Below are 57,671 nucleotides of genomic sequence, written 5' to 3'. Positions count from 1 at the left end.
CTCGAAATCGAGCAAAGCACCTATACCCTCGCGAACATCTTAAACACTGCAAGACATTGTATTTAACCAACAAATATCCAGAAACAAGCGAAAACGCAAAATCCCCCCGTTTCCTCCTACCTGATGACAAGAGTTCACCTACATCAGTATCGGAAGGTCTGATCTAGCCCACCAACAACCATCCTGCTATTAATTAGTCACTTGCGAAAAAACTTCGCAAGTGAGGCGCCTGCTAATTGCCAAAACATAGCCTCCCAAACATTTATTCCTGGCCTTGAGCGCTTTAACATTATCAGAAATGGGCTGCTCGTTGCACCCCAACATATCCTGCGGGGTAATTAACTTGACGCACGTAAAATAATGGACAGCCGCCATGCACCCCATGCTCACTCTAATTAAATCCGCCTGCCAAAAAAATACTGCATTACTTGTTTCGACCATTACCACACTAATAATACTAAAACTGATAGTTCTCGCCCCTCCCCTGCTACTAGGAAAAATAGTTGATGCTCTCTACAGCGGCATCGGTGCAACCCACTACACGTTACTAGCTTTCACCGCAGGCCTTGTTCTCGCTGGCTTCATCCACGCCATCGTTAGTCCTTTGCAAACGTTTTTTCTTTCAAGGCTGGTCCAAAACATTGTACTGAACGCCTCTATCAAGTGGTTGGCAGAATTGATGCGCAAAGAGTTTGTGCAATTTAGTTCGTGGCGAATTGGGCTCTTCATAAAATCAGTGGAGCGAGGAATAACGGCTCACGAACAATTACTCACCTTCTTCGTCACCACAGGCGTTCCAATTTTCATCGAGTTCCTGATCGTTGGCAGTGCATTCTTATATATGGGAGGCGCAGAAGTATTCCTCGCCATGGCCGGACTCGGTGTCGTTTATCTAGTATTCACCCACAAAATTATCAGATGGCGAAGAAAACATATTGATGCGGTTAATGAGCAAGAAGATGAACTCAGCGCTCTTTTGTTCAACACCCTTGGCGCTGGCAAAGCTATAAAACTTGAAAATGCAGAATCTATGGCAATGCAACCATTGAACCGGGCCTTTGAGCGCTATTCGCAGGCAGCGGTGACGGCTACGACCTCGAGTGGACTTTTGAGCGCAGCCAGAATTCTGTTCATCAGCCTCTCAACGGGCGGGTTGCTGGCATGGGGTGTCGTTGATCAACTGTCGGGGCAGCCAAGCATTAGCGTCGGGCAACTGGTTGCCATTTTTTCGATTGCAGGCAGTTTTTTACTCAATATTGCTGCATTGACGGAAGGTTACAGGGTTCTGGATCAATTCCTTGCAGACCAGCGTCGACTTCATGAATTGTTGACGCTACCCGATTTTGATCATCGTGAACGACTGATGAATGTCACGTTCAAGGAGGCTTCATCACTGCAGCTGCATCCGTGCGCGGTGACTGAAGGTGCTGAGGTTCGGTTGTCCATCAGGAAAACACTGTCATTCAAACAAACTCAGTCTGTAGCAATTACCGGCCCCAGTGGTGCGGGAAAATCCACCTTGCTGGAAGCTCTCGCCGGGCTGGATAGTTCGATTAGAAATCAGCTAACCATTGACGGAGTACCGATTTCCACTCTGAACCCGAAAACCCATCTGAATGCATTGAGATACTGCCCTCAACAGCCCCGGTTTTTGGAGGGCTCCTTTAGGGAGTCAGTTTTATTCGGAACGGAAGCATCACCTAATCTGATGCAAGCGATATCACGACTGTGCATTGAGGAAATCGCGTCCCATCGCAACATTAGCGAAAACGCCTCCAACATTTCCGGCGGCGAAGCCAAACGCCTGTCATTGCTGCGCTTGATCAACAAGCCAGGGCAATTCAATCTGTTCGACGAGCCAAGCGCTTCGATTGAACCGCAACTGGCCAACGTCGTATGGGACCTCCTATTCGATACGTTTGATCGGCGCGGTCTGATTTGTGTAACCCATGATGTCTCAAGCCTTGACCGTTTTGATCGAGTCATCGTGATGCAGAATGGAGTGATCGTTGGGGACGGGCCCTGGTGTGAACTCGTCCAGCGATCAGCGATCAAGCACCTGCTCAGCGACCTTCAAACGGAGAAGTAACGCGGGCGCGGTTTTGTTGATTTTCCAGCGCAGACGCGGGACAGAGCTCAAATCCCCGCATTTCAAGCAAAAAGCCGTTAGTCGCCACCCCCCGCCATGCATTAAAGTAACGCCCCCAGCCCTGGCGTTATCAGAACGTCTTCGGTCACCCTTTCCAGGAACAGTCATCGATGGAACATCGTGAAGCGCTGCTCGCGCTGCGAACCTTTCTTTCAACGCAGACTCTCGGCCAGGAAAAACTCATCGAGCGCTTGCTCATCGCCCTGCTCGCAGACGGCCACATGTTGGTCGAAGGCGCCCCTGGCCTGGCCAAGACCAAGGCCATTAAAGAACTCGCCGAAGGCATCGAAGCACAATTCCACCGCATTCAATTCACGCCTGACCTGTTGCCGGCCGACATCACCGGCACGGAAATCTATCGTCCGGAAACCGGCAGTTTCGTGTTTCAGCAAGGGCCGATCTTCCACAATCTGGTGTTGGCGGACGAAATCAACCGTGCGCCGGCCAAGGTTCAGTCGGCGCTGCTGGAAGCCATGGCCGAGCGCCAGGTCAGTGTCGGGCGCAGCACGTATGAACTGTCGCCGCTGTTTCTGGTGATGGCGACGCAGAACCCCATCGAGCAGGAAGGCACCTACCCACTGCCCGAAGCCCAGCTCGACCGTTTCCTGATGCACGTGAAAATCGGTTTCCCGGACGCGGCCGTTGAGCGCCGTATCCTGCAACAGGCGCGTGGTGAAGCCCTCAATGGCGAAACCAAGCCTGAGCGCCGCGTCAGCCAGCAAGCCATCTTCGCGGCGCGCAAGGAAATCCTTGGGTTGTACATGGCTGATGCCGTGGAGGAATACCTGGTGCAACTGGTCATGGCCACCCGCACCCCGGCCAAGTTCGATCCGGAGATGGCCGAGTGGATCGCTTACGGTGCCAGCCCGCGCGGTTCGATTGCCCTGGACCGCTGTGCCCGGGCCCACGCCTGGCTGGCCGGTCGCGACTTCGTCAGCCCCGAAGACATTCAGGCGGTGCTGTTCGATGTGTTGCGCCACCGCATCATTCTTTCTTTTGAAGCAGAAGCCGCCGGCATCGACCAGGACCGGGTGGTCCAGCGGATTCTCGACGTCGTAGCCGTCGCTTGACCCCGATGAACGCCCTCCTGCCGCCCGAGCCGGGCATCCGTGTCAGCCTTGCCGAACTGATCGAGATGCGTCACCGCGTGCGTGAAGTGCAGCTGTTTTCCACGCCGAGCCAGCGCAGCCCGTTGATCGGCCTGCATCACTCCAAGCTGCGCGGCCGGGGCGTGGATTTCGATCAGGTGCGGGTTTATCAGGCTGGCGACGATGTGCGCACCATCGACTGGCGAGTCACCGCCCGCACCCAGGAACCGCACACCAAGCTGTTCCATGAAGAACGCGAGCGCCCGATTTTCATCATGGTCGAACAGAGCCGCCGGCTGTTTTTCGGTTCCGGCCTGATGTTCAAATCGGTACTGGCCGCTCAAGCGGCGAGCCTGATTGGCTGGGCCGCCCTCGGACACAATGATCGAGTGGGTGGACTGGTGTTCGGCGACAACGAGCATTACGAGATCAAGCCGCGGCGCAGCAAACAGAGCCTGCTGCAATTGCTCAACCGTCTGGTGCGCGTGAATCAATCCCTGCACACCGAAGGCGAAACCAACCGCGATGCGCTGAACCTGGCCCTGCGCCGTGCCCGTGAAGTACTGCGTCCCGGCAGCCTGGTCATCGTCATCTGCGACGAACGCGCATTGACCGAGGGTTCCGAGCAGCAGTTGAGCCTGCTGTCACGGCATTGCGACCTGTTACTGCTGCCGTTGTCGGACCCGCTCGATCACGCCCTCCCCGCTGCCGGCTTGCTGCGTTTCGCCGAACGCGGCGCGCAACTGGAGCTCGACACGCTGAATTTCGACCTGCGCCAGAGCTACCGGGCCCAGGCTGAAGCGCGCATTGCTCGCTGGGAACTGCTGGCGCAGAAGCTGCGGGTATTGCTCATGCCGCTGAGCACCCAGAGCGAGATGGTCGAGCAACTGCGCGAGTACCTCAACCCGCAGAAACCGGGGAAAGGTCGATGAGCAGCCTCGATCAACTGCAACCGCTGATCACACCGCCCCCGATCAGCTTTTGGCCACCGGCACCGGGCTGGTGGCTGTTGTTGCTCCTGATACCCCTGATGGGCTTCGGCCTGTGGCAACTGCGCCGGTTGATTCCGGACAAGCGTCCGATCGTTCGCGCCGAACAACCGCTGGACCCGGTGCGCCTCGCCGCCCTGGCTGAACTGGCGCTGATGCCCAAACCGTATGACGGCGCGCCTGCCGGTGCCTGGTTGCAACAGCTCAATGGCTTGCTCAAACGCCTGTGCCGCAACCATTACCCCTACAGCCAGAGTCACACCCTCAATGGGCGTAAATGGCTGGCTTTTCTCGACAACCGCTGCCCCGCCGCCGGGCTGACGCGCTGGATGGTGCTGGTGGAAGGCGCCTACAAACCCGAATGCAAACTCGACGACAAGGCCATCGCCGGCCTCACTCAAGCGGTCGACACCTGGATTCGCAAGCATGTTTGAGTTCGCCTGGCCGTGGATCTTCGCCCTGCTGCCGCTGCCGTGGTTGATGCGGGTCGTGCTGCCCGTTGCTGACAGTGGCGAGCCGGCACTCAAAGTCAGCTTTCTCAGCGACCTCGAAGGCCTGGCGCGACGCCGTGCCCGGGCCAATCTACCGGCCTGGCGCCAGCAAGCACCGTTCATTCTGCTGTGGCTGTTGCTGCTGATCGCCACGGCGCGCCCGCAATGGCTTGGGGAGCCGCTGCCAATTGCCGCCAGTGGCCGGGATCTGCTGGTAGCCGTGGACGTGTCCGGCTCCATGGACTTCCCCGACATGCGCTGGAAGGACGAGGACGTCAGCCGTCTCTCCCTGGTCCAGCACTTGTTGGGTGACTTTCTTGAAGGTCGCGAAGGCGACCGCGTCGGCCTGATCCTGTTCGGCAGTCAGGCCTACCTGCAAGCGCCCCTGACGTTTGACCGCCGCACGGTGCGGGTGTGGCTCGACGAAGCGAGAATAGGTATTGCCGGCAAGAACACGGCCATTGGCGATGCGATCGGCCTGGCCCTTAAACGCCTGCGCCTGCGTCCGGCCCAGAGCCGCGTGCTGATCCTGGTCACCGACGGTGCCAACAATGGCGGAGAAATCGACCCGCTGACAGCGGCGCGCCTGGCGGCCAACGAAGGGGTGAAAATTTACCCGATCGGCATTGGCGCAGACCCGGAGGAAAGCGGCACCTTGGGCTTCCTCGGGGTCAACCCGAGCCTGGACCTCGACGAGCCCGCCTTGAAGGCCATCGCCGAGGTCACCGGAGGGCAATACTTTCGCGCACATGACGGCAAAGAACTGCAGGCGATCAAGGACACCCTCGATACACTGGAACCGGTGACACAACAACCGACCCAGGCACGTCCCGCGCAATCGCTCTACCACTGGCCGCTTGCCCTGGCTTTACTGTTGAGCATGCTGCTGGTGGCCCGTGAGCGCTGGCCGAACAATCCGCTGCAGCGACTGTTTACCAAGGACCTGTTTTTGCAAACGCAACTCCCTGACTGGCGCCAGCGCCTGAAACGACTGCGTCTGCGGAGACGTCGATGAGCGCGCTCTGGCCTTTCTGGTTCCGCCCGGCGTGGCTGCTGCTGTTGCCGCTGCTCGGCTGGCTGCTGTGGCAACTCTGGCACCGGCAAAAGCGTGCCGGGCGTTGGCAGATGATTCTGCCACCCGCCTTCCACGCGGCGTTGCTCAGCGGCGGTAATGGACGCGACAGCAAACTGCCGTGGGTCGCCCTGGGCGTGGCGTGGATGCTGACACTGCTGGCGCTGCTGGGGCCGAGCTGGGAGCGTGTCGAACAAACCAGCCAGAAACCGGCCGACCCGATGGTGGTGCTGCTGGAATTGACCCCGGAAATGCTCGCCACCGACGTGACGCCAAACCGCCTCGAACAAGCGCGGCGCAAGGTGTTCGACCTGCTGCAACACCGCAGCGATGCGCAGACCGCAATTGTCGTTTACGCCGGCAGTGCGCACACACTGGTGCCGCTGTCGGACGACTTGGCCACCAGCCGCAACCTGCTGGATGCGCTCAAGCCTTCATTGATGCCCGAGCCTGGTCATCGCGCCGATCTGGCGGTGATCAAGGCCCTCGCGCTGCTGAATCAGGGCGCGCTGGGTGACGGGCGAATCCTGTTGATCGGCGCTTCGCTGACCGAACAGGAACGTCAAGGCATTCGGCAGGCACTCAATGGCAAGTCCACGCAGTTCCTGATGCTCGGCATTGGTACCGCCGACGGTTCGCCGATCACCCAGGAGGACGGTAGTTTCCTCAAGGACGAACAAGGCGCGATTCTGGTGCCGCGTCTGGACGAGCCGAGCCTGAAAGCCTTCGCCGACACCGTGGATGGGTACTATCGTCACGCCCGTCTGGACGATGCAGACCTGCGTGCCCTCGGCTTGTTCGATGGGCCTCGGATGCTGCGTGACGACGGCCAGACCTTGCGCCTCGACACCTGGGCCGATCAGGGCTACTGGCTGCTGTTACCGCTCCTTTTTCTGGCGGCCTGTGCTGGACGGCGCGGCTGGTTGTTCTGCCTGCCGCTACTGTTCCTGATGCCCCAACCGAGCTACGCCTTCGACTTCGAGGACCTGTGGTTGCGCCCCGATCAGCAGGGCCTGCACCTGTTCAAGCAAAAACGACCGGCTGACGCGGCGCAGCATTTTGAAGACCCACAATGGCAAGGTGTGGCGCTTTACGAAGCCGGCGACTACAGTGGCGCCGCCCAGCGGTTTGCCCAAGGCAGCGACGCTCACGCCCACTACAATCGTGGCAACGCCTTGGCAAAAAGTGGTGAGTTGGAAGCCGCGCTGGATGCCTATGACCAGGCACTGGAGCGACAACCGGATTTGCGCCCGGCCTTGACCAACAAGGCGCTGGTGGAAAGTCTGCTCAAGCAGAAAAACACGCCACCGCCCGAGGAACCGGAAAAAAAGCCGGATGAGCCAACTCAGCCCGCGGAGCAGGAACCACCGCCCGGCGCAGCCACTCAACCAGCGACCGAAGGCGATTCCAAAACCGAGGCGCAGCAGGCCACGTCAGAGGCAGAAGAACCGTCCACGACGCCGCCGAAGCCCGGCGCCAATGAAATCCCGGGCAGCGAACTGGGGGACGAACAACACACCACGCCACCGTTGCGTCCCGCCAGCGACACGATCGATGGTGAGCAGCGTCAGGCACTTGAGCAATGGCTGCGCAAAATTCCGGATGACCCGGGTGAATTGCTCAGACGCAAATTCTGGTACGAACAGCAACAACATCAGGATCAGGGAAAAACTCGATGACCCGCTTCACCGTCTTCATGCTCGCACTGTTGCCCGCCCTGCTGATCGGCACCGTTCAGGTCCAGGCTGCGGAACTGGTGGCCAGTGTTGACCGCAGTCGCCTGAACACCGGCGAAACGGTGGAACTGACTTTGGAATCCAGCGATGTGACGCAGTTTGGCAAGCCTGACCTGACCCCACTGGAACCTGCCTTCGAAGTCCGTGGCACCCGCCAGGTCAACCAGTTGACCACGTTGAACGATGGTAATCAGGCCACCACTCGCTGGATCATCACCCTGCTGCCTCGCCAAAACGGCAGCGTGGAGATTCCGCCGCTGCAACTGGGCGATGTGCAGAGCCAGCCGCTCACCGTGCAAGTGCTCGAAAGCGAAAACCAGGACAGCCCGAAGAAGCTGAGCCCGGTCTTCCTCGAAGCCAGCCTCGATCAACCCAGCGTGTACGTCCAGGCCCAGGCGATCCTGACCCTGCGTATCTACCACTCGGTGTCGCTCTACGACGACAGCAGCCTGACGCCCTTGCAGATTCCCGACGCGCGAATCGAAGCCCTGGGCGATTCGCGAACCTACGAGAAAGACATCAATGGGTTGCGCCACGGTGTGATCGAAATGCGCTACGCGATCTACCCGCAACACAGCGGCGAATTGACCATCCCGGCGCAGGTTTTCAGCGCCACGCTGGTTGACGCACAACCCGCGCAAGAGGCAGATGGCCAGGCACCGAAATCCGGCAAGATGATGCGCGTCGCTTCCGCCGAGATCATGCTCAACGTCAAGGCCAAACCTGCGAGCTACCCAACCGATGCAGCCTGGCTGCCGGCGCGCAGTATCAGCCTGAGTGAAAACTGGAACCCGGACCCGGAGCATGCCCAGGTGGGCGACTCCCTGACCCGCAGCCTGACCTTGAAAGTCGAAGGCCTGGCCAGTTCGCAACTGCCGCCGCTACCGGCCACCGACGTCAATGGTTTGCGTCGCTATCCGGATCAGGCGGTGCTCGGTAACGAAAATACCGAGCGTGGCCTGGTCGGCAGCCGTGAGGAGCGCGAAGCCCTGGTGCCAACTCGTAGCGGTGAAATCGACTTGCCGGCGGTGGACGTGGTCTGGTGGAACACCTTCGAAGACCATCTGGAACACACCAGCCTGCCGGCGCAGACACTTCAGGTAGCGAACAATCCAAGCCTGGTGGTCGATACCCCCGCCAGCACCCCACAAGTCATGGCCGGCGACAGCGAAACCCTCTGGTGGTGGAAACTCAGCACCCTGATCCTGGCCTGCACCACCCTGCTCGGCTTTGGCCTGTGGTGGCGTGCCCGCTGGCAACCCGCCATCCTGCGCGCTGCGCAAACCGGCCCCAGCCCGCGCACCGTACTTGACGACCTCAAGCGCGCCTGCCAGGCCAACGACTCTCACGCCACTCGCCAGGCACTCGATGCCTGGGCCCGGCAACAACCGGAAACCCTGGCCGATATGGCCGCGCGCTTCGTGCCGTTGTCCGATGCCCTCGACGGGTTGAATGGCGCGCTGTATAGCGAGACCGGGCAGCACTGGCAAGGTGACGATTTGTGGCGGGCGATTCGGGCGATCCCCATTGCGGAACGGGTTCACGATCCCGTGGGTGACAGTGGATTGCCGCCGCTGTATCCGAAATAGGCCTGCTGCGTCCTGATGTGGCGGCTGTCGTGGCTGAAAGCCGGGGTGCCCGACCACATCCCATCCGTTTGCCAGTAAACTCTCTGCCTTTTCGCCGCTTCCATTTTCCTCGCGGCCATTACCTTATTTCCTACGGAGTTTGCCTTGCGTCTGTTTCACACCTCCGACTGGCACCTTGGGCAGAACCTGCACGGCCAGGATCGCGACTTCGAACACGGCTGTTTTCTCGAGTGGCTACTGCGCCAGCTGAAGCTCGAACAGCCTGATGTGCTGTTGATTGCCGGCGATATCTTCGACACCGTCAACCCGCCGGTCAAAGCCCAGGAACGCCTGTACGACTTCATCGTCAGCGCCCATGAGCAACAACCGAAGCTGACCATCGTCATGATCGCCGGCAACCACGACTCCGGCTCGCGTATCGAATTGCCCGCGCCGTTGATGCGTCGTCTGCGCACTCATGCGCTGGGTCGGGTGCTGTGGCTGGATGACGGGCAACTTGATGCCGAACGCCTGCTGCTGCCGCTGCCGAACGCGAAAGGAAAGGTCGTGGCCTGGTGCCTCGCGCTGCCATTCCTGCGGCCTGCCGAAGTGACCGGAGCCCACTTGGGCGACAACTATTTACGCGGTATCGGCCAGGTGCATGAATGGCTGATCGAGGCGGCCAATGCCAAGCGCAAGCCCGGTCAGGCACTGATCGCGATCAGTCATGCGCACATGGCTGGCGGGTCGGTTTCCGAAGACTCGGAACGCAGCCTGATCATTGGCAATGCCGAAGCGCTGCCCGCCAGCCTGTTCGGCCCCAGCATCAGCTATGTCGCCCTCGGCCATTTGCACAAGCCGCAGAAGGTCAACGGCGAAGATCGCATCCGCTACAGCGGCTCGCCGATTCCCTTGTCGTTTTCCGAAATCGGCTATCAGCATCAGATTCTCGACGTCGTGTTCGAGGGTGAAACGCTGGTGAGCGTCGAACCCAAACTCATCCCACGCGCGGTCAACCTGCAACGCATCGGCCCTGCCCCCTTGGCGGACATCCTGCTGCAACTGGCTGACCTGCCGAACATCGACCTGCTGGCCGACATCCAGCGCCAGCCCTGGCTGGAAGTGCGAGTACGGCTTGATGAGCCGCAGCCCGACCTGCGCTATCAAGTCGAAACCGCGCTGCAAGGCAAAGCCGTGCGACTGGTGCGTATCGCTGCGGAATACGCGGGCAGCGGCAGCCGCGACGGCCTTGAGGATGGCGCCACGTTGATCGAACTGGATCAGCTCACGCCTCAGGAACTGTTCAGCCGCGCCTGGCAGGACAATTACGGCAGCGAGGTCGATGAGCAAACGCTGAAAGACTTTGCCGAGCTGTTGCAGGACGTGCAGATGGAGAGCGAACAGCCATGAAGATCCTCGCGATCCGCCTGAAAAACCTGGCCTCCCTGGCCGGTCCGTTTGAAATTGACTTCACCGCCGAACCCCTGGCGAGCGCCGGTTTGTTTGCGATTACCGGGCCAACAGGCGCGGGAAAAAGCACCTTGCTGGACGCCTTGTGCCTGGCGTTGTTTGGCGCCGTGCCTCGACTGAGCAATGCCCAGATGTCCGCCAAAGCGCCAGACGCTGACGGCGAAATCAGCACCGGCGACCCGCGCACACTGTTGCGTCGTGGCACCGGTGAAGGCTATGCCGAAGTGGATTTCGTGGGCATCGATGGCCGTCGCTACCGCGCTCGGTGGGAAGCCAACCGCGCGCGGGAGAAAGCCGGTGGCAAGCTGCAAGCCAGCCGCCAGAGCTTGCGCGATATCGATCAGGACCAACTGCTGGCCAGTCAGAAAGTCGACTTCAAAACCCAGCTCGAAGCCGTTCTCGGCCTGAACTTCGAGCAGTTCACCCGGGCCGTTTTGCTCGCCCAAAGCGAGTTCAGCGCGTTCCTCAAGGCCAACGATAACGAGCGCAGCGAACTGCTGGAAAAGCTCACTGACACGGCGCTCTACACCCGTCTCGGCCGCCGCGCGTTCGACAAGAGCAAAGAAGCACGCGAAGCCCACAAGCTGCTGCAGGACCAGGCCACCGGCGTCACGCCGCTGCCACCTGAAGCCAGAGCCGAACTCGATGAGCGCTTCAACGAGGCTCAGCAGCAACTCAAACTCCAGCAGGCGCAACTCAAGCAACTGGAGTTGCAACACGCGTGGCTCAAAGAACTGCGGCTGGTGCAAGACGCGCAGCAAAGTGCCGCCGAGCAATTGCACAGCGCGCAGCAACAGTGGGAAAGCCTGGCAGGCCAGCGCCTGATGCTCACGCGCCTGGAACAACTGGCCCCGCAACGGCACCAGTTCGCCCGCAAATCCGAACTCACCACGCAGCTCACCCCACTGATTGCGCAGATCCGCCAGCACCTGCAACAGCAGACGGAACTGACCGCGCGCCAGGGGCAACTCGAACAGACCTTGAGCGCCGCGCAAACCGCACGCGCCGAAGCGCAAAACCAACATGCCAGCAACGCGCCGCTACTGCGCCAGGCCTTCGAGGAGCAGAGTGCTCTGGCCCGGTTGATTAAAGACGCGAGCCTCAGTGCCGATCTCAAGCAACAGGTGGACCAAGCCTGTGCGCAAGGCCAGAGCACGATTCAAGGTTTGGTCGAGCAACAAGAGCGGGTGGCCGCTCGCCTGCAAAGCATTGCCGCACAACTCGAACAAAGCGTCCATCTGGCACCCTTGAGCGATGCCTGGAACGCTTACCGGGATCGCCTGCAGCAGCTGATGTTGATCGGCAATCGCTTGAACAAGGGGCAGGCAGAACTGGCTGCCCTGGAGCAAAGCGCTGTCCGTGCAGCGGATGAATTCGCCACGCAAAAGCAGAGCCTGGAAGTGCTTTACAAAGAAGCCGGTGCCGAGCCCGAAGCCGTTGCCGAACAGATCCAGTTGCTGGGCAATCTGCTGCAGGACAACCGCAAGCAACTGCGTGCCTTTGAAGAGCTGACACGCCTGTGGGCCAGTCAGCAGGATCTGGACAAACGCGGTACCGACCTTCAGCAGCGCCAGTCTGTCGTGCAGCAAGAGCGGGATCGGCTGACCCAGGACGGGGTAAAAACCAAACACGAATTGGTCATCGCCGAACAGACACTGACCGTCACCCGCGAGCTGCTGGAGCGTCAGCGGCTGGCCCGCAGTGCCAGTGTTGAAGAACTGCGCGAACAGCTGCAGGACGACCAGCCCTGTCCGGTCTGTGGCAGCCCGGATCATCCCTATCATCAGCCTGAAGCACTGCTGCAGAGTCTGGGTCGGCATGATGAAAGCGAGCAGGCCAACGCCCAGAAAGCCGTCGACCTGCTCAAGGAAAAGCTCACGGATTTGCGTGCGGAGGTGGGCGGCCTGATTGCTCAGCAAAAAGAACTGCTGCAGCAGCAGGAACACCTTGAGACTCAGCGTCAGAGCCTGGCGCCGGCCCTCGAAGCGCACTCGCTGTCGACACAGTTGCTGGCTAGAGACGCCAATCAGCGCGACACCTGGCTGGCACAGCAAAACGCTCAGTTGAATCAGAGCATCTCCCAGGATGAGCAACGGCAAACCGCCCTGCTCACCCTGCAGCAGGACGCCGCGCGTCTGGCGCAGCAGTTGCGCACCGCCGAAACGGCGAGCCTGCAAGCCGCTCAACACCTGAGTAACCAGCAGCGCGAACTCAGCAGTGATCGCCAGCGCCTGGATGAAGAACTGACAGCCTTCAGTACGCTGCTACCCGCTGAAACGCTGGAGGCCTTGCGCAATGAACCGGCCGCAACGTTCATGCAATTGGACCAGCAGATCGCGCAGCGCCTGGAACAGCTCGATCAGCAACGGGATGAAATCAGCGACCAGCAGCAACGCCAGCAAGTGCTGGAGAAAGAACAGGATCGCCAGCTCACCCGCCTTCAGCAGCAGGAAACCGCGCTGGCGCAGTTCAATGCCCTTGCTGAACAGCAGCAGGCTTGCCAGCAGAAACTGACGCAGTTACTGGGCGATCGCACCAGCGCCGAACAGTGGCAGCAGCAACTCGATCTTGCCGTCGAACAGGCACGCAACGCCGAAACGACGGCCCATCAGGAACTGCAAACCGTGCGCACGCAGCTGGTCCAATTGGTCGCAGAGCTCAAGGCCCACCAGGAACGCCTCTCGGCCCTGGAAACCGAGGACCGCGAACTGGGCAGCAAGATTGCCGATTGGCGAGCGCTGCATCCGGAGCTCGACGACGGCGGACTGGAGACGTTGCTAAGCGTCGACGATCAGCACGTCAGTGAGTTGCGGCAACGGTTGCAGCAAAGCGAAAAAGCCATTGAGCAAGCCAAGGTGTTGCTGCTGGAGCGGGATCAGCGTCTGCTGAATCATCAGGCGCAGCACAACGGCAATCTCGACGCCGAACAGTTGGCCAGTGCGCTGGCGGACCTGCAAACCCAGTTCACCGCCAGCGAGCATCGATGTGCGGAGTTGCGCGCAGAACAGGCCGAAGACCAGCGTCGGCAAAACGCCAATCAGGCACTGGCCCAACAGATTGACGCGGCCTACACCGAGTTCCAGCGCTGGGCGCGGTTGAGTGCCTTGATCGGCTCGGCCACGGGCGACACCTTCCGCAAGATTGCCCAGGCCTACAACCTCGATTTGCTGGTGCACCACGCCAACGTGCAGTTGCGCCAATTGGTCCGACGCTATCGCCTGAAACGCGGCGGCAGCATGCTCGGTTTGCTGGTGATGGATACCGAGATGGGCGACGAATTGCGCTCGGTGCATTCACTGTCCGGTGGCGAGACGTTCCTGGTGTCGCTGGCCCTGGCCTTGGGGCTGGCATCGATGGCGTCGAGCACGTTGAAGATCGAGTCGTTGTTCATCGACGAAGGCTTCGGCAGCCTTGACCCCGAATCCCTGCAACTGGCCATGGACGCCCTCGATGGCTTGCAGGCCCAGGGTCGCAAGGTCGCGGTGATTTCTCACGTTCAGGAAATGCATGAACGGATTCCCGTACAGATCCAGGTCCACCGCCAGGGCAATGGCTTGAGTACGCTGGAGGTGAAATGAATACGCTGTATTCCTTCCGCCGCTGCCCTTACGCCATGCGCGCTCGAATGGCCCTGAGTTACTCGGGGGTTGCCGTGGACATTGTCGAAGTGAGCTTGAGGGCCAAACCCGCCGAGATGCTCGCGCTGTCGAGCAAAGGCACGGTGCCGGTGCTCAACGCTGACGGCGAGGTGATCGATGAAAGCCTGTCGATCATGCGCTGGGCGCTGGCGCAGAACGATCCGCAGGATTGGCTGCTCAAGGATGATTCGGCGGGCCAGGCGCAGATCGACACGTTGATTGAAGAGAATGATCAGGTGTTCAAGGTGCACCTCAATCGCTACAAGTACGCCGAGCGCTACCCTGAACAGCCGATGGAGGTGTATCGCGCCGAAGGCGAGGTGTTCCTGCGCAAGCTCGATGGGTTGCTGGCAGGACGGGATTACTTGCTGGCCGGGCACCCTAGCCTGGCGGACGTGGCACTGATGCCGTTCGTGCGGCAGTTCGCCCATGTGGATCGCGAGTGGTTTGCGCAGACGTCTTATGCGCGATTGCAGATGTGGTTGCAGCGGTTTCTGGAGTCGGCGTTGTTTACTGGTGTGATGCAAAAGTAGGTACGCCGAATTACATGTAGCAGCTGGCGAAGCCTGCGTTCGGCTGCGCTCCCTGTATGGACTGTGCTGGCCAGGTTAACTGTGGCGAGGGGATTTATCCCCGTTCCAGTGCGTAGCACTGGCAACAAATCTTGGGCTCGCTGCGCAACCCAACGGGGCGGTGCGACGTTTCGCTAAATCCCCTCGCCACAGGGCATAGGCCTCAGGGCATGGGGCATAAGGCATAAGGCGCTCAGGATTGGTGTTTACGCCAACACCTCACACATCTGCAACGCCGAGCAATCCACCTGGAACGGTCCGAAAAAATCACCCTGGCGTTTGATCGGTGGATTGCCAGCCAGCATGCCCAACGCTTTAGCCGTCTGAATGTTGTGCGCCATGTTGTGATTGGCTTCGATGGACCGCGCCACCGCCCCTGCCGAACCTTGCCCGAACCCCAACAACGAAGCGCCGTTAGTCATGAACGCCAAAATGGCGAGCACCCAGAATTTGTGCCCTTTCATGCGCCAGCAACTCCCAAACGCTCAGCCTGATCGACCGTGGCGAGGGGATTTAGCGAAACGTCGCACCGCCCCGTTGGGTCGCGCGCGACCCCAGGATTGTCTGCCAGCGCTTCGCACTGGAACGGGGATAAATCCCCTCGCCACAGGAGAGCGATGGCCAGGTAGGCGCCGTGTTTGGCTGAGGTGAGGATTGCGCTGGCCATGGTGTTCTCCGTGGGCATGTTTCAGAGCCCACAGAATCGTTGAAAACCACCGCGGCGACCAACAAGGCTTATCTATAGTAACTATCAGTTTCGTTGATCGTGAATTCCTGGAACTGCGCAGGGGCATGCGCCATGGGAAACCAGTATTTAAAAGGCCCGCAAACGCGTTATGCAGGAGCGACATCACTCATGGCTTCTCGACGCAACGGCTATCGAGCTGTCAAAAGTGACTTCGCTCCTGCATAAAAAGTGCAGGGCCAGAATTTCAGGCTTGGGTTTTGTGATCCAGGGCTGCGTGGAAGTTGGCGCTCTGTTGCAGGTATTTCGGGGTGTAGCTTTGGGTGTGGGATTTTTTGCTGCTGATCTCGACGCTGGCACTGGTTGGCAGCGCTACGGTGGCAGAGATAGCGGAAGCGGCAATGATGGAGAAAAGATTGAAGTTCATGGCGGTATTCCTCGAAGTCAGTTGGCTTGCTTGCCCGGTGGGGCCGTGAAGCAAACTTAACCGTCGAAGGTGATCGCCTTGAAATGCTTTGTAGCACTTCCACATATCAGTGTCATTGATAGAAGGATGCAGGCCCCATCAACCGGGGCCTGCGGCCTATTGACGCACCAGGAATTTGAGATCGCTGGGCGCGTCCATGGCTAGCTTCTGCACGGTTTTACCCAACAAACCGCTTTTGGCATCGCGCTCGACGACGACAATCTGGTTGCTCTTCTGGTTGGCAATCAGCAAAAACCTGCCACTCGGGTCGAGGCTGAACTCACGCGGGTGATCACCTTCTACCGAGCGACGCTGCAACTCCTTGAGGTGGCCGGTCGCCGGATCGATGGCAAACACCAACAGTTGATTGGCAGTCCCGCGGTTACTGACGTACAGGAACTTGCCATCCGAGGAAGCATGCAACGCCGCAGCGGCCTTGTCCGAGACCGGCTGACCCGCCGCCAGATCGACCATTTGCGTCTGCTCAAGCTTGCCGTCCTGGTAATCGAACACGGCGACCTGCGCGCTCATTTCCATGGTCAGCCAGGCATGCTTGCCATCCGCGCTGAACAGCAAATGTCGCGGTCCACTGCCCGGTGGCAGCTGAACCGACGGCGGGGCGGCGGCGGTCAAGGGCAGTTGCGGATCGGCCTTGGGATCGAAGCGATAGACAAACACCTTGTCCGCCCCCAGGTCATTGGAAAACACATAGCGGCCGTCCGGCGACGAGATCGTCGAATGCACATGCGCCGACATCTGCCGCTCAGGATTGACCCGACTGGACGGATGGCTGCTCATCTGCACCACCGGTTTGAGCGTGCCATCGACGCTGACGGGCACGACCGCCAGGGTGCCACCCGGGTCTTCCACGACTGAGTAGTTGCTGACGAACAGGTGACTGGCGTCAGCACTCAGGCTCGAATGCGTGGGCTCGTTGCCCAGGCTCTGAACCTGGTTGATCAGGCTCAATTGGTAGGACTTGGGATCGATCGAATAGCTGCTGACGCGGCCTACCGGATCAGCCTGTCCCGGACCGTTTTCGTTGACCACGAACAGACGTTGCTGATCCTTGGACAAGGTGAGCCAGGAAGGGTTTTCGGTTTTGATCACTTGCAGGGGTTTAGCGTCGATCTGCCCGGTAGCGCTGTCGAAATTCAGCCGATAGATGCCCTGGCTCTGGCCGGCGGTGTAGGACCCGACCAGCAATTGGAAGTCATCGGCCGGCGCTGCCTGAACACACATCGCGCCGACGCTGCCGGCGATCAACAGTGGCCAGAAATTACGCATCCTCATTCCCTTCGTCCTCGTCGTCACCACCGCCGAACGCTGTCAGGCAGACCAGTCGATGCTCGCCGGAGTCACCCGTGATCACCCAGCTCTGCAAGGTGGGGTCGAACGTGGCGGCCTGAATCTGCGCCGGGGTGAATTCCCAGTGTTTGGCCGCACGGCCGTCCATGCACTCGATGTGCAGGTTGTCATCCTCGTCCAGCGAGAATTCAAAGGCGTGCAGGCCGTCGATTTCAACCATGTCGCAGTGTTCGAGGGTGTTGAGCAAGGTGTCGTTTGCGGCAGTCATGGCAGTCAATCTTTGAAAGGGGAAAGACGCCATGATAGCTCAATGTGGGGGTGGGTCTGCGCGTGCCACGTTATAGATATCGATGCGCCCCCTGTGAGAGCGAACTTTTGTGGCGAGGGGATTCATCCCCGCTGGGCTGCGAAGCGGCCCTAAAAGTTCTGCGACTGCTTCGCATTCGAACGGGGATCAATCCCCTCGCCACAAAGGCTCCCTCCTACAGGACGTGCGTTTCGTCGTTAGAGGGCATCAGTGGACGGTTTGCCATCCACAAGGCGCTGAATGCGCAGCGGATTGCCGTTCTTCAACGCATCCGGCAGCAAACTGTCAGGGTAGTTCTGGAAACACACCGGACGCAGGAAACGGTCGATCGCCAAGGTGCCCACCGATGTACCACGGGCATCGGACGTTGCCGGATACGGCCCGCCATGGACCATCGAATCGCAGACCTCCACACCGGTCGGATAACCATTGAGCAGGATGCGCCCCACCTTCTGCTCCAGCAGCGGTGTCAACTCGGCGAACTGCTCGAAGTCTTCCGGCTCGCCAATGAGGGTTGCTGTCAGTTGCCCGTGCAGGCCATTAAGTGCAGCGCTAAGCTGCGCCTGATCCGCGACTTCGACGAACACCGTGGTCGGACCGAACACCTCTTCCTGCAACACCTCATCGCCGTGGATCAACAAATCTGCATCCGCCTTGAAGAGTTGCGGCTGTGCCTGATTGCCCTGTTGCGACTGGCCGGCCAGGTGCTCGATTGACGGGTGCGCGAGCAGCTTCTGCAACCCTTTGCCATAACTGCTGAGCGTGCCGGCATTGAGCATGGTTTGCGCCGGTTGGTCATTGATCAGCCCCGCTACCTGTTGCACGAACGCGCTGAACTGCGGCGAACGAATGCCGATCACCAAACCGGGGTTGGTACAGAATTGACCACAGCCTTGAACCACCGAAGCGGTGAGGTCGCGGGCGATAGTGTCGGCCCGCGCTTGCAGCGCCTGCGGCAAGATGATCACCGGGTTGATGCTCGACATCTCGGCGAACACCGGGATAGGTTGTGCACGGGCTGCGGCCATGTCGCACAAGGCTCGGCCACCCTTCAATGAACCGGTAAAACCGACAGCCTGAATCGCCGGATGTTTGACCAGCGCTTCACCGACCCCGCCGCCGTAAATCATGTTGAAGACGCCCGCCGGCATGCCGGTTTTTTCCGCCGCGCGAATGATCGCATCAGCAACGGACTCGGCGGTGGCCATGTGACCGCTGTGCGCCTTGAACACCACCGGGCAACCGGCGGCCAATGCAGACGCCGTGTCGCCGCCGGCAGTGGAAAATGCCAACGGGAAATTGCTCGCGCCGAACACCGCCACTGGACCGAGGCCGATACGGTACTGGCGAAAATCGGGACGGGGCAGCGGCGTACGATTCGGTAATGCCTGATCGATACGGGCGCCATAAAAGTCGCCGCGACGCAGCACGTTGGCGAACAGGCGCATTTGCCCGCTGGTACGGCCACGCTCACCTTGAATGCGTGGCGCGGGCAACGCGGTTTCGCGGCAGACCAGGACGACGAAATCATCGCCCAGGGCGTCCAGTTCATCGGCAATCCCATCGAGGAATTGCGCGCGGCGTTCGGCACTCAGACGCCGATAGGCCGGGTACGCGGCAGCCGCCGCCTCGGCCGCGGCATCAACTTCTGCCGGTGTTGCCTGATAGAAGTCATGGGGCAACGCCTCGCCGGTAACGGCGTCGACGCTCTGGAGTGTGAGGGTGCCGGCAGCGCTGCGCTGCCCGCCTATGTAGTTATGACCAAGAATGCGGGACATGCATGTCTCCTTAAAGTGTGCCGACGGTGCCAGGTTCAAACGCTGCTTCCACGGGTGTGATGCCGTTAATCAGCGGCGCGCCGAATTCGGCCTGGCTGATCTCGAACAGATCACCGGGTCGGGTGCGAATGCCCTCGGCAAAGGACAGGGTGGCGGTGCCGAAGAAGTGAATGTGCACATCCCCCGGCCGCAGGAACTGGCTGTATTTGAAATGGTGGTACTCAAGGTTTTCCAGGCTGTGGCACATGTTGGCCTCGCCGCTGAGAAACTCGTTCTGCCACAGCACTTCGCCGTCGCGCAGAATGCGGCTGGTGCCCGCCAGGTGTTGCGGCAGTTCGCCCAGCCGAAGCTCCGGGCCGTAACTGCAGCTGCGCAGTTTTGAATGCGCCAGATAGAGGTAGTTCTTGCGTTCCATGACGTGGTCGGAAAACTCGTTGCCCACCGCATAACCGAGGCGATAGGGCCTGGCGTCGGGACCGATGACGTACAAACCACTGAGCTCCGGCTCTTCCCCGGCATCTTCAGCGAACGGCGGCAGTGGAAACGGATGGCCAGGGCGTACAACGATGCTGCCGTCACCCTTGTAAAACCATTCAGGCTGTACACCCGCCTGCCCTGCTGCCGGTTTGCCGCCCTCCACGCCCCATTTGAAGATGCGCATGGTGTCGGTCATCGCGGTTTCGTCGCCGATCTGCTGGTGCATCTTGTCGCGAGCCGAGGCGCTGCCCAGGTGGGTCAGGCCGGTACCGCTGACCAGCATGTGCGCCGGGTCCGGGTGATCCAACGGTGGCAGGATGCGACATTGGGTCAGCAGGTCTGCATAGTCGTGACTGAGGCCCAGCCCCAATGCCTGGACCTGTTGCTCAAGATTTTTACCGGCCTCAATGGCCGCCAACGCCAGATCGCGAACCGTGCGCGCATCCAGCACCTCACGCACCAGCCCCTCCTCGACCACGCCAACCCGGCGCTCGCCGTTAATCAATTCGAACTGAACCAAACGCATGGTTTTCTCCTTTAAACAAACCTTTCAACAGCACTGCAAAATCCTGTGGGAGCTGGCTTGCCAGCGATAGCGAACTGTCAGGTACATCAACGCACAACGCGCTGCCGTCATCGCTGGCAAGCCAGCTCCCACAGGGGGCGGAGTCAGTTGTTCAAGTACGCGTCGCACCCCGTGCGCTGGCGGCGAATTGGTCAACCGGCAGCACATGTTTGCGCTCCAGCAAGCGGTACACCACGCCGGTCAACACGAGCCCGAAGACCATCACGCCGGACAGGAAATACAGCCCCGAGGCGAGATTTCCGGTGTATTCCTTCAACGCACCAATAATGAACGGACCGATGTAGCCGCCCAGGTTGCCCACCGAGTTGATCAAGGCGATACCCGCTGCGGCACTGGCGCCGGCGAAGAAACGACCCGGCAAGGTCCAGAACACGGCGGTGCACGAGAACAGCGCGAACGCCACCAGACACAGCGCCGCCAATTGCGCCACCGGCATCGTCAGCCAGGCGCTGAAGAACAGACCGATCGCGCCCAGTACATAGAGCACCGCGAGATGACCGTAGCGATCATTCAGTCGGTCAGAGCTGCGCGGGATGATCAACAAGCCAATGATCCCGAAAATGTACGGCACCGATGACACGAACCCGGTCGTCAGGTCGCTGCCGCCAAATTGCTTGATCAGCGTCGGCAGCCACAGGCCGAGCCCATAAATGCTCAAAGTCACTGGCAGATAGAACAGCGCCAGCAGCAACACCCGTTTGTCCTTGAGGGCGTGCAATGGATTGCCGTGGCGAGTCTGGCCATATTCCTGAAGGTCCTTTTGCAGTTCGCCGGTCAGCCAGTCCTTCTCGGCCTGGTCCATCCATTTAACCTGTTGCGGACCGTCCGGCAGCCAGCGCAGCACCGGCCAGGTCAGCAGGATCGCGGGGGCGCCGATGACGATGAACAGCCATTGCCAACCGTGCAGCCCGAGGGTGCCGTCCATGCCGAGCAGACCGCCGGACACGGGGCCGGTGATCATCATTGCGATGGGTTGCGAGAGGATGAACAGCCCCAGGATCTTGCCGCGATGGCGCACCGGGAACCATTGGGTGATGTAGTAAAGAACGCCCGGAAAGAACCCGGCTTCGGCGGCGCCGAGCAGAAAGCGCATGACATAAAAACTGTGCGGCCCCTGAACGAAAGCCATGCCGATGGTGATCGCGCCCCAGGTCACCATGATCCGCGCAAACCAGCGCCGCGCGCCGAAGCGTTCGAGCATCAGGTTGCTGGGAATCTCCAGCAGGAAGTAACCGATGAAGAACAGGCCGGCGCCCAGTCCATAGGCAGCGTCGCCAATGCCGATGTCCGCGCCCATGTGCAGCTTGGCGAACCCTACGGCGGAGCGATCCACATAGGCGATCAGGTACAGCAGGATCAGGAAAGGAATCAGTTTCAGCGTGATGCGACGTATCAGCCGCAGTTCCTGGCTCATGAGATCGGTCTCCGATTGTTGTTGTTATAGAACCTCGGGGGACGCCTCTCGCAGAAAACCGCCAGGGCAATCCCTCCGTTGCGACCGACTATATAGTAATACTATTTAATCAACAACACTTCCAAACTGTCGATTTAGCGCTTATGTTATCCATCAGTCGGAACAATATAGTCATACAATAAGAGAATCGATCATGTCTGATAAAAAACTCAATCTGCGCTCTGCCCAATGGTTCGGCACGGCTGACAAGAACGGCTTCATGTACCGCAGCTGGATGAAGAATCAGGGCATTGCCGACCACCAGTTCCACGGCAAGCCGATCATCGGGATCTGCAATACCTGGTCGGAACTGACCCCCTGTAACGCGCATTTCCGCCAGATAGCGGAGCACGTCAAACGTGGGGTGATCGAGGCAGGCGGCTGGCCGGTTGAGTTCCCGGTGTTTTCCAATGGCGAATCGAATCTGCGTCCGACCGCCATGTTCACGCGAAATCTGACGAGCATGGATGTGGAGGAAGCGATTCGCGGCAACCCGATTGATGGCGTCGTGCTGTTGACCGGCTGCGACAAAACCACGCCTGCCCTGTTGATGGGCGCAGCCAGTTGCGACGTGCCGGCCATCGTCGTGACCGGCGGGCCGATGCTCAACGGCAAGCACAAGGGTCAGGACATCGGTTCCGGCACCGTGGTGTGGCAACTCAGTGAGCAGGTCAAGGCGGGCACCATCACCCTTGATGACTTCCTCGCGGCCGAGGGTGGCATGTCCCGTTCGGCGGGCACCTGCAACACCATGGGCACCGCCTCGACCATGGCCTGCATGGCTGAAGCCCTGGGCACTTCCCTGCCCCACAACGCGGCGATTCCAGCCGTCGACGCGCGCCGTTATGTGTTGGCGCACATGTCCGGCATGCGGGCGGTAGAGATGGTTCGCGAAGACTTGAAGCTGTCGAAAATCCTCACCAAAGAAGCATTCGAAAACGCCATTCGCGTCAACGCCGCCATCGGTGGTTCGACCAATGCCGTTATCCACCTGAAGGCCATTGCCGGCCGCATCGGTGTGGACCTGGAGCTGGATGACTGGACCCGCATGGGTCGAGGCATGCCGACCATCGTCGACCTGCAACCGTCCGGTCGTTTCCTCATGGAAGAGTTCTACTATGCCGGAGGCTTGCCCGCCGTACTGCGCCGCCTCGGCGAAGCCAATCTGATTCCCCATCCGGACGCGTTGACCGTCAACGGCAAATCCATTGGCGAGAACACCAGGGACGCGCCGATCTATGGCCAGGACGAGGTCATTCGCACCCTCGACAATCCCATCCGCGCCGACGGCGGCATCTGTGTGCTGCGCGGCAACCTGGCGCCGCTCGGTGCCGTGCTCAAACCGTCCGCCGCCAGTGCTGAGCTGATGCAGCATCGCGGTCGTGCGGTGGTGTTCGAGAACTTTGACATGTACAAGGCGCGGATCAACGATCCAGAGCTGGACGTGGATGCGAACTCGATACTGGTCATGAAAAACTGCGGCCCGAAGGGTTATCCGGGCATGGCTGAAGTTGGCAACATGGGGCTGCCCGCGAAGCTGTTAGCCCAAGGCGTGACGGACATGGTGCGCATTTCCGACGCGCGCATGAGCGGCACGGCATACGGCACGGTGGTGCTACATGTCGCCCCCGAAGCCGCTGCCGGCGGACCTCTGGCGACGGTGAAGGAAGGTGACTGGATCGAACTCGATTGTGCCAACGGGCGACTGCACCTGGATATTCCGGACGCGGAGCTCGCGGCGCGCATGGCGGATCTGCAACCACCGCAGCAACTGATTGTGGGCGGTTATCGTCAGCTGTACATCGATCATGTACTGCAAGCAGATCAGGGCTGTGACTTCGATTTCCTGGTCGGATGCCGAGGCGCCGAAGTCCCCCGCCACTCGCATTAAGCGCAAAAGATCGCAACCTGCGGCAGCTCCGACATTGGAATGCATTTCCCCTGTGGGAGCCAGCCTGCTGGCGCCCACATTTGGTTTGTGTATCCACCTCAATACTGTGTCGTGCCTGCTATCATGCGCGGCATCTCCATCCCACAGGATCGCGCCGTTCCCCATGGATTACCGCAAACCCTCCGACCGCAAAAGCATGCACTCGCGCATCGTCCAGGAACTGGGCATGCAGATCGTTTCCGGGCGGTTCAAACCGGACGACAAGTTGCCCGCCGAAGCGCTGTTGTGCGAAGAGTACGCGGTCAGCCGACCGGTGCTGCGCGAAGCCACGCGGGTACTGGTTGCCAAAGGCCTGGTGTATTCCCGTCCGCGCGTCGGCACGGTGGTCAAGCAGCGCAAGGAATGGCACATGCTCGACCCGGACGTGTTGCACTGGCTGATGCAAAGCAGTCCGCAAAATGAATTCTTCGACCTGCTGACCAGTGTGCGCAGCATCATCGAACCCGCTGCGGCCGCCCTGGCCGCCCAGTTCGCCACCGACGCGGACATCGCCTCCATCGGTGAAGCCTATCAACGCATGGAAGCCGCGCCGACACCGGAAGCCTTGCTGCAACCGGACCTGGATTTCCATAGCCGGATCGCCGATGCGACGCACAACGATTTGCTGGCGAACCTGTGCAACATGCTCTCGGTCGCGATTGCCGAAGCGCTGAAGCATTCCAACCAGCGACCGAACCTGCACGAGCTGGCATTGCCACGGCATAAGGCAATCCTCACCGCCATCGAAAACCGCGACGCTCTCGGTGCACGGCATGCGACGCTGGTGCAGCTGGATGATGCGCGCAGTGCGCTGAACGTGGTGTTGGGTAGCGATTCCTGACAGCCAGCGAGGCGTGTCTATGTTTTACGATGTTTATCGGCCCACTGAGTGCTGCTGACCCATTGAACGGTTGATGTGCGATATCCCGTTACCGCACGTTTAACCTGCTGCCGTTCTATGTTGTGCAATCCTGAACGTGCCAAGGATTGCACCATGCCAACATTACCGACACCGACCTCACTGGACTCAACCAGCATCATCGCGCGTGCCGTCAGCGCCCGATTCGACAACCGACCGACATTACGCTCGCAAACCGCTCGCCTGCTCAAGGAAGGTTTGCTGGAAAAGTACCCCGAGCTCGACTTCGACCCTTATCAAACCAAGCTTGCCCAGCCCATTCCGAACGGCGCGTGGCGTCTGTCTTTATTACTTGACGAGGTGCTGGAGTACCTCGCCAGCGGCGTGAAACTCGATCTTGGAGATCAATACGGTCGCAACTGCTTCCTGACCAATAAAGTGCCCAAGCAAATGGGGGTCAGCAAAACCACCTCGCGTTTGCCTGACATGCGGGTCATTGAAGCGGTTATCCTCGAGCTCCCGGACATTCTGTACATTGGTTTACAGGAAGCCCTGACGGCTTACTGGAATGACGATACCGGCGCGGGGGGCAGCCGCTGGGAATGGCTTGGCGATCTCCTCGCTGGCCTGCTGAAAACGGCAGCGGTCCGCCACACAGGTCTTGACGCCTCACAGGCCGGGGTCTTGGCGGAACTGGCCAATCACCCTGATCGTCAGGTCCGTTTGCAAAAGCCGTGGTCCGGAGGCGTTATTCAAGCCTGTACGCTTCAGACCACTCTGAGCAAAGGCACTGTCTCGGCCAGCCTGCAGACGCCCGACCTGCTGCTCAGTTGCGCTGAAACCCACCTGTTGTGCAGCTTGACCGGCGGTGTCGAGGCGTACTCGTCACTGGAGGAATTTGGTCGGGCCTGGGCGGAGCGTTTCCAGCAGGACTTTACTGCCGACACCATCACCTGGAAGCGGTTCGAGCCGGCGGGCAACATCTTCGACACCCAGGCCGCCTTACTGCTGAATCAGCAGCTGGAAAACCTGGCGGCACTCAAGTTGCCCGCGAATCAAAGCCTGGACGCACTGCAACAGCGCATCGACGCCATCACCGATGTCGCCCGTCTGTTCATTGACACGCTGAGTGATCCCCGCAACCTTCAACCGATACAAGCGACCCTCCCGGACTGGTTGCAAGCGGCCAGCGCCACAGATCGCATGGCTTACCGGCAACATATCCTGGCGCTCGCCAGCACCAAACAGCAAACCCACGGGCGCTCATATCGCGATGGCATTGATGACCTTCACACCTTCGCGAAGAAAACGCTGCACAAGCAAATGCTGGAAGATCAACCACAGGCCCCCGGTTACAACGCCGACGAACTGGAACTGACCTTCCACGTGCCTGTCGGTAACATGGGCAGCGGCTACATCGAACCAGTGCAGATGTCCCTGACCGAGCTGGCAATCAAGAACCTGGCAGGCAAACCCAAAGGCCGGATGACCATACGTCACACGGGCAATCAACTGATCCAGGACTGGACCACCGACACGTACCTGCTGGATCTGGTGAAACGCGTCGATGTCGGTAAGCACTACCCCGAACTGATCGATAGTCTGCTGCTGGGTGATAGCGCTGAAGCGCGCGAACGTGAAAAGCTGTTCTCGCTGGAACTGGCCATTCAGTTACCACTGCAGGCGCTCGAACACTCGATCCGGGGCGAGCATGGTTTCAACCGACTGGGCTATCAATACGTCAATGCGCTGATGAAAAAAACGGCCGCCGAACGCGTAGTCGAAGAGCAGGTGATTGTCATCAGGCCCTTGGCGTTTCAACGCAAAGCAGCCGCGGACTGCGATGTGGTCGCCAACATGTTTATCATCGAAGCCAAAGACCTGAACGCCGACGGTCCCCATGTTCTTTATCGACCACTCTACACACCCGCCCTGCAGCAATACGCTACCCGCAATGACCTGCTGGAAGCGATCGCCCTTGCCGGACCGTTGCAAAGCAGCGTGCTGACGTGGCTCAGCGATCGTGCAACGCCGATCTATGCCAACAATGGATTCAACGAACCGCACATCGTCCATTATCACGTCGGCGACGACTTCACCCCTTTCGAAAAACCTGCGCCGGCAATCCTGGTGGGCGATGCGGCGGCAGCGGATTGGTTGAAGGCTGTCGAAGAGGATCGATTACTGGCCAGTCTGTTCATCAGCAACGTTCGAGCACTGGTCGAGCTCGCAGACCGGCAATCCGTGTCCGATGCGCAGAGTCGTTGGGCGATCATTCTTGAAGGCGGTTGGCTGGTCTTCAACCTCCTGATTCTGCCGTTACGCGGCCCTGCCATGGCCGTAGGCTGGATGTTACAAATCACCCACAGTCTGATCAACGATATTCCAGCACTGGACAGCGAAGACGCTGTCACCCGAAATCTGGCGTGGACCGATCTGTTATTGAACATCGGCCTGGTGCTGCTGCATGGGGCGGAAGAACCCGACATGGCAACGCTACCCGACAGGGTAGAAAAGCTCGCCCCGATCGCACTGGAGCCGTTGCGCCAACCTTTACGTTCGTACCCGACGCCACTTGATCCAGTCATCCACCAGAAAGCACCCGGCTTACCCTCGCAGCCTCCTGGCAGTGGCAATACGCTCTTGGATTTCAACCTGTCGATGGCTCGGGATTCGGCCTCAGCCAGACTGTTCAACACCTTGCTGGAGATTCAGGTCCCATGGCCAGAACCTCTGCCCGAGCCCGTAGCGGCCGGTGCGTTCAAAGGGTTGTACCTGATAGATAACAAATGGCACGCAACGCTTGCCGGTCTGCTATTGCGCGTGCGCATCGTGTCCGGTTTCGGCGAGGTGTTTCTGATCCATTCGGACCATCCGGGCATCAAGTTGAAAAGCAATGGAAAGGGTCAATGGAGTCTGGACCACGGTTTGAAACTCATCGGTGGCGGCCGAGAGTCAAGAATCAAGGCCCAACGTCGAGAGGCGGTAGATCGCATCAACCTTCTCGATCGCAATTACGAGGCGTTTCTCGGTCAGCAGGTGGAGGTGCAGCGAGGCGTGGATATTGCTGAACAACTGATGAACCAGCAAAGAGACCTCCCTACCGCTACCGAACAGGTGCGAGCGAGGTTCAGGCAGATTTTCAACAGTAAGCTGGACAAGCAGACCGACACTTATGTGACGCAGATCGCCGCACTGAAGGAAATTGCTGCACTGAAAAAAGCGGAGCTTCCACAGCCCCGAATGGCGGCCCTGCTGGAGAACACTATAAACAACGTCCGCAAACGGATTGTTACCGCTGATATGGACCGTCAAGCCAATGTCAGCAACTACCCTGAATTCAACAATGGCCTCGAGCGGATGGATGCTGCACTGTTTGACGGCGGTGTTGCCGCGAGGGATCGCTACCTCGAATTCCTCCGCAAAACTGCCGACATCAACGACACCATGATCAAGCTTTACGAAGAGGTGGACACTCGACTGCTGGAGCTAAAAGAAATTTCCCGCCAGGGGCGAGATGCCTGGCAGCGATTGACGAGCAATCGATCCGGCAACGAATTTACAGCACTGCGCCTCAAAGCTTTTCATCTGGAGATATTGCGCCCGCTCAGTATCAAGCGCTGGGGGGTTCGAACCGTCCTGGAGCTGGACGAGGCTATGGTTCCAGTGGTGTTATTGTCTCGTTCGCATTCTGAACTGCAAGGCTCGACAGTCTATGAAAGTGCCGATCGTATCGCGGTGCTTGATAATCTTGTCGGCCGCTACAGTAAGGCGCAGGACGCGTTGGAAAGTATTGGCATTTTCAGCAATGATGAATTGGACGCCACCGCGTTCAATCGTCTACGCGAGATCATTGGCGAATTACGGCTCGATGCCGAGCGTCGTCTGGCGGACGAATTGCAAAGCCTGCCAGCGTTGGAATCGCCTGGCCCTTCGTCCGGCCCCAACCATCCCCCTGTCAAACCTCCCGCGCCGAGAGCGAGCCGAAAGAGGGTCATCAAAACCGACACCAACGGCACATTGATTGGCGACCTGCGTCCACGGGTGACCAATCAGGTGGCAGACATTGTCGACATCAAGAGCCCCTTGGAAGGCAGCACCCTGGCTTCTTTCCACGAACAAGAGCCAAACGTTTGGGTAGCAATCGAACCAGTGCAACCGGCACCTCGTGCACTCGCGACCCCCTACCCGCAACTCAAAGGCGATGCCCGCAAAGCCTTGGCCAACGTTGACAATCAGGTGCAGAAAATCGAGGGTTATGCACGGCGAGCGAGTTCTCCCAGGGAAATTGAAGAACAGTTGCAACGCGAGGCGCAGAAGCTGACCGGTTATGCGGACAAACTCGAGAGCCACGAAAATGCTCCGGTCAATCCAGGGCAGGATGTGGGCCTGATTAGCGGACTGCGGGCCAAGGCAAACACTCTCGAGAGCAAAGCGACTGAACTTCGCACGCAGATAACGTTGGCCAGGCCACCGACTAGCGATGGGGTGGCGTATCTGCTGCGTAACAACGCGATTTACGTCCGGGTCTTTAGCCGTCGGGTCCAGTTGAAAACCGGTCGAAAAGACTTCATGCAGGAGTACGTTCTGCTCGACGGCCAAAATCAACCCTTGTGGTACGCCCACTTTCACTATGCAAACGCAGTAGACGGGAAAGCCAATTACACCCGCGCCCATCTGAAAACCAAAGACCAGCAATTTGAAACCTATGAATCGGCCATGTTGAAGGCCAAGGATCCGCAGCAAAAAATCGATGTTTATCATGGGATCCTCAGCGAAGAGCTCGCGAGCCGCGAATTCCTGCCTTTGGAACCGCGCTGATTCGAGACATCGATCAGGAGGCGGACTCACCTCCGTCGCCCTCTCACAACCAGAGCAGATCCAGCTGATCCGATAGTTTTTCGGTAGCGCCGGATTCATATGCGACGCAGAGCGTCGTGAGTCATAGAGGTAGTATCCCGATACCGCACTCATGATGACGAAATGCGATTTCCTGTGACGGACCGCTCAGCGGTCCGTTTTCCCCGCAGCCACGACGGCACCGGGTTCACACAGGAAAAAGGACGTTGTCATGCCCGCTTCAAACACCGACGCAAAGTCGACCCTCCCGAGTCAATTGGCCGCCGTGGCCATTCATAAACGCTTCGCCCATCGCCCTTCGTTTTTTTCAGTGGTTTTCAATGCGCTGCGCGATCGAATCATGGAGCACTATCCCACTCTCGAAATCGACCTGCGCGACGTCAAACTCGCCAGCCCACACCCCGATGGAGGATGGGAATTCAAACTGTTGAGTAATGTCGCAACGGAGCATGTGCTTAATCCGCAACTCCTGGATCTGAGCCCTCGGCGCGAATTGCCGTTTTACCTCACTCAAAACATCCCCACCCGCCTGAAGTCCCCAGCCCCGCCTTACATACTGGACATGCAGGTCATCGCCAACATCATCGCCGCGCTACCCTCGACCCTTTACATCTATTTCCAGCAGGCGCTGGCTGACCACTGGAGCGAGTCCGATACACAGGGCAGCAACCGCTGGCAATGGTTCGGTGAGTTTCTCAAGGGTCAGATGATGGCCGCTGCCGCGTCGCGGTCGGACCTGGATCCCACGCAGCGTGACATGCTGTCTCTCGTCGCCGCGTGGCCGGAACGGCTTGCGCGTTTGTCACGCTCAACCCCCGTCACTGGCGCCTCTTTCATCGAAACAACCCTCAAGAGCGCTGGAAAAGAAGAGCGCCTGCTAACACCGGACCTGCTGCTCATACGGGGCAAACAGGTGTTGCTGTATGGCGTGGCCGGAACCATCGAGCTGTTTGACTCCATCGATGCTTTCGGCAAAGCCTGGGGTCTGCGAATGCAGCGTCGGTTCGAGTTCGACAGCATCAGTTGGCGGCGCAATGAACCTGACGGCAATGTGTTTGAACAGCAGGCCGGCCTCATTCTTAACCAGCAACTGGAAGACCTCGGAACAATGAAGTTTCAGTGCCAGAGCGAACGAGCCCTTGAGCGGCGCCTGGACACACTCACGGCCCCGGCGCTGCTGTTCTCCAAAGTGCCTGAAGCCACACCTGCCCAGCTCGAACAGGTCCGCACTCATCTGCCCGAGTGGGTGACGCAAACCAGCGTTGCAGACCGGTTTGCCTATCACCGTCATTTGCAGGACATGGCCCAAGTGCTAAAGCAGAACCAGGGCCGCTCATTCAACGAAGGGATTGCAAGCATCCATACCTTCAGTCGCGACGCCTTGCGCAGACAGATGCGCACAGATCATGGCGATCAGGACCCGGACGATGTGGTGCTGGATTTCTCTGTGGCCGCCGGGTACCCGGGCGGCGCGGGTTTTATCGGGCATGTGAAGATGTCGTTAACGGAACTGGCCCTCAAGAATCTTGCTGGCAAACCGAAAGGCACTCTCAAGCTGTCCTCGAAAAGCGGCAAAGCACTGCCGAACTGGCTTGATGCGGATTACGTGCTGGGGAGCAAAGGGCTGATTCAACGCGTCGACATCGGCGCGACCTACCCACAGAAAATCAAGGATCTGTTGCTGTCCGATACCCTAGACGCCCGTCGACGAGAGACGCTGTTTACCCGTGAACTCAAGGTCAGTTTGCCCACGCAGGCGCTGGAATTTGCCATGCGTAAACAACACGGGGTTACTGTCCAAGGCTACCGCTGTGTAAAGGCCGTGTTGGGTGAAACAGTCCGGGATAGAAGCATCGACGGACAGGAGATCGTTCTGCGGCCATTGGCTCTTTGCAGAGCCGCCGGAGCCATACCCGATACTGTAAACAACATCTTTATTATCGAACCCCGCGACACCAACGTCGGTCCGCACCTGCTGTACCGGCCGCTGTACGCCGACTGCCTGTTCGAATACCCGACACGCCAGGCCCTGCTGGACGCCATCGCCGCACCCGGTGAACTGCAGACCAGTGTATTGATGTGGCTGACGGACAAGGCTCGGCCCATTTTTGACCACGGCGGAATCAAAGAACCGCACATCATTCGCTTCACGCTGGGGGGCGAGTTCGATCCTTACAGTAAGCCGTCACCCGCGACCCTGGCCGTCGACGACGGGGCCGACAGATGGTTGCAGGCGCAAGCCGACGGACAGTTGCTCAACCATCTGTTCCACAGCACCGCGGGGGCGCTGGTCGAACTGGCCGATCGGGATTCGGTGTCCAACCGCGAAAGCCGCTGGGCCATCGTGATGGAAGGTGCGTGGCTGCTGTTCAATACTCTGGTACTGCCGTTGGTCCAGGGGCCGGCCATGTTGGCGGGCTGGTTCCTGGTGTTAGCCAGCAGCCTGGAACAGGATCTGGCAGGACTCGACAGCGACGACCCGACCACCAGAGAGCTGGCGTTGATCGACCTGTTGCTTAACACCGCGATGGTGCTGCTGCACGCGGCATCCAACCCCAAGCGGCAACCGTTGCCGGAGCCCGCCGCGCATGACAGCAACCTGCACCTTGCCTCGTGGCTGCGTTCTTCAGCGGCCCACCCTGAGACCCCGCCGCTGGTGCGGCAGAATCCGCTCGCGTTGTCTGGTGAACCGCCGGCGACAGGACGTACGGCGTTGGATTTCAGCCGTTCGCTTGCCAGTGCCGGGGCCAGCGCAAAATTGCTGGACGCGTTGCTTTCGGTCCACGTGCCGTGGCCCTCCCCTCTGCCGACTCCGGAGGCCAGCGGTCGCTTGAAAGGCTTGTACCGAATAGAAAATCTCTGGCATGCCAGCGTCGGCGGTTTGCTCTTTCAGGTCAGCATCGAACCCGGCTTCGGTGATGTTTATCTGGTCGATCCCAAGCACTCCCATCACCCCGGCTTTCAGCTTGCCAGCGATGGCTTGGGTCATTGGCGCTTGCGACGCGGCGTCAGGCTGGAAGGGGGAATGCCCAGGGAAAGAGTTCAACGATGGAGAGCCGAAAACCAGGATCATCTGGATCAGTTAAGCGCCCAAACCGACGCGCTCAGAATTGAGATCTCGCCGCTGATACCACCTTTGCGAGAAGCCAGGGAGGCATTGCAAACATCCCGCGTAACGTTGGATAAACAAAAGAAACGCTTGAGAGTGCTCTGGAATCTGACGCTCGCTGACGCAGGTCCTGAAAAGAAAGCCGAGTACCTCAAAAAGCATGAAGAGCAACGAAACATCACGGCCGTCGCGAAGGCTGGCATGGACATCGAGCTCGAAAAATACCTGGACGCCGTCGCGGCGATTGCTCCTTTGATTCTCAAAATTGTCGAGAAACGTACCGAGCAAATGGCAGCAGACCTGACGAATGGGAATCACCTGACCCTGCGCAACCAGTCGGCGTTGATGGAGTTCAATAACTGGAACATCGCTTTTGACTATCTGGTCAAAGCTCGCATGGACCTTTTGGAACTGGAAAGCGGTGAGCACATCGATGAACTAAGCGTCCGTATCAACGATGAGTTGAGTAAGGGCATTACTACTGCCTACAACACATTTCTTAACATTCAAAAACAACTGCTTGCGATAGAAGAAAAACAGATTCCAATCGCCATGCGGATAGAGGCGCAATTGGATCAGGCGGATCCCGCTCTGCGTCAGTACTTGCTGACAGTGACGCCACTCGACCAGTACGTCTTCGCTGACCCCTTGGAGCAATCCAAGCTGCTGACGCTTCTTGAGCTGTCAATTGACCGGAGTTTCCAGCCTGGAGAACCCGTGCAGTTTTTCCTGGCGCTAAAGCTAATGGATTCTCGGATATTACAAAGCGTTCTTGCGCATTCGGAAATGCGTTCCCGCTCAGGCTATTCGACACTTGAGAAAACGACGGTCCTCCAGGATGTATTAGAGCACTACAAGCGTGTTGAGAACGCGTTCAATTCGTTGTCCGACATGCGGTCAGGTTACATTCGGGACGAATACCGGGAACCCTTTCTGAAGCAATTCAGTGATGCCCGTTCCAGCCTTGAATCGCAACTGGCCGACCTGATCCTTGTCGAAGAAGGCTTCTTGCCTGAGCCATCCCCCGAAAAACCGGTGAAGGCGAAAACGCCAAACAAAAGAGTCATCAATACCAGCAAGGGCAGCCTGGTGGGCGACCTGCGTCCTTCTGACAGAGGAACTCAAGGCAGGGTTGTCGACGTCATAGACTCAAGTACCGGGCAGACCGTTGCTTCCTATCAGGAGCAAGGCACTACAGGTCTTTGGGAAGAGGTCAACGAGACAGGTTCTGCGACGCCACAGGCCGGAGTTCCGGACGTACCTGCGGGCCCTTCTGTTCGTTCACTGAAAAGGATAAAGGCAGACGCGGAAAAGATAGTGAACGAGCGGGCACGCATCGAGGGCAACATCCGCTTTGAACAGAGGCAGCTAAAGAATCCTCGCCGCATTGAAGACCTCCGCCCGTGGGAGTGGGATCACATGCTGACCAGGCCTGCCGAACAGCTCGAGTCCCTGGCCAACGAAATACAACGCGGGCACGCCGCCGATGCTAACGCAGTCAAATTAGCGGGTACTTATCTGGCCGAGGCGCAGGCGATGAAGACACAGGCTCGCGAATTCTGCCGCGAAGGGTACCTGTTACAACGCCCAAGAGCCTCCAACATCGAGTATCTGTTGGCGAATGATTTCGTCAAAATCACCCTCGTCAAAACTCACTTCCCATTGCAGGCGGGTGACTTTCTGACCGAGTACGCCGTGCACGACAAACGCAGGATCGGACAAGGTAAACCGGATGACAACAATGCCCTGTGGTACGCGCATTTCCATTACCCAACGGTTGATACGCCGAAACTGCAACCGCAGTTCGCCCACTTGAAGACGCATGCAGAGCGTTTAGTCACCCGTCGACAACTGTTTGAACAGGCGCAAAAGGACGCCCGAGCCGTCATCAATCTGAACAAAGAAATCATTGCACTGCCTTTGGCTAAAAAGCTGTTCCTCGAGATGGAAAACCAGAAGTGAAGTGAAAAAAAAGCCCGGGCACAATGCCCGGGCTATTTTTTTGCTGCGGTCAGCTATCAGTGAGCAAACAACGAATTGCCTTTCTGCCCCGCCAGTTTCTCCGGCTTGATCAGGAACCGTGCCAGCGCTGGCAACAGCCACAGCGCGCCGAACATATTCCACAGCAGCATGAAGGTCAGCATCAGGCCCATGTCGGCCTGGAACTTGATCGCCGAGAAGATCCAGGTGCACACGCCGATGGCCAGGCACAGGCCGGTGAACAGTACGGCTTTACCGGTGGATTTCAGCGTCTGGTAGTACGCCTCTTGCAGCGGCAGACCGGCACGCAGGAAGCTTTCCAGGTGGCTGTAGATGTAGATGCCGTAGTCCACGCCAATCCCCACGCCCAGTGCCACGACCGGCAAGGTCGCCACTTTCACGCCGATGCCCATGAACGCCATCAGCGCGTTACCGAGTACCGACGTCAGCACCAGTGGCAACACGATGCACAAGGTCGCCGCCCAGGAACGGAAGGTGATCATGCACATGGTCGCAACGCAGATGTACACCAGGATCAGGATGGTCAGCTCGGATTCCTTGATCACTTCGTTGGTCGCCGCCTCGATCCCGGCGTTACCCGCCGCGAGGATGAATTCCAGGCCGTCCTTGTTGTTCTCCTTGGCGAAGTCCTGCACCGCGTGAACCGCTCGGTCCAGGGTCGCGGCCTTGTGGTCGTTGAGGAACACCAGCACCGGGGCCAGGGAACAGCTGTTGTTGTACAGCCCATCTGCCCGGGCGATGGAGTTGTTCAACACATCCGGGTTACGTGACAGGGTTTCCCATTTCAGGTTGCCCTCGTTCATGCCCTTGATCATCTGCTTGGACACGGTCACCAGCGAGATCGCCGACTGCACGCCCTCGGTGTTCTGCATCTTCCACATCAGCTCGTCGATCGGCGCCATGGCTTCGTAGCGCGAGCAGCCTTCGGCCTTGGTTTTGACCATCACCACCAATACGTCAGAGCTGGTGGAGTAATTGCTGATGATGAAGTTGTTGTCCTTGTTGTAACGCGAGTCCGGACGCAGCTCCGGAGCGCCCTGGTCCAGGTCGCCAATTTTCAGATTCTGGCTGTACCAGAGGCCGCCACCGAAAGCGATCAGTGCCAGGGCAATCGACACCGGGGCGACTTTCGGGCTGGCGAAATTCGACAGCAGACGCCAGAACGGATGCTCGCGCACCGCGTCCTTCTTGCTGCGCTCCACGGCGCGCTTGCTGATGCCGACATAGGAAATCGCCACCGGCAACAGGATCAGGTTGGTGAACACGATCACCGCCACGCCGATGGACGCGCCGATGGCCAGTTCACGAATCACGCCGATGTCGATGATCAACAGGGTAATGAAGCCCACCGCATCCGCGAGGATCGCAATCATCCCCGGCAGAAACAGTTGACGGAAGGTCCGTCGTGCGGCGGTCAGAGCGTTGTCCGCCTCGCTGGACTGCAAGGCGATACCGTTGATTTTCTGTACGCCGTGGGAGATACCGATGGCAAAAATCAGGAACGGCACCAGCATCGAATAGGGATCGAGCCCGAAGCCGAAAAAGTGCATCAAGCCGAGTTGCCAGACCACCGCCACCAGCGTGGTACTGAGTACCGCCACGGTGCTGCGCATGCAGTTGGTGAACCAGTACAGCAGGATCAGGGTGATCACGAAGGCGATGCCGAAGAACATCACCACCATGACCAGACCATCGATCAGATCGCCTACTTTCTTGGCGAAACCGACGATGTGGATCTTGATGTTGGGGTTCTGTTTCTCGAACTTGTCGCGGATCTTGTCTTCGAGCTCGTGGGAGAACTTGCGATAGTCCAGGGCCAGCAATTTGCCCTGGTCCTGCGGGTCCGGGTAGGACTCCAGCAATGGAATATCGACGATGCTCGACTTGAAGTCGTTGGACACCAGCCGCCCGACTTGCCCGGACTTGAGCACGTTGTTGCGCAGCAGATCGAGGCTTTCCTGCGAACCGTTATAGCTCTGCGGAATCACTTCACCACCGGCGAAGCCTTCTTCCGTCACCTCGGTCCAGCGTACGCTCGGACTCCACAGCGACTTGAGACCGGAGCGGTCGACGCCGGAGATATAGAACACTTCGTCGTTGATCTGACGCAGGGTCTCCATGTACTCCTTGGAGAAAATGTCGCCGTCGGTGGCTTCAACCGAGATCCGCACCGTGTTGCCCAGGTTCGCCAGGTCGTTGCGATGCTCCATCATCTTCTGAATGAAGGGATGTTCCAGCGGGATCATTTTTTCGAAACTGGTGGACGGACGAATCAGCGTCGCCTGCCAGAACAGGAAAACACTGACCAGCAGGCAGATCGTGATCACTGCCGGGCGGTTGTTGAAAATCAGGCGTTCGAGAAATGTCGCCTTGTCTTGGTGATGGCTGCTTAGGGATGTCATAGACCCGCCTTCTTATTATGTGCCCGGCTCATTTGCCCAACTCGGCGCCCGATGGCGAAGTAGCGCGAACGCCGCCCTGTCCTGCCAGAATCAGATTTCCGTTGCCTGCAGCAGTGACAGCCGACACGGAAATGCGATCCGCACGGTTGAACACGCTGAAGGTTTCGCCGTTGTCGTTGCTGCGGATCACCGAGCCACCATTACCAACGATCACGATGGAACCGTCATCGAGCAACGTAGCTCCGGACAGACCAAACTCCAGCGCGCCACGGGTGGCCTTGAGTTCAACCGGCTCCCAGGTGGTGCCGAAATCGGTGGAGCGGAACAGGTTGCCGCGCAATCCGTAAGCCAACAGGGTGTTGGCTTGGGCCGTACCGATCACGCCGAACAGCGAACCTTCGTACGGGCCTTCGAGTTTTTCCCAGGTCTGACCCCAGTCCGCAGAGCGGAACATGCTGCCCTGCTCTCCGACGATGAACAGCCCGGCATCCTTGACGGCCGCGATGCCGTTGAGGTGAAACTGGTCTTCGTTATCGAGGCGGTCGCTGGCGTCTTCCCAGTGCTTGCCGCCATCGGTGGTTTCCAGCAATGCGCCGTAGGCACCCACGGCAAAGCCGCTGTTGGCGTCCTTGAACCAGACGTCCAGCAGCGGCGCTTCGCGTGTCAGATCTTCGTATTGTTTGGTCCAGGTGACGCCGCCGTCCTCACTGGCGAGGATCTGCGCGTCATGACCGACGGCCCAACCGTGTTTGTCGTCGACGAAAAACACCGAGGTCAGCAGTTGCCGGGTCGGTACCTTGGCCTGCGTCCAGGTAGCGCCCTGGTCATCGGAATAAAGGATGTGCCCACGATCACCGACGGCCACCAGCCGCTTGCCGGCGTGCACGACATCGAGCATCAGGCTTTTGCTGGCCTTGGCGGATTCAACGGAATAGACAACATCGGATGCCGGCGCGGCCGCGGCCAGCACAGGAGCCGACAACATGGCAGTGCCCAACAGCGAGAGCGCTGTAGCCAGCAACGCGAATTTGCGTAATGCCGGCGGGCGGCAGATACCCACACCCATGACAGGCTCACTCATAGACCTTCCCCCATTATTATTGTTAGGTCGTTCAACCTTTCAGGGCGCCGTAAGGGTGTTCATCCTGATCGGCTTTCTGGAGCATAGTCCTGAAATGCGCAATCTAGAGCCCCTTCGGAAGCTGGCTTATCCTATCGGGGTTTGGAAAGGTCTGACAATCGACGCCACGTTATCTTTTGTTAACTGGCGGGATAAGGGCTGGAGGTGAATGAGGCGGTATTCGGAGGGATGATGTGGAAGAAGATCGTTCCCACAAATTCATCTAGATCATTCTCACGCTCTGCGTGGGAATGCCTCATTGGACGCTCTGCGTCCGCTTTGGGAGGCAGAGCGTCCCGGGCTGCATTCCCACGCAGAGCGTGGGAACGATCAGAACAGGTTTAAGGGATGAGCCAGCGTCAGGCCAGGCTTTTGCTGACCACTTCGAACACGTCGCTCGACAGCTGACCCGAAGCCCGAATCCGCTCCAGCTCACCTTTCATCAACGCCTGACGAGCGTCGTCGTATTTGCGCCAGCGAGTCAGCGGCGCCAGTTGACGGGAAGCAATCTGAGGATTGAACCCGTTCAGCTCGATCACCAGGTCCGCCAGGAAGCGATACCCCGAACCATCCGCCGCATGGAAGTTGATCAGGTTCTGCCCGGCAAACGCGCCTACCAGTGCCCGCACCTTGTTCGGGTTCTTCATGTTGAACGCCGGATGCTGCATCAGCTGACGCACCCGCTCCAGGCCACCTGGCAGTGTGCTGCCGGCTTGAACGCTGAACCACTGATCCATGACCAGCGGATTGTCCTTGAAGTGCTCGGCAAAACTGGCCAGCGCCTTGGCTTTCTCTTCGTCGAACGGCGAATTGACCAACACCGCCAGCGCCGTCAGGCGTTCGGTCATGTTGTCGCTGAACTCGAACTGTTCAAGAGTCGCGGCCAGGACTTCCGGTTTTTCGCTGAGCATCAGGTACGACAGCGCAATGTTCTGCAGCGCGCGACGAGCAAAGTGCTCGGCCTCGGCCACATAAGGCGTCTTTTTCGACAGGTCGCGATTGGCCTGATAACGCAGCCATAGCGGCTCGAACAGGTTGTCCGCCAGTTGCTCGCGAGCAAACTCGCGGGCGATGTGGATGGCGTCAACGTCAGCAACCTCGCTGATTTCTGTCAGATAGGCTTCACCCGGCAGCGAAAGCATTTCCGCGACCATGGCCTGGTCCAGCGTTTCGTCGGTCAGCACCGAATGCAGGGCCGTGATCAGTCGTTGATCCAGCACCAGCTTCTCACCCTTCTGGTGATCGGTGATTAGCTCTTGCAGCACCTGGACCGACAGTTGCTGGCCGGCGTCCCAACGGTTGAAACCGTCAGTGTCGTGCTGCATGAGGAACATCAATTGGTCGCGGCTGTACGGGAAGCTCAGCTTCACTGGCGCCGAGAAACCACGCAGTAACGAAGGCAACGGCTGTTCCGCGACGTCTACGAAGGTGAACGTCTGCTCGGCTTCGGTCACCGAAATCACTCGCGAAGTGCCCTGGGCGCTTGCTTCACCTTGCAGGCGCAGGGCGATTTCGCCGCCCTTGCTGTCCAGCAACCCCAGCTCGACCGGGATCACAAAAGGCAGCTTCTCAACCTTGTCCGGGGTCGCCGGGCAGCTTTGGCGGAAGGTCAGGCTGTAGGTTTTCGCCGCGGCGTCGTAAGACTCACTCACCGCCAGGCGTGGCGTACCGGCCTGGCTGTACCAGCGTTTGAATTGGGTCAGGTCGACGCCATTGGCGTCTTCCATGGCCTTGATGAAGTCGTCGCACGTCACGGCCTGGCCGTCATGGCGATCAAAGTACAGGTCGCTGCCTTTGCGGAAGCCTTCGGCACCGAGCAAGGTGTGGATCATGCCGACCACTTCCGAACCCTTCTCATACACAGTCAGGGTGTAGAAGTTGGAGATCTCGATGAAGCTGTCCGGGCGCACGGCGTGGGCCATGGGGCCAGCGTCTTCGGCGAACTGGTGAGTACGCAGGTAGGCCACGTCCTGGATGCGCTTGACCGTGGCCGAGTTCATGTCGGCGGAGAAACCGGAATCACGGAACACCGTGAAACCTTCCTTGAGCGACAGCTGGAACCAGTCGCGGCAGGTCACGCGGTTACCCGACCAGTTGTGGAAGTATTCGTGGGCGACGATGGCTTCAACGCGCTGGTGAGCGGCGTCGGTCGCGGTTTCGGCCTTGGCCAGCACCGCGCTGGAGTTGAAGATATTGAGGCCCTTGTTCTCCATGGCGCCCATGTTGAAGTCGTTCACGGCGACGATCATGAAGATGTCCAGGTCGTACTCGCGGCCGTACACCTCTTCGTCCCAGCGCATGGACTTCTTCAGGCTGTTCATGGCGTGCTGGCACTTGTCGATGTTTTCCGGCTCGACATAGATACGCAGCGCCACGGAACGCTCGGTCATGGTGGTGAAGGTGTCTTCGACGCACCAAAGATCACCGGCCACCAGCGCAAACAGGTACGCCGGCTTCATGAACGGGTCTTCCCAGGTCGCCCAATGCCGGCCTTCTTCGCCGGGGCCTTGGGCAATCGGGTTGCCGTTGGACAGCAACACCGGGTAGCTGTGCTGCTCGGCGACCACCGTGGTGGTGAACTTGCTCATCACGTCCGGGCGGTCGAGGTAATAGGTGATCTTGCGGAAGCCTTCAGCCTCGCACTGGGTGCAGAACATGCCGCTGGATTTGTACAGGCCTTCCAGCGCGGTGTTGGTTTCCGGGTGGATCCTGACGCTGGTGTCGACCGTGAACGTGGTGCTGGTCGGGTGCAGGGTCAAGTGATTCTCGGTCAACTGGTAGTCCGTGTCGCTCAGCTCTACATCACCGAGGTTCACCGACAGCAATTCAAGCTGCTGGCCATCCAGCACCAGCGGCGGCAAGCCTGGGCCACGCTCGGGATTGCGGCGCATCACCAGTTGCGCATGGACCAGGCTGTGGTCCTCGAACAACTCGAAGGTCAGGTGCGTCTCGTCGATCAGGTACTCGGGCGCCTGATAGTCCTTCAGGTAGATCATCTTCGGTTGTTCGGTGCGCATGCTGGAGTCCTTACTGATGCACGGCGAGCTGGTAGGCCGTGTATTTACGAATATTGATGACGCCGGTGTCGAAGATCAGGTACTGGCCCTTGATCCCCAGCAGCGTGCCTTCGGCAATCGGGTTCTTGTCCAGATTGAAGCTGACGATCTTGGCCGGGTACTGCTCGACCGGGTAACGGATTTCAATCGGTTCGACATCGGCAATGGTCTGGATCGCCTGCAGTCCGAAACGTTCCTGCAAACCTTGCAAACCTTCGGCGCAGCTGTCGAACAACTGATCGCGAACGGCTGCCAGGTCCACCGAAACCGCTTCGCCCTTGAGTAAAGCACGCCAGTTGGTCTTGTCCGCCACCTGGCTGCGGAACAGGTCCTCGACGAAGCCCGATTGCTGACGCGTCGACACGCGCATGATCGGCAACGCCTGACGGGCACCCTGATCGATCCAGCGCGTTGGCAGCTGCGTAGCGCGAGTAATACCGACTTTCACGCCCGACGAGTTGGACAGGTACACGATGTGGTCGGTCATGCAGAACGTCTGGCCCCACTCGGGCTCACGGCAGGTGCCGGCGTCGAAGTGGCAGCGCTCAGGGCTCATGATGCAGATATCGCACTGCGCCAGCTTGGTCATGCACGGGTAGCAATAGCCCTGGCTGAAACTGGTTTTGGTCTTGCGTCCGCAATGGGAGCAATGGATCGCTCCCAGGTATTCCAGGCGCACTGTGGTCCCGATCAACGGATTGACCGGGACCTCGACATCACCCAGACGGAACGCGTACTGCACGTCCGGCCCGTCAAGGCGTGCCGACATTTTGCTGATTGCACCGCGGCCAATCTCGATCAATGGATGGCATCCGACTTGAACAGAATATTAGGCACTTCAATCGACTTGGAGCTGCATTCCTGAGGCCCCATGTAGCCGGTGCGTTCTTCTTCGGGCAGGTTCTTGATTTCCCAGGCGATCATGGCCTGCAACGACAGTTCGCGCTGTTCGGCGGTGAGTTTGCCACCGTCGGACCATTTACCGATCTCCACCGCCAGTTTCAGGCTCTCGTAGATATCGGGGGTGATGTTCTTGATCATTTCGTTAAAAGAGGACATTGGGTCTCCGCGCTCTTGAATCTGCACAAAAATTTTAGACAGCCAGTTTACGGCGGTTGTACAAACCACCCAACAAACCGGTGAAGCATCCGATGAGTAACCCGCCGACATGGGCCGCGTTGGCAATTTCACCGAAACCGATCATCGAGACCAGCCCGGACAGGCACAGCAGCAGCCAGACCAGCATCATCACCAGCACGCCCCGTGGCAGGCGATAAGCCGGGTTCGGCGACAGCATCTGGAAGATCCAGCAATGCCCGAGCAAGCCGTACAACACGCCGGACAACCCGCCGAACAACGTCGGACCGCTGAACAGATACTGGGCATAGTTGGAGACCAGGCTGAACAGCAGGGTCAGGCCAATCAGATTGATGCTGCCCTGGCGGGATTCGATTCGCCGCCCCAGCTCCCAGTACCACATGCCGTTCATGGCCAGGTGCAGGATGCCGAAGTGGATCAGCATTGGCGTTACCAGGCGCCACCACTGCCCCGCTGCCAGGCTGTCTGCCAGTGGCACGAAATGGATGTACTCGCCGACCACACGGAAATCGAGGAAGGTCAGCCAGTGCATCGTCTCGAGATTTTCGCCCAGCAGCGTGACGACGCCGACGATCATGCTCAGCACCAACACCAGGCCGGTCGCCTTGGCGTAGCGCAGTTGCTCGACGAAACCCGGACGCTTGGTGGTTTGCGCATCAGGGATGTCCAGCTGCTGATCGGGATCACCCGCCGGAAAGCGTTCGTACAGAGAGCGCACGTCTTCGCTGATGCTGGCGGGCACCCACAGCACCTGTTCGCCAGATTCCTCGCTGACCCGATGCGGAACCTGCATGCGCTGCAGCAGTTTGACGAACCCGCTCAGGTCCACAGCCAGTGGCAGGCGCAGCACGGCCACGGTACTCATTGCAGCACCTCCGGACGCTCGACATCGACCCAGACGAACTTGTTCGGATCCAGTTGTGTCTCCTGATCCAGGCGATAGGCGACGAGTTTGCCGTAGAGCACCGCGCTGTAATCCAGGCAACCGAGGTTTGGACGGATCGGCGCGGGTTTGCCACTGCGCCAGTAATGACCGACGAACAGCAGGGGCTCGTCGACGCCGTAGCGCAGCAAGGTGTTTTTTTCGTTAGAAGACAGTGGCGTCTTGGCCACCGGGTCAGGCAAGGCATCAGGCTGGAACACAATGTCTCCGTAGGTTTGCGGATCGTCTTCCCAGAACTTGGTGCGGAAGAACGAACGCGTCAGGCCATCGCCGCTGGTCATGGTCAATCCATCCGGAAGGCGCATGTCGGTGCCGCGCAACAGGCGGTCGAACACGGTGCAGGCAAAACTGCCGGGCACCGCAGAGGCCTGGAGGAAATGCTCATCGACGCACCCATTCGGGAACTGGGCCCGCAACGGTGCAATCAGGCCGGCATCCCAGCAGGCGTGCACCACCCGGAAACGCCCGGCATCGACAAACAACGGCATCTCATAGAACCATTGCAGGAAGTCGTGCCAATCGGCGGGATGGTGTTCGAACTGGGTCAGGGTTTCGGCCAACAGGCGGGCATGGCGCGGTGTGTGTTCGCGCACGTATTGCTTGCCGCTGCCCGGTGGCGCAGGTGTGCTCCAGCCGAGGGCATTGAACTCGTGGTTGCCCATGATGCACAACGCCTGGCCGGCTTCGACCATGTCGTGGACGATGTGCAGCGCCTCGCGAATCCGCGGGCCACGGTCGATGATGTCTCCGACGAACACCGCCATACGCGACGGATGGCGCCAGACGCCACCTTGTTTGTGATAACCGAGTCGGTCGAGCAAGTGCTCAAGGGTCAGAGCGCAACCGTGCACGTCACCGATCAGGTCGTAGCTACGCGCGGGATCAAGCATCAGTCGCCTCCACCACCCAGCCGACTGCCCCAGCCGAGCTTGGTCCGGCAGACTTCATAGTAGTTGTGGTCCAGCGGGTGGATCAGCCGCAGTTTCTGGGCTTTCTTGCTGACGGTGATGGTGTCACCCGGCGCGCAGGTGAAGTGGTTTTGCCCGTCACAGGAGACTTGCGGGTAGATCTGCATATCCTTGGACACGACGATTTTCAGCTCACTGTTGCCATCGACCACAATTGGCCTGCCTGACAAGGTATGGGGGTACATCGGCACAATCACAATAGCGTCGAGCTTGGGGTGCATGATCGGGCCGCCGGCTGACAGCGCGTAAGCCGTCGAACCGGTGGGCGTGGCGACGATCAGGCCGTCGGCCTTCTGGCTGCACACGAACTGGCCATCGATATACAGCTCGAATTCGATCATTCGCGTGGATTTGCCAGGGTGCAGCACCACGTCATTCAACGCATCGCCCTGCCCGATGGCTTCGGCGTGGCGACGGACTTCGGCCTGGAGCAGGAAGCGGTTTTCAACCAGATAATGGCCGTCCAGCACTTCAGCCACTTTGACTTCCAGCTCATCCGGGCGGATGTCGGTCAAAAAGCCCAGGCTGCCGCGGTTTATACCCAGCACCGGAATATTGTGCCGGGCCAGTGCCCGGGCCGCGCCGAGCAGGCTGCCGTCACCACCGACCACAATCACCATGTCGCACACTTCGCCGAGCATCTTGCGCGACGAGGTTTGCAGGCCATGACCTGGCAGCACTTCGGCAATGGTGTCTTCGAGGATCACATGCAGGTGACGATCGAGCAGAAACCGTTTCAGTCGGCGGACGGTATCCAGCACCTGCGAACTGCCGAGGCGACCGATGATGCCGATATTACGAAATTGCTCCATGGGGCTTCCAGGCTCTGCGACGGCGAAAAACACGATTATGGGCGAAAGCGCGGCGTAGACAAAATCCTTTCAGCGACAAGGGTGTAGTCACGTTTAGAGCTATGCTCGCAAGATGATCCTATTTCCAGACTTGCTTCAGTTGCCCCACCAGTTACGCCATCCGGAGGTGCGTGACCTGGCGTGGGTGATCCTCGCGCCGCCCATGCTCAGCGATACGCCATGGCCGCAGCGTCACCCGCTGGCCGGCAGTGACTGGGTGCAGACGCCCGAACGCCTGGAGAGCTGGCTCAGGCAACTGGATCGCGACAGCTACGACTTGCTGCACTGGCTGGCCCAGGCACGAACCCGTCGACTGGGTTTGTACTACGAGCGCCTGTGGCAGTACGCGGTGCGCCACGCGCCGGGTATCGAGTTGATTGCCGCGAATCTGCCAATTCGTCGCGAAGGTCACACGCTGGGTGAGCTGGACATGCTGTTGCGCGATCGCGACGGCGTGCACCACCTGGAACTGGCGATCAAGCTTTACCTCGGCCCGCAGAATGGTGACGGGACCGACCCGGCGCAGTGGCTCGGACCTGGTTGCCATGACCGGCTGGACCGCAAGCTGGCACACCTCAGCCAGCATCAACTGCCCATCTCGGCACGCCCGGAAAGCCGCGAGGCGCTGGCGGCGCTGGATATTCAGCAGTTCAGCGCGCATTTGTGGCTAGGGGGTTATCTGCTGTATCCGTGGCCCGGGCAGGCTCAGGCGCCGCGCGGTGCGCATCCGCAGCATCTGCGTGGAAGCTGGCTGCATCAGAAGGATTGGGCGCACTTTGTCGCGCAACGTCCGTCAGGTCGCTGGCAACCCCTGCCCCGTCACGCCTGGCTGGCACCGGCGCACTACCCCGTCGAGCAGACGTGGAACGATGAGCAGTTGAACGCCTGGCTGGGCGAACTGGATCCGCTGGCGCCCGCGCAGTTGCTGGTGAGATTGACCGAGAATGCCGAAGGGGACTGGGAGGAAGCGGAGCGGCTGTTTCTGGTGGCGGATCTTTGGCCGAATGTGCCGGGGAATGGTTGAGAGGTGTTGAGTCTTGGCCGGCCCCATCGCGAGCAGGCTCACTCCTACAAGGGATTGTCGTATGGCAAAAATCCAGTATTGGGGCCAGTCGCCCCTGCACCGAATGTGCGCAGGGCGGAAGATCCAATGTGGGAGTGAGCCTGCTCGCAATGGGGCCGGCCCGGTCTAAATCGACAACCGCACAGCCAGCGCCGCCAACGTCACCAACAACACCGGGACTGTCAACACGATCCCGACCTTGAAGTAATACCCCCACCCAATGCGGATGCCCTTGCGCTCCAGCACATGCAACCAAAGCAATGTCGCCAGACTCCCGATTGGCGTGATCTTTGGCCCCAGGTCACTGCCGATGACGTTGGCATAGATCATCGCCTCTTTCACCGCACCCGTTGCCTGGCTGGCATCGATCGATAGCAGGCCGATCAACACGGTCGGCAGATTGTTCATGATCGAAGACAGCAGCGCCGTCAGCACCCCGGTCCCCATCGCCGCGCCCCAGACGCCGTAACCGGCAAACCCGTCCAGCCAACCGGCCAGATAGCCCGTGAGCCCCGCATTACGCAGCCCGTAGACCACCAGATACATGCCCAGCGAGAACACCACGATGTGCCACGGGGCCTCTTTCAATACCTTTTGGGTGGAGATCTTGTGGCCGCGGGCCGCAATCGCCCAAAGCAACGCGGCACACACGGCGGAAATGGCACTGATCGGAATGCCCAGGGGTTCGAGGGCAAAGCAGCCCGCCAACAAAATCACCAGGACCACCCAACCGGCATAGAACGTTGCCTTGTCATGGATTGCACTGACAGGGTCCGCGAGTTGTGCGGGGTCGTAATCCTTGGGAATGTCACGACGGAAAAACCACATCAACACCAGCAGCGTCGCAGCGACACTGACCAGGTTGACCGGAATCATCACTGCCGCGTAGCGATTGAATCCGATGTTAAAGAAGTCGGCGGAAACGATATTTACCAGGTTCGACACCACCAGCGGCAGGCTCGCAGTGTCGGCAATAAAACCTGCACCCATCACAAAAGCGAGGGTCGCTGCCGGTGAAAAACGCAACGCCAGCAACATGGAAATCACGATGGGTGTGAGGATCAGTGCAGCCCCGTCATTGGCAAACAGCGCCGAGACCAGTGCGCCGAGCAACACCATATAGGCGAAAAGCTTGCGCCCGCTGCCACGCCCCCATCGGGCGACGTGCAGGGCTGCCCAGTTGAAGAAACCGGCCTCGTCCAGCAGAAGACTGATGATGATCAGCGCGACAAAGGTACCGGTAGCGTTCCAGATGATTTGCCATACCAGCGGAATGTCGCTCAGGTGTACCGCGCCGAAAATCAGCGCCAATACCGCACCGAGTACCGCACTCCAGCCGACGCCAAGGCCTTTGGGTTGCCAGATCACCAGGGTAATGGTCAGCAGGAAAATCAGTGACGCCGTGAGCATGCGATGCAACCTTGGAAAAACGATGAAACATACAGCATCTCGACGACTGCCTCTATCCTGCCAATGCCGAACCTGAACCATAAACCTTGTAGCAGCTGCCGGCCTGCGAGGCCGCGTTCGACTGCGAAGTGGTCGCTGTTGGGAAGGCGAGGACTTCGTCCTCGAACGCAGCCTCGCAGGCTCGGCAGCTGCTACAGGGAATGCGGGGGATGCATCCAATAGTTAAGACAACAAACATCGTTGCTACAGACGCATCAGGCTTTTTTGTGTTGCTCGACCCACTTCCCGTACGCATCGATGAATTTTTGCAAGAACGGTTTGACCGACTCGGACAGATTGCCCGCCTCATCGAATGCCGAACCTGCGCCGCCAAGGTAGGCTTCCGGCTGTTGCATGCACGGTACATCAAGGAAAACCAATGACTGGCGCAGGTGGTGGTTGGCGCCAAATCCGCCAATCGCGCCCGGTGAAACGCTGAACACCGCACCCGGCTTGCCGCTCCAGGCGCTCTTGCCATAAGGACGCGAGCCGACGTCGATCGCATTTTTCATGGGGGCCGGTACAGAGCGGTTGTATTCCGGGGTCACAAACAGCACCGCGTCGGATGAACTCACTTCTTGTCGGAAAGTGCTGTAGGCTGCCGGCGGTGAAGCGCCATCGATATCTTCGTTGTAGAGCGGCAATTCACCAATTTCGACAATGTTCAGCTTGAGATTCGCAGGCGCCAGATCGGCCAACGCCAGTGCCACCTTGCGATTGAGCGATTCCTTTCTCAAGCTGCCGACTACTACGGCGATTGAATAAACATTGCTCATGGAAGATTCTCGACTGTTCAACGGAAAGAACTTGTAGTTATAGATGACGATTCAAGCAGCGGGCGACTGAAAATTGCCGCCCCTGACTATTTTTTTCTTGCAGGAAAACTTACTTCACTCAGCCACGGTCTACCCAACCGCAAATTGAGTGATTTATCTCCAGAGGTTCTAAGCAGATGGCAGCAGTACTCGTCGGTCAGTTCCATGCAAGAGACGCGGAAGGCCGTGTTTATTCGGTGCATGAGTTCCAGGAATCCAACCCGTCGGCAGACGGCCTGACCGGCTCCGTGCCCGTCACCACCTACAAACTGGCAATTGGCGACCGCGTCAAAAAGCTCGATGACAATCAGTTTCTGCTGATTCAATCGGACGTCACCATCGTTCGCGAACCCGACACCTATGTCGGCAGCCGCCCGGAAACCACCGTCGCTTCATAACCTTGCGTTATGAGCAGAAGTCATATGCGCGGACTTGGGTTAGGATTCAGCCACTGACTCCCTCACCTGCTGAACATGGACTTCACGCATGCGTTTACGTCATATCGAAGTGATCCAGGCGCTGTTGCAGACCGGTCACCTGGGTACTGCCGCCGAATGGTTGCAGTTGCCGGTGACCGAGGTGGAACGCATTTTGCGCGACGCTGAGGATCAGCTGGGTTTCATGCTGTTTTCCAGCGTGCGTGGACGCCTGCAGGCCACGCGTGAAGCGCGGGAGTTGCAGGTTGAAATTGCCCACGTCTACGAAGCGCTGGAGCCGCTGCAGCGTCTCGCCAGCAGCCTGAAGCAATACCAGGCGCCTCCCCTGAGAATCATCTGCACGCCGCCCTTGGCCCAACAACTGTTGCCACAGAGCATCGCGGCCCTGCGCCGGCACCTGCCCGACGCACCTTGCACGCTGTTGAGCCAACCCACCCGCGAAATCGTCAAAAGCCTGTTGCTGCGCGAAAGCGACCTGGGCCTGAGCCTGCACGATCCCGATCACGCCGACATTCAGTGCCAATTGATTGCCCAGGGCAAACTCCAGTTGCTGGCGCCCCACGGCTGGGTCAAACCGAAGCAGAAGTACATTTCGCTGCAGGATCTCGCGGGGCAATCATTGGTGGGTCTGGAAGGGCACGATCCGCTGAGCCCGGCGTTCGATAACAAACTGCATGCACTGCGCCCTGCCCCGGTCATCCACACACGGGTTCAGACGCATCAGATGATGCGCAGCATGGTGGAGGCTGGGGAAGGCCTGGCGATCGTCGATCCGTTTACCGCGCTCGGCGCCCGATCGGCCGGTCTGGACGTCTGCCCACTGGCGCCAGCGGTGCCCATCAGTCTCTATGCCCTGACGTTGAAAAACGGCGAACCGTTACCGGCGGTTCAGGCGCTGCTGCAAATCGCTACGGAACAAGCCGTGGCGATGTTGGCGAACTGAGCGGGTTTTCCAGCGGATTATCAAACAGCCGGTACCAGAACAGTGCGACTTCGGCAGTGTTCGGATCAATACCGCGATAGCGCAAGTAATCGATCCCGCCGACTACGTATCCACAACGTTCATAGAGCCTGCAAGCGCCCAGGTTGTTGTTCTGGGTTTCGAGCATGATGCCCGGCAGTTTCTTTTTTCGACTCCAGAACTGCGCCACGTCCAGCAGCGCCTTGGCGACACCATGCCGACGGGCCGGTGCATGCACCGCCAGTTCGTCGATGTGGGCAAAACCGTTCCAGTTGGTGCTGACCACCAGATGCCCCACGGGCTCGTCATCGAGAAACGCCATGAAGATCGCGCTGTCGGTCGCGTCACGGAAACTGCTGAACTCTTCAGGATCGATGCCATAGCACTTGCGGTAGGGGGTGATTGGCGTCACAGGCCATTGCGCCACCGGCTTGCCAACTTCGGCTCCGCCGTAGGCAGTGACTTCAAAACTGAAATCACTGCCCCAGATATAGGCGGCAAAGCCATCGTCGGCAACGCGCACCGACAGCCCTGGGTATTTTGGATTCATAACGGGTTGCATACTGGGAAAAGTCCTCATTCCTTGATGCAATCAACGGTGTAGTGCCGTCCATTGCCCTCGTCTTCGTGTTGCAAACCATGCACATCAGCAACGAACCCCGGGAAGCTGCTATCGAATGTGCGGGCAAACGCCAGGTAATCGATGATTGAGCGGGTTGCCTCGGTAAAACGTTCCCCGGGCATGATCAGCGGAATCCCCGGTGGATACGGTACCAGCATCACAGCGGCGATCCGCCCATCCAGAGCATCGATCGACACCGCTTCAATATCGCCGCGTACCAGTTGATCATAGGCGTCAGAGGGCTTCATGGCGATTTGCGGCATCACCGTGTACATCCGCTTGAGATGTTTGGCCGTGGCATTGCTGCGGTAACAGGCGTGCAACTGATCGCAAAGATCGCGCAGGCCCATGCCGCGATAGCGTACGCCGTCCTCTTGAGCCACGCACGGCAGGCAGGCCGTCAAACTGACGTTGGCGTCGTAGCTGCGTTTGAACTCCAGCAACTCCGTCAGCAACGTACTCCACTTGCCCTTGGTGATGCCCATGGAGAACAGCACCAGAAACGAATACAGCCCGGTTTTTTCCACGACCAGGCCGCGTTCCCATAGGAACTTGCTGACCACCGCCGCCGGGATCCCGCGCTCGCTCAACGCGCCGCCAGCTGTCAGGCCGGGCATGACCAGCGTGACCTTGATCGGATCGAGCAACACATAGTCGTCCGTCACACCGCCAAAGCCGTGCCATTCCGCATCCGGTTGCAACAACCAGTCTTCAGTGACGACCCGATCAATGCCTTCCACAGACGGCGGCTGCCAGATCGAAAACCACCAGTCATCCGCGGCGATGTGTTGACGCAAGTTGGCCAGGGCGCGGCGAAAGCTCAGCGCCTCATCGAACATTTCCTGCAGCAATGACCGCCCCGCCGGCCCTTCCATCATGGCCGACGCGACATCCAGCGAGGCAATGATGCTGTATTGCGGCGACGTGGAGATATGCATCATGAACGCTTCATTGAAGCGATCGCGGTCCAGCTGCCGGGCGCCGCCGTCCTGCACATGAATCATCGAGGCCTGACTGAAGGCCGCCAGCAGTTTGTGCGTGGAGTGGGTGGTAAACACCAGTGGGCTGTCTTCACTGCGCGATGTGCCCATGCCGTAGCGGCCGGTGAAGAACTCGTGAAACGCCGCGTAGGCGTACCAGGCTTCGTCGAAGTGCAAGACCTCGACGCTGTTGCCCAGACTTTGCTTGATCAGCTCTGCGTTGTAACAGAGGCCGTCATAGGTTGAATTGGTCACGACGGCGAGTTTGACCTTGGGCGCTCGGCCTTTGGTCAGCGGGCTGGCGTCGATCTTGGCCTGGATCGATTCGCGGCTGAACTCGCTGAGGGGGATCGGCCCGATGATTCCCAACTCATTGCGTTCCGGGCACAGGTACAACGGAATGGCCCCGGTCATGATGATCGAATGCAGCACTGACTTGTGGCAGTTGCGATCTACCAGCACCAGGTCATCGCGAGCGACCATGGAGTGCCAGACGATCTTGTTGGCGGTGGACGTGCCGTTGATTACGAAAAACGTGTGATCGGCGCCGAAGTTTCGCGCGGCGCGCGCTTCAGCTTCCGCCAGTGGCCCGGTGTGGTCGAGCAACGAGCCCAGCTCCGGCACTGACACCGACAGATCGGAACGCAGGGTGTTTTCGCCGAAGAACTGGTGGAACGCCTGCCCTACAGGACTTTTGTGATAAGCCACGCCACCGCCGTGACCCGGCGTGTGCCACGAATAATTGGAGTCGGCCGTGTGCTGAACCAAGGCCTTGAAGAATGGCGGCAGCAGGCCATCAAGGTATTTGCGGGCGGCCCGTGCGACCTGGCGTGCGAGAAAGGGCACGGTGTCTTCGAACAGGTAAAGAATGCCGCGCAACTGGTTGAGTTCGGCCATGGCATCGGCCGGGGCATTTTCCAGGGTCACCTGCTCGCCCAGCGCGAAGATCGGCAAGTCAGGCGCACGAACCCGCGCAAGCCCGATCAATTCGGCCATGTTCTGTAACAAATGGGAGTGAGCGCTGGCATCTTCACTCGCGATCAACATGCACGAGAGGCCATGGTGGGTCGAGGCGACCAGGCGTCCCTCGGTGTAATCCACCGCCGAGACAATGCTGAAGCCTTCCTGCTCCAGCTCCCGGGCAATGCCACGTACTCGATCACCGGCAACGGTGTCGGCCTTGATGTCGCGATGGACAATCAGGACCGGGAATTTCAAATCTTTATACATGGGGCTCAGTGTCCTGAGGCGGCAGACCATGGTCGGCCAATCACCTCAGGGTAGAGGGTTGAAGCGAATGTGGCGAGTGTGGATGCACTAAAACGGGTCGTCGGCGCAGTACGCCTAACCGAAATCAAAAGATCGCAGCCTCGTTTCACTCGGCAGCTCCTACATAGAATTGCGTCCCTGATCTGACCCAATCTGTAGGAGCTGTCGAGTGAAACGAGGCTGCGATCTTTTCGAATGATTTACGCCTGCGCTTCAGCCTTGGCATCCGCCAGTTGCTGCCATAAAGACGGCGCACCGGCCGCCTTGGCAACCGCTTCAAGCCGCGCTATGTGCTGGGACAGGTCATCCTCGCTGGCGCGGATAATCCGTGTTGGCTGGCGATCAGCCGGCAAGCGTCGAATTTCGGTGGCCGAGTTGTCCGCCCCTTCGCCGGAACCGTTGCCATCGGAGGCATTGCCCGCCAGCGAAAGGCTGGTCTGGCCACCGGTCATGGTCAGGTAAACGTCGGCGAGAATCTCGGAGTCGAGCAAGGCGCCGTGCAGTTCACGGCCGGAGTTGTCGACGCCATAACGTTTGCACAAGGCATCCAGGCTGTTGCGCTGCCCAGGGTGACGTTCCCGGGCCATCATCAAGGTGTCGAGGATCGAACAGTGTTGCGTGATGTCAGCGCGATCGTGCTGACCCATCAGGGCAAATTCGTTGTTGATGAAGCCAACGTCGAACGCCGCGTTATGGATGATCAGCTGAGCGCCTTTGATGAACTCGTAGAATTCTTCGGCCACTTCATTGAAGCGCGGCTTGCCCACCAGGAATTCGTTGGTGATGCCGTGGACGCCGATCGCGCCTTCGTCACTTTCACGGTCTGGCTGCAGGTAAACGTGGAAATGCCGGCCCGTCAGGCGCCGACCAATCAACTCGACACAACCGATTTCGATAATCCGGTGGCCGTCGGTCACCGGCATGCCGGTGGTTTCGGTATCGAGTACAACGGATCTGGTGGCCATCAGTGCTCAGCTCTCAACGGGTCAAACTTGAAAAAGGGGGCGATGTTAACACGCTCGCGAAATCAGGCGCATGCAGCGCGGTGAACCTGCAAACTACTGTAGGAGCAAAGCTTGCTCGCGATGCAGACGCTACGGTTCTTGGGGCTATGCGCGTTAACGTTCATCGCGAGCAAGCGTTGCTCCCACAGGGATTGGCAGCGCTTTTAAGCTTGCTTGTACCCGCGAACCTCATCGACCCCACGGTTGGCCAACTGATCCGCGCGTTCGTTGCCATGATGGCCAATGTGCCCACGTACCCACTTCCAGGTGACGTTGTGGCGATTGACCTGCTCATCCAGCAGCTTCCACAGGTCAGCGTTTTTCACCGGTTCCTTCGCGGCGGTTTTCCAGCCGCGCTTCTTCCAGTTGTCCATCCACTCGTTGATGCCTTTCATTACGTACTGCGAGTCGGTGACCAGCAGCACGTCACACGAACGCTTCAGCTCTTCGAGGCCGCGAATCGCCCCCATCAACTCCATACGGTTGTTGGTGGTGTTGGCTTCACCGCCCCAGAGTTCTTTTTCCACGCCCTTGCACACCAGCAACGCGCCCCAGCCGCCTGGACCAGGATTGCCCTTGCAGGCGCCGTCGGTGAAGAGTTCTACGCTATCGCTCATGCCAGTCTTTCCAGAAAATGCGGTGGCTCGCCGATCTGTGATCGACGATGCCCGAGGCCGGGGCAAACCCGGCCGGGAATTAAAAGAGGGTATTACGGTTCGATGCGGCGACGGTTGACCTTGGCCATCGGCAGTGGAATCAGCTTGCCCATCGGCTCGCGGCGCTCCTGACGGACAGGGCGCAGCCCTACCACGATCTTGCGCGCCACTAATAAATAGAAGCCTCCGCCCGACAGCTGCCAGTCACCGGCCTTGCGTTCCCAACCGGACAGACGGGTCTGCCATGCCGGGGACGCAAGCGGCGGACGATAGCACCCGAAGCGGCGTTTCTCCAGCGCGAAGCCCAGCAGGTTCAACCAGTCACCGACTCGCGACGGAGAGATGCAACGTGCCTTGCTCAGGGCATCATGGGCGAACACATGACGCAGTCCCCAGCTACTCCAGGGGTTGATGCCGATAATCAGCAAATGGCCACCGGGGCGCACGCTGCTTGCCGCTTCGCGCAACAGACCGTGGGGTGACAGGCAAAAATCCAGCCCATGCTGCAGCACCACGACATCGGCTGCATGTTCGCTGAGTGGCCAGGCTTGTTCTTCGCAAACGATCTCGACACCCGGCAACGGCGCGCCGAGCCGCACATTGCGCTGAACCTGCGGCGCCGAAGGCGGTGTCTCGGCCGACGGCCCGTAGTGCACCAGGTAGCCACCAAAGAACCGTCCCAACTCGTCCTCGAGCATGCGACGCTCTTCATTCAGCAGGAATTGCCCGATAGGACCGGACAGCCATTCACGGGCTGCGCTGATCAGTTCCAGCCAGTCTGGATCGGCCTGTGCGAACGCTTTATCGGTCATTGCATTCTCCAACGCGCCAGGAAGCTCTAAGATGCGCCAATGTTTTCCGCTTGGCGAATTCGACGATGATACAGATCAGTGCCCTACCCGCCTTTACCGACAACTACATCTGGTTGTTACAAGATCACGGTACCCAACGCTGCGCCGTGGTCGATCCGGGCGATGCAGCGCCCGTCCAGGCCTGGCTTGCCGCACACCCTGGCTGGGTGTTGAGCGACATTCTGATTACGCACCACCACCATGATCACGTCGGTGGTGTCGAGCAGCTGAAAAAGGCGACGGACGCGACAGTATATGGCCCCGCCAGCGAAAGTATCCCGGCCCGGGACGTCGCGCTCAAGGACAACGACCGCGTCAGCGTTCTGGGGTGGGAATTCGATGTCTTCGCCGTTCCCGGCCATACCCTGGGGCATATCGCCTTTTATCATCATGGTTTGCTGTTTTGCGGCGACACCCTGTTCGCTGCTGGTTGCGGCCGTCTGTTCGAGGGCACGCCGGAGCAAATGTTCACCTCGCTGACGCGGCTCGCCGCGTTGCCTGAAGATACGCTGGTGTATTGCACACATGAATACACCCTGAGCAATTTACGCTTTGCCGCGGCGGTCGAACCGGGCAATCAGGACACTGCCGAACGGCTCGCAAAAGTCGCTCAACAGCGCGAAGCCGGGATCATGACGCTGCCTTCGACGTTGGCCCTGGAAAAACTGACCAATCCGTTCCTGCGTGCCGGCGAAACATCCGTTAAACAAAAAGTGGACGAACGGAGTGGCACTGATAATGCCAGTCCGAGTGCGGTTTTTGCTGCCTTGCGTGCGTGGAAAGACAAGTTCTAGGGGGGCTACTCATCGGTACAAGAATTCTGAATGGTTGACCGCAGGGGGTGCGCTTTCTAGAATCGCCCGACATTTTTGCCCGGAACTAACTTCCAGCCAATGTCGTCATCTATTCGTAAAGCCATCAATTCAGACGCATTGACCCGCCTGGCTCAAGCCATCGCGGTGGCTGTGTCCGCCACCCTGGCGGGCTGTTCAAGCCATGTGCCGCAGACCGAAGCGGCACACACCCCGAATATCGCCGCACGAGCCAAACAGAAGCCCATCTGGCTCAGCGAAAAACCTGTACCGCAAATCCCGCAGGATGTCTGGGAGCGCATGCGCCAAGGCTTCCAGCTGCAGGACGGCCTGGGCGTCAACCCGCGCATCGAGCAGCAGCGCCTGTGGTTCGCCAGTAACCCGTCCTTCCTGGAAAACGCCGGGGATCGCGGCAGTCTCTACATCCATTACATCGTCGAACGCCTTGAAGAACGCAACATGCCACTGGAACTGGCACTGTTGCCGGTGATTGAAAGCGCCTACAACCCGATGGCCTATTCCCGGGCCAACGCGGTGGGTCTTTGGCAATTCATCCCTTCCACCGGGCGTTACTTCAACCTGCGTCAAACCCGTTTTTACGATGGCCGACGTGATATCACCGCCTCGACCACCGCGGCGATGGATTACCTGACCAAACTGCACGACATGTTCAACGGCGACTGGCTGCTGGCCCTCGCGGCTTACAATGCGGGTGAAGGTACGGTCAGCCGGGCCATCGAGCGTAATGAAAAGCTGGGCCTGCCAACCGATTACTGGAACCTGCCGCTGCCGGCTGAAACCCAGGCTTATGTGCCGAAACTGCTGGCACTGTCGCAAGTGGTGCTTTCGCCTGAAGCCTACGGGGTGAACCTCAACCCGATCGCCAACGAACCCTACTTCCAGGTCGTCGAAATCAACCAGCGCATGGACCTGTCCAAGGTTGCAGCGGTCGCCAACATCGACGAAGACGAACTGTTCCAGCTCAACCCGGCGTTCAAACAGCGCACCACCATCGATGGCCCCCAGCATCTGCTGGTGCCAACATCGAAGGCACAGCTGTTAACGACCAGCCTGTCGACCATGCGTCCCGACGAGTTGATCAGCAAGCGGCCGCTCAAGCCAGTTTTCGAAGGCGTAGACAGTCGTGAGGTGGCGACCCTCAAGCGCACCTATCGGGTCAAGCGTGGCGACAACCTCGGCACGATTGCCAAAGCCAACAACGTCGACGTCAAAGACCTGCAACGCTGGAACAAGCTGACGGGCAAGAACCTCAAGGCCGGTCAGACCCTGGTGATGCAGGACAACACCAAACGCAGCGCTGGACGTATCAACACGGTAGTCGCGTCGAACAGCAAGAAGCAGCAGACGAAATACAAGGTCAAGCAAGGTGACTCGTTGTACATGGTGGCCAAACGCTTCAACGTTGAAATGCAGCACCTCAAGCGCTGGAACCCGCGCGTAGGCCAGGCCCTCAAGCCTGGACAGATGCTGACGGTCTACTCCCCGCATTAAAAAAAGCCCCTGACTTCAGGGGCTTTTTTTTGCCCGAGAGCATTATGCAAATCCCCTGTAGCAGCTGGCGAAGCCTGCGTTCGGCTGCGAAGCAGTCGTCAAACCTGCGTCACGATTTTCCCGAAAACCCGTGCTGTCTCAATTCACGACTGCTACGCAGCCGAACGCAGGCTTCGCCAGCTGCTATGTATGGACTCGCCCCCCACTGTC

At 59.2% G+C, this 57,671-nt stretch carries 42 protein-coding genes; 19 read left to right on the top strand and 23 right to left on the bottom strand.

The annotated features are described in order from the left end of the window. The first annotated feature begins 373 nt into the window (after window positions 1-373). The 10 genes from AC3ZVB_RS25400 to AC3ZVB_RS25355 all read left to right on the top strand — a co-directional run bounded on the left by AC3ZVB_RS25400 (window position 374) and on the right by AC3ZVB_RS25355 (window position 14,734). Window positions 374-2,089 carry an ATP-binding cassette domain-containing protein gene (locus AC3ZVB_RS25400; protein ID WP_490148055.1) on the top strand — a complete coding sequence of 572 codons (1,716 nt, stop codon included), beginning with the start codon at window positions 374-376 and terminating at the stop codon, window positions 2,087-2,089. Between the two features lie 170 nt (window positions 2,090-2,259). Continuing rightward, complete coding sequence (locus AC3ZVB_RS25395; protein ID WP_490148054.1) at window positions 2,260-3,219, top strand: AAA family ATPase; 960 nt, start codon at window positions 2,260-2,262, stop codon at window positions 3,217-3,219. Window positions 3,220-3,224: 5 nt separating this feature from the next. Beyond that, window positions 3,225-4,169 (top strand): DUF58 domain-containing protein, encoded by a 945-nt coding sequence (locus AC3ZVB_RS25390; RefSeq protein WP_162436745.1) that lies wholly within the window; start codon window positions 3,225-3,227, stop codon window positions 4,167-4,169. Then, a complete protein-coding gene (locus AC3ZVB_RS25385) occupies window positions 4,166-4,660 on the top strand; it encodes a DUF4381 domain-containing protein (protein WP_162436746.1) in 495 nt (164 codons plus the stop codon). Before AC3ZVB_RS25390 ends, AC3ZVB_RS25385 begins: the two co-directional genes overlap by 4 nt. Beyond that, window positions 4,653-5,732: a vWA domain-containing protein gene (locus tag AC3ZVB_RS25380; protein WP_194693239.1), complete on the top strand. Its 1,080-nt coding sequence runs from the start codon at window positions 4,653-4,655 to the stop codon at window positions 5,730-5,732. The genes AC3ZVB_RS25385 and AC3ZVB_RS25380 overlap by 8 nt, the downstream gene beginning before the upstream one ends. Then, window positions 5,729-7,468, top strand: coding sequence for a tetratricopeptide repeat protein (locus tag AC3ZVB_RS25375; RefSeq protein ID WP_490148053.1), 1,740 nt, complete (start codon window positions 5,729-5,731; stop codon window positions 7,466-7,468). The genes AC3ZVB_RS25380 and AC3ZVB_RS25375 overlap by 4 nt, the downstream gene beginning before the upstream one ends. Next, window positions 7,465-9,114, top strand: a complete 1,650-nt coding sequence (locus AC3ZVB_RS25370; RefSeq protein WP_490148052.1) for a BatD family protein — start codon at window positions 7,465-7,467, stop codon at window positions 9,112-9,114. Before AC3ZVB_RS25375 ends, AC3ZVB_RS25370 begins: the two co-directional genes overlap by 4 nt. A gap of 144 nt (window positions 9,115-9,258) precedes the next feature. Then, window positions 9,259-10,503, top strand: a complete 1,245-nt coding sequence (locus tag AC3ZVB_RS25365; protein WP_194693242.1) for an exonuclease SbcCD subunit D C-terminal domain-containing protein — start codon at window positions 9,259-9,261, stop codon at window positions 10,501-10,503. Beyond that, a complete protein-coding gene (locus tag AC3ZVB_RS25360) occupies window positions 10,500-14,141 on the top strand; it encodes an SbcC/MukB-like Walker B domain-containing protein (protein WP_490148051.1) in 3,642 nt (1,213 codons plus the stop codon). Before AC3ZVB_RS25365 ends, AC3ZVB_RS25360 begins: the two co-directional genes overlap by 4 nt. Beyond that, window positions 14,138-14,734, top strand: a complete 597-nt coding sequence (locus AC3ZVB_RS25355) for a glutathione S-transferase (protein WP_490148050.1) — start codon at window positions 14,138-14,140, stop codon at window positions 14,732-14,734. Before AC3ZVB_RS25360 ends, AC3ZVB_RS25355 begins: the two co-directional genes overlap by 4 nt. 245 nt (window positions 14,735-14,979) lie before the next feature. Here AC3ZVB_RS25355 and AC3ZVB_RS25350 read toward each other — a convergent pair whose 3' ends face one another. The 8 genes from AC3ZVB_RS25350 to AC3ZVB_RS25315 all read right to left on the bottom strand — a co-directional run bounded on the left by AC3ZVB_RS25350 (window position 14,980) and on the right by AC3ZVB_RS25315 (window position 21,794). Beyond that, window positions 14,980-15,237, bottom strand: a complete 258-nt coding sequence (locus AC3ZVB_RS25350; protein ID WP_162436753.1) for a hypothetical protein — start codon at window positions 15,235-15,237, stop codon at window positions 14,980-14,982. Next, window positions 15,234-15,440 carry a hypothetical protein gene (locus AC3ZVB_RS25345; RefSeq protein ID WP_490148049.1) on the bottom strand — a complete coding sequence of 69 codons (207 nt, stop codon included), beginning with the start codon at window positions 15,438-15,440 and terminating at the stop codon, window positions 15,234-15,236. Before AC3ZVB_RS25345 ends, AC3ZVB_RS25350 begins: the two co-directional genes overlap by 4 nt. Before the next feature lie 265 nt (window positions 15,441-15,705). Then, window positions 15,706-15,885 (bottom strand): hypothetical protein, encoded by a 180-nt coding sequence (locus tag AC3ZVB_RS25340; RefSeq protein WP_162436755.1) that lies wholly within the window; start codon window positions 15,883-15,885, stop codon window positions 15,706-15,708. Between the two features lie 156 nt (window positions 15,886-16,041). Further along, entirely contained in the window at window positions 16,042-17,211 is a 1,170-nt protein-coding gene (locus AC3ZVB_RS25335) for a lactonase family protein (RefSeq protein WP_490148064.1), read from the bottom strand. Then, window positions 17,204-17,500 (bottom strand): DUF5629 family protein, encoded by a 297-nt coding sequence (locus AC3ZVB_RS25330; RefSeq protein WP_194693246.1) that lies wholly within the window; start codon window positions 17,498-17,500, stop codon window positions 17,204-17,206. The genes AC3ZVB_RS25335 and AC3ZVB_RS25330 overlap by 8 nt, the downstream gene beginning before the upstream one ends. 236 nt (window positions 17,501-17,736) lie before the next feature. After that, window positions 17,737-19,317, bottom strand: coding sequence for an aldehyde dehydrogenase (NADP(+)) (locus AC3ZVB_RS25325; protein ID WP_490148048.1), 1,581 nt, complete (start codon window positions 19,315-19,317; stop codon window positions 17,737-17,739). A 10-nt stretch (window positions 19,318-19,327) separates the two neighbouring features. After that, window positions 19,328-20,320: an AraD1 family protein gene (gene araD1, locus AC3ZVB_RS25320; protein ID WP_490148047.1), complete on the bottom strand. Its 993-nt coding sequence runs from the start codon at window positions 20,318-20,320 to the stop codon at window positions 19,328-19,330. A 151-nt stretch (window positions 20,321-20,471) separates the two neighbouring features. Beyond that, window positions 20,472-21,794 (bottom strand): MFS transporter, encoded by a 1,323-nt coding sequence (locus tag AC3ZVB_RS25315; protein WP_490148046.1) that lies wholly within the window; start codon window positions 21,792-21,794, stop codon window positions 20,472-20,474. 193 nt (window positions 21,795-21,987) lie between these two features. Here AC3ZVB_RS25315 and AC3ZVB_RS25310 point away from each other — a divergent pair, with 193 nt between their 5' ends. From AC3ZVB_RS25310 to AC3ZVB_RS25295, 4 genes are all read left to right on the top strand, one after another. Beyond that, window positions 21,988-23,724 (top strand): IlvD/Edd family dehydratase, encoded by a 1,737-nt coding sequence (locus AC3ZVB_RS25310; RefSeq protein ID WP_490148045.1) that lies wholly within the window; start codon window positions 21,988-21,990, stop codon window positions 23,722-23,724. A 163-nt stretch (window positions 23,725-23,887) separates the two neighbouring features. Beyond that, entirely contained in the window at window positions 23,888-24,604 is a 717-nt protein-coding gene (locus AC3ZVB_RS25305) for a FadR/GntR family transcriptional regulator (RefSeq protein ID WP_490148044.1), read from the top strand. 153 nt (window positions 24,605-24,757) lie between these two features. Then, window positions 24,758-29,443 carry a dermonecrotic toxin domain-containing protein gene (locus AC3ZVB_RS25300; protein WP_490148043.1) on the top strand — a complete coding sequence of 1,562 codons (4,686 nt, stop codon included), beginning with the start codon at window positions 24,758-24,760 and terminating at the stop codon, window positions 29,441-29,443. Window positions 29,444-29,693: 250 nt separating this feature from the next. Continuing rightward, entirely contained in the window at window positions 29,694-34,553 is a 4,860-nt protein-coding gene (locus AC3ZVB_RS25295; RefSeq protein WP_490148042.1) for a dermonecrotic toxin domain-containing protein, read from the top strand. Between the two features lie 56 nt (window positions 34,554-34,609). On the opposite strand, the gene AC3ZVB_RS25290 is transcribed toward AC3ZVB_RS25295, so the two are convergent. The 8 genes from AC3ZVB_RS25290 to AC3ZVB_RS25255 all read right to left on the bottom strand — a co-directional run bounded on the left by AC3ZVB_RS25290 (window position 34,610) and on the right by AC3ZVB_RS25255 (window position 44,991). Further along, window positions 34,610-36,994, bottom strand: coding sequence for an efflux RND transporter permease subunit (locus AC3ZVB_RS25290; protein ID WP_490148041.1), 2,385 nt, complete (start codon window positions 36,992-36,994; stop codon window positions 34,610-34,612). A gap of 28 nt (window positions 36,995-37,022) precedes the next feature. Beyond that, entirely contained in the window at window positions 37,023-38,075 is a 1,053-nt protein-coding gene (locus tag AC3ZVB_RS25285; RefSeq protein ID WP_194693254.1) for a WD40/YVTN/BNR-like repeat-containing protein, read from the bottom strand. Between the two features lie 398 nt (window positions 38,076-38,473). After that, window positions 38,474-41,131, bottom strand: coding sequence for an aminopeptidase N (gene pepN / locus AC3ZVB_RS25280; protein ID WP_490148040.1), 2,658 nt, complete (start codon window positions 41,129-41,131; stop codon window positions 38,474-38,476). Between the two features lie 10 nt (window positions 41,132-41,141). After that, complete coding sequence (locus tag AC3ZVB_RS25275) at window positions 41,142-41,972, bottom strand: DUF2797 domain-containing protein (RefSeq protein WP_162436768.1); 831 nt, start codon at window positions 41,970-41,972, stop codon at window positions 41,142-41,144. Continuing rightward, window positions 41,969-42,229: a YeaC family protein gene (locus tag AC3ZVB_RS25270; RefSeq protein WP_162436769.1), complete on the bottom strand. Its 261-nt coding sequence runs from the start codon at window positions 42,227-42,229 to the stop codon at window positions 41,969-41,971. Before AC3ZVB_RS25270 ends, AC3ZVB_RS25275 begins: the two co-directional genes overlap by 4 nt. Before the next feature lie 34 nt (window positions 42,230-42,263). Further along, window positions 42,264-43,133 (bottom strand): rhomboid family intramembrane serine protease, encoded by an 870-nt coding sequence (locus AC3ZVB_RS25265; protein WP_490148039.1) that lies wholly within the window; start codon window positions 43,131-43,133, stop codon window positions 42,264-42,266. Then, the gene (locus AC3ZVB_RS25260; protein WP_490148063.1) at window positions 43,130-44,104 is read right to left on the bottom strand and encodes a metallophosphoesterase; all 975 of its coding nucleotides are present in this window, start codon (window positions 44,102-44,104) and stop codon (window positions 43,130-43,132) included. Before AC3ZVB_RS25260 ends, AC3ZVB_RS25265 begins: the two co-directional genes overlap by 4 nt. Continuing rightward, window positions 44,101-44,991: an NAD(+) kinase gene (locus tag AC3ZVB_RS25255; protein WP_162436772.1), complete on the bottom strand. Its 891-nt coding sequence runs from the start codon at window positions 44,989-44,991 to the stop codon at window positions 44,101-44,103. The genes AC3ZVB_RS25260 and AC3ZVB_RS25255 overlap by 4 nt, the downstream gene beginning before the upstream one ends. A 112-nt stretch (window positions 44,992-45,103) precedes the next feature. Between AC3ZVB_RS25255 and AC3ZVB_RS25250 the strand changes: the two genes are divergently transcribed. Beyond that, window positions 45,104-46,054, top strand: coding sequence for a DUF1853 family protein (locus AC3ZVB_RS25250; protein WP_490148038.1), 951 nt, complete (start codon window positions 45,104-45,106; stop codon window positions 46,052-46,054). A gap of 165 nt (window positions 46,055-46,219) precedes the next feature. On the opposite strand, the gene AC3ZVB_RS25245 is transcribed toward AC3ZVB_RS25250, so the two are convergent. Continuing rightward, entirely contained in the window at window positions 46,220-47,503 is a 1,284-nt protein-coding gene (locus tag AC3ZVB_RS25245; RefSeq protein WP_162436774.1) for an arsenic transporter, read from the bottom strand. 254 nt (window positions 47,504-47,757) lie between these two features. Further along, complete coding sequence (locus AC3ZVB_RS25240; RefSeq protein ID WP_162436775.1) at window positions 47,758-48,318, bottom strand: NADPH-dependent FMN reductase; 561 nt, start codon at window positions 48,316-48,318, stop codon at window positions 47,758-47,760. A 176-nt stretch (window positions 48,319-48,494) separates the two neighbouring features. On the opposite strand from AC3ZVB_RS25240, the gene AC3ZVB_RS25235 reads away from it, so the two are divergent. Next, complete coding sequence (locus AC3ZVB_RS25235; protein ID WP_162436776.1) at window positions 48,495-48,755, top strand: hypothetical protein; 261 nt, start codon at window positions 48,495-48,497, stop codon at window positions 48,753-48,755. Window positions 48,756-48,843: 88 nt separating this feature from the next. Beyond that, window positions 48,844-49,737 (top strand): LysR substrate-binding domain-containing protein, encoded by an 894-nt coding sequence (locus AC3ZVB_RS25230; protein WP_490148037.1) that lies wholly within the window; start codon window positions 48,844-48,846, stop codon window positions 49,735-49,737. On the opposite strand, the gene AC3ZVB_RS25225 is transcribed toward AC3ZVB_RS25230, so the two are convergent. The 5 genes from AC3ZVB_RS25225 to AC3ZVB_RS25205 all read right to left on the bottom strand — a co-directional run bounded on the left by AC3ZVB_RS25225 (window position 49,703) and on the right by AC3ZVB_RS25205 (window position 55,098). Then, entirely contained in the window at window positions 49,703-50,317 is a 615-nt protein-coding gene (locus AC3ZVB_RS25225) for a GNAT family N-acetyltransferase (protein ID WP_194693261.1), read from the bottom strand. The genes AC3ZVB_RS25230 and AC3ZVB_RS25225 overlap by 35 nt on opposite strands. Window positions 50,318-50,331: 14 nt before the next feature. Beyond that, complete coding sequence (locus AC3ZVB_RS25220) at window positions 50,332-52,587, bottom strand: Orn/Lys/Arg family decarboxylase (protein ID WP_490148036.1); 2,256 nt, start codon at window positions 52,585-52,587, stop codon at window positions 50,332-50,334. Between the two features lie 239 nt (window positions 52,588-52,826). Then, window positions 52,827-53,591 carry a DNA polymerase III subunit epsilon gene (dnaQ, locus tag AC3ZVB_RS25215; RefSeq protein WP_490148035.1) on the bottom strand — a complete coding sequence of 255 codons (765 nt, stop codon included), beginning with the start codon at window positions 53,589-53,591 and terminating at the stop codon, window positions 52,827-52,829. A 203-nt stretch (window positions 53,592-53,794) separates the two neighbouring features. Further along, window positions 53,795-54,247 carry a ribonuclease HI gene (gene rnhA, locus AC3ZVB_RS25210; protein WP_008028618.1) on the bottom strand — a complete coding sequence of 151 codons (453 nt, stop codon included), beginning with the start codon at window positions 54,245-54,247 and terminating at the stop codon, window positions 53,795-53,797. 92 nt (window positions 54,248-54,339) lie between these two features. After that, window positions 54,340-55,098, bottom strand: a complete 759-nt coding sequence (locus AC3ZVB_RS25205; RefSeq protein ID WP_162436781.1) for a methyltransferase domain-containing protein — start codon at window positions 55,096-55,098, stop codon at window positions 54,340-54,342. 65 nt (window positions 55,099-55,163) lie between these two features. Between AC3ZVB_RS25205 and gloB the strand changes: the two genes are divergently transcribed. Together gloB and AC3ZVB_RS25195 are read left to right on the top strand one after the other, a co-directional pair. Next, the gene (gene gloB / locus AC3ZVB_RS25200; protein ID WP_162436830.1) at window positions 55,164-55,931 is read left to right on the top strand and encodes a hydroxyacylglutathione hydrolase; all 768 of its coding nucleotides are present in this window, start codon (window positions 55,164-55,166) and stop codon (window positions 55,929-55,931) included. 99 nt (window positions 55,932-56,030) lie between these two features. Continuing rightward, complete coding sequence (locus AC3ZVB_RS25195; RefSeq protein ID WP_162436782.1) at window positions 56,031-57,461, top strand: transglycosylase SLT domain-containing protein; 1,431 nt, start codon at window positions 56,031-56,033, stop codon at window positions 57,459-57,461. The last annotated feature ends 210 nt before the right edge of the window (window positions 57,462-57,671 follow it).

Source organism: Pseudomonas sp. MDV22-iso1 (genome assembly GCF_058145095.1).
Note: the sequence above shows the minus strand (reverse complement) of the source record. Positions and strands in the feature narration are given on the sequence as shown.

What these genes read in the sequence shown, in the direction of transcription:
- AC3ZVB_RS25400 (WP_490148055.1), top strand. Translation starts at nt 374, where the DNA reads ATGCACCCCATGCTCACTCTAATTAAATCCGCCTGCCAAAAAAATACT.
- AC3ZVB_RS25395 (WP_490148054.1), top strand. Translation starts at nt 2,260, where the DNA reads ATGGAACATCGTGAAGCGCTGCTCGCGCTGCGAACCTTTCTTTCAACG.
- AC3ZVB_RS25390 (WP_162436745.1), top strand. Translation starts at nt 3,225, where the DNA reads ATGAACGCCCTCCTGCCGCCCGAGCCGGGCATCCGTGTCAGCCTTGCC.
- AC3ZVB_RS25385 (WP_162436746.1), top strand. Translation starts at nt 4,166, where the DNA reads ATGAGCAGCCTCGATCAACTGCAACCGCTGATCACACCGCCCCCGATC.
- AC3ZVB_RS25380 (WP_194693239.1), top strand. Translation starts at nt 4,653, where the DNA reads ATGTTTGAGTTCGCCTGGCCGTGGATCTTCGCCCTGCTGCCGCTGCCG.
- AC3ZVB_RS25375 (WP_490148053.1), top strand. Translation starts at nt 5,729, where the DNA reads ATGAGCGCGCTCTGGCCTTTCTGGTTCCGCCCGGCGTGGCTGCTGCTG.
- AC3ZVB_RS25370 (WP_490148052.1), top strand. Translation starts at nt 7,465, where the DNA reads ATGACCCGCTTCACCGTCTTCATGCTCGCACTGTTGCCCGCCCTGCTG.
- AC3ZVB_RS25360 (WP_490148051.1), top strand. Translation starts at nt 10,500, where the DNA reads ATGAAGATCCTCGCGATCCGCCTGAAAAACCTGGCCTCCCTGGCCGGT.
- AC3ZVB_RS25355 (WP_490148050.1), top strand. Translation starts at nt 14,138, where the DNA reads ATGAATACGCTGTATTCCTTCCGCCGCTGCCCTTACGCCATGCGCGCT.
- AC3ZVB_RS25350 (WP_162436753.1), bottom strand. Translation starts at nt 15,237, where the DNA reads ATGAAAGGGCACAAATTCTGGGTGCTCGCCATTTTGGCGTTCATGACT.
- AC3ZVB_RS25345 (WP_490148049.1), bottom strand. Translation starts at nt 15,440, where the DNA reads ATGGCCAGCGCAATCCTCACCTCAGCCAAACACGGCGCCTACCTGGCC.
- AC3ZVB_RS25340 (WP_162436755.1), bottom strand. Translation starts at nt 15,885, where the DNA reads ATGAACTTCAATCTTTTCTCCATCATTGCCGCTTCCGCTATCTCTGCC.
- AC3ZVB_RS25335 (WP_490148064.1), bottom strand. Translation starts at nt 17,211, where the DNA reads ATGCGTAATTTCTGGCCACTGTTGATCGCCGGCAGCGTCGGCGCGATG.
- AC3ZVB_RS25330 (WP_194693246.1), bottom strand. Translation starts at nt 17,500, where the DNA reads ATGACTGCCGCAAACGACACCTTGCTCAACACCCTCGAACACTGCGAC.
- AC3ZVB_RS25325 (WP_490148048.1), bottom strand. Translation starts at nt 19,317, where the DNA reads ATGTCCCGCATTCTTGGTCATAACTACATAGGCGGGCAGCGCAGCGCT.
- araD1 (WP_490148047.1), bottom strand. Translation starts at nt 20,320, where the DNA reads ATGCGTTTGGTTCAGTTCGAATTGATTAACGGCGAGCGCCGGGTTGGC.
- AC3ZVB_RS25315 (WP_490148046.1), bottom strand. Translation starts at nt 21,794, where the DNA reads ATGAGCCAGGAACTGCGGCTGATACGTCGCATCACGCTGAAACTGATT.
- AC3ZVB_RS25310 (WP_490148045.1), top strand. Translation starts at nt 21,988, where the DNA reads ATGTCTGATAAAAAACTCAATCTGCGCTCTGCCCAATGGTTCGGCACG.
- AC3ZVB_RS25305 (WP_490148044.1), top strand. Translation starts at nt 23,888, where the DNA reads ATGGATTACCGCAAACCCTCCGACCGCAAAAGCATGCACTCGCGCATC.
- AC3ZVB_RS25300 (WP_490148043.1), top strand. Translation starts at nt 24,758, where the DNA reads ATGCCAACATTACCGACACCGACCTCACTGGACTCAACCAGCATCATC.
- AC3ZVB_RS25295 (WP_490148042.1), top strand. Translation starts at nt 29,694, where the DNA reads ATGCCCGCTTCAAACACCGACGCAAAGTCGACCCTCCCGAGTCAATTG.
- AC3ZVB_RS25290 (WP_490148041.1), bottom strand. Translation starts at nt 36,994, where the DNA reads ATGACATCCCTAAGCAGCCATCACCAAGACAAGGCGACATTTCTCGAA.
- AC3ZVB_RS25285 (WP_194693254.1), bottom strand. Translation starts at nt 38,075, where the DNA reads ATGAGTGAGCCTGTCATGGGTGTGGGTATCTGCCGCCCGCCGGCATTA.
- pepN (WP_490148040.1), bottom strand. Translation starts at nt 41,131, where the DNA reads ATGCGCACCGAACAACCGAAGATGATCTACCTGAAGGACTATCAGGCG.
- AC3ZVB_RS25270 (WP_162436769.1), bottom strand. Translation starts at nt 42,229, where the DNA reads ATGTCCTCTTTTAACGAAATGATCAAGAACATCACCCCCGATATCTAC.
- AC3ZVB_RS25265 (WP_490148039.1), bottom strand. Translation starts at nt 43,133, where the DNA reads ATGAGTACCGTGGCCGTGCTGCGCCTGCCACTGGCTGTGGACCTGAGC.
- AC3ZVB_RS25255 (WP_162436772.1), bottom strand. Translation starts at nt 44,991, where the DNA reads ATGGAGCAATTTCGTAATATCGGCATCATCGGTCGCCTCGGCAGTTCG.
- AC3ZVB_RS25250 (WP_490148038.1), top strand. Translation starts at nt 45,104, where the DNA reads ATGATCCTATTTCCAGACTTGCTTCAGTTGCCCCACCAGTTACGCCAT.
- AC3ZVB_RS25245 (WP_162436774.1), bottom strand. Translation starts at nt 47,503, where the DNA reads ATGCTCACGGCGTCACTGATTTTCCTGCTGACCATTACCCTGGTGATC.
- AC3ZVB_RS25240 (WP_162436775.1), bottom strand. Translation starts at nt 48,318, where the DNA reads ATGAGCAATGTTTATTCAATCGCCGTAGTAGTCGGCAGCTTGAGAAAG.
- AC3ZVB_RS25235 (WP_162436776.1), top strand. Translation starts at nt 48,495, where the DNA reads ATGGCAGCAGTACTCGTCGGTCAGTTCCATGCAAGAGACGCGGAAGGC.
- AC3ZVB_RS25230 (WP_490148037.1), top strand. Translation starts at nt 48,844, where the DNA reads ATGCGTTTACGTCATATCGAAGTGATCCAGGCGCTGTTGCAGACCGGT.
- AC3ZVB_RS25225 (WP_194693261.1), bottom strand. Translation starts at nt 50,317, where the DNA reads ATGCAACCCGTTATGAATCCAAAATACCCAGGGCTGTCGGTGCGCGTT.
- AC3ZVB_RS25220 (WP_490148036.1), bottom strand. Translation starts at nt 52,587, where the DNA reads ATGTATAAAGATTTGAAATTCCCGGTCCTGATTGTCCATCGCGACATC.
- dnaQ (WP_490148035.1), bottom strand. Translation starts at nt 53,591, where the DNA reads ATGGCCACCAGATCCGTTGTACTCGATACCGAAACCACCGGCATGCCG.
- rnhA (WP_008028618.1), bottom strand. Translation starts at nt 54,247, where the DNA reads ATGAGCGATAGCGTAGAACTCTTCACCGACGGCGCCTGCAAGGGCAAT.
- AC3ZVB_RS25205 (WP_162436781.1), bottom strand. Translation starts at nt 55,098, where the DNA reads ATGACCGATAAAGCGTTCGCACAGGCCGATCCAGACTGGCTGGAACTG.
- gloB (WP_162436830.1), top strand. Translation starts at nt 55,164, where the DNA reads ATGATACAGATCAGTGCCCTACCCGCCTTTACCGACAACTACATCTGG.
- AC3ZVB_RS25195 (WP_162436782.1), top strand. Translation starts at nt 56,031, where the DNA reads ATGTCGTCATCTATTCGTAAAGCCATCAATTCAGACGCATTGACCCGC.